Below are 57,671 nucleotides of genomic sequence, written 5' to 3'. Positions count from 1 at the left end.
CATGTTTGAGGAAGCTGTTTCTCCTTATCTCCGCAAGAAACAGCCGGAGATCATCTGCTCCCAGGTAGTAAAGATCTGCGGAATCGGAGAGAGCCAGGTGGCTGCAGATATTCAGGACATGATCGAAGCCCAGACCAATCCTACCCTTGCCCCTTATGCAAAAACAGGAGAGGTCCATCTTCGCATCACAGCCAAAGGCGAAGACGAGAAAGCCTGCAAAAAGCTGATCAAGCCAGTGGTAAAGGAACTGAAAAAACGTTTCGGCAAAAATGTATTTGCTCTGGCTGCAGATAAAACATTGGAAGAATCTGTTGTGGAGCTTCTGAAAGAAAAGAAACTGACACTGGCTCTTGCTGAATCCTGCACAGGTGGTGCCATTGCTGCACGTATTGTAAATGTGCCAGGTGCTTCCCAGGTATTCAGCCATGGCTTTGTTACTTACAGCAACCGTGCCAAGAGAGAATGCCTTGGAGTGAAGAAATCCACTCTGAAGACAGTTGGTGCAGTTTCTGCAAAATGTGCCAAACAGATGGCAAAGGGCTGTTGTGCTGCTTCTGGAGCGGATATCAGCCTTTCTATTACCGGCCTTGCAGGTCCGGACGGCGGAACGAGGAAAACTCCGGTTGGCACTGTATTTATGGGCTGCTGCTATAACGGACAGACCGTCACCCAGGAGTATCATTTCACTGGAAACCGTACCAAGATCCGTCAGCAGGCAGTGGCAAGCGCGCTGGTTCTTCTGAGGGAATGCATGATGGGTGCATATGAGGGAATAAAATAATATTGGATTGGCTTATTTCATCATCTTCATTAAATTTACCACTTTATCCAGTTTCGCCCGCTCCTGGGGGCTTTTTCCCATTTTCAGGACTTCAATGATGGTATTGATCTCCTGCGGGTTAAAGTGCAATCCGGCATTTCGCCCCTGGGAGGCAGCGTTCATAATAAAAGGCAGCAGGTCAGAGGGGGATTTCCCCGCGCCCTGCTGTGCCATCTGCTGGAGCAGATCAAGCTTGCTCCGGTCCATGCCTGCAAGTCTGGGATTATCCTGCCAGTTTTCTTCCATAAAGAATCACTCCTTTTTCCAATATTTTGACAAGAGACAGCATTGTTTTCTTACTGGCGTTCTTCTTCGCAATTATCCTTCGGGGTGTCTTGTGAGGAGGGCACGTTCATGATCCTGAGCATTTCCACCATTGCTATCATATTGTTGATCTGGTCCAAAGTTTTTCTGGTATTTCCAAAGCAGTAGCGGCGCAGGTCGCTTAAAAGCTCCATTGGCTGTGCCGGGGCAGATGCTGCCTGTATGCGCATGGCTGCAGGTGGGTTCGAAAAAAGAGTCAGTGTGTTGGAAAGCTCTTTCGCTTTTGCAAATACAGATAAAAACTGCTGCTGTCTGGGCGGAAAATAAGGAATCAGAGCTTTTAACAGCTGTCCCTGGTCTGTTCCCACCATCTGGTCGAGTGTAGTCTGTGCGATATATTCTTGTTCCATAGGAATCCCTTTTTTATATCTATGTTTTTATTATTAAAATATGACGGGGAGATACCGTTTGACATATTGTATATTAGGAGGCTGCAAAAAATAGCAAAGGAAATTGAAAGCAGTTTCCGTAAAGTATGAAAGAAACTGGGGGAAGTGTTATGGACAGAAAAAATGAAGGACTTGTGATAGATGGAAATGCAATTTATGAACTGGATCTGGAGTGTGTGAGAAAAAAACAGGAAAGTAAGGGAGCAGCAAACAAAGAATTATGGAAAAGGCAAAAGGGGGGTATTGCTGAAAATAACTGGAAAGAAGAGAAAAATAAATGAAACAGCCTGCTGCAGAAAAACAGGGAAACAAAGATGAAATAGAAAAGGGACAGGGGTGATTTCCTCTGTCCCGGATTTACAGGAAAAAGCCTGGCAATGCAGGCTCTTTTCCTGTGTGAAGCCTTTACATCAGCATCCGCAGCCGTTTCCCCATCCACCGCAGAGAAGCAGAAGGATGATGATGATCCAGCAGCAGTCACCGTTTCCATTGCCACATCCGTTGTTGCAGCCAATGCCGTTGCCGCCGCATGCACAAAGGAGAATGATGATCCAGAGAATGTTGCATCCACAGGAGCCGTTTCCGAAGGAAAGACCACATCCATTGTCACATCCGCAACCATTGTTGCATCCACAGTTACCGCATCCGCAACCGGATCTGTCGTCACTGCATCCACAGTTTGTAGCAGCTAAATCACTCATGCTGTTACCTCCAGAAAATGTTTACAGTTCATCATATGGAGGGGACAGGGGTGGTGTTACAAAGCAGTTGACAGAAATGTGGAATTTCGTTATAATAAATCAAAACGTAATAATTTTGTAATCTTTGAAACCGATTTGACATATTTTCGACAGAATAAGGACAGTTTTACCTGGAGGTATCCAAGTGCTGTTCTTTTTTAGAAAGGGAAAGGTATGGAAAGAGAAGGAAGAAAAGAACACAGAGGTTTTGTACTGGGGGTGCTTATCCTGCTGATTTTGCTTGCTACGCCCATGATGACTAAGGATGTCCAGGCTGCGAAGGCAGGCTTCAAGACCATCAAAGGCAAGACCTACTACATAACATCCAGCGGAGCCAGGAAAAAGGGCTGGCTGACTTTAAACGGTAAGAAATATTATTTTAACAAAAAGACCGGCGTTCAGCTCAAAGGATGGCAAAAGAACAGCAAGGGAAAATACATCCGGTATTTTACCAAGGGCAAGGGGGTCATGGTAACTGGCTTCTTAAAAAGTGGAAGCACTACCAGATATTTCAAGCCTTCCAACGGCAAGCTGGTCCGCGGCTGGCTGACTTTAAATGGCAGGAAATACTATTTTACCAGCGGTACCGGTGCTATGCTAAAAGGCTGGCAGAAGAACAGAAAGGGCGAAAAGCGTTACTTTACGGGTAACGGCGTTATGCTGACCGGCTGGTTTACAGATTCCAAGAAGAATACCCGCTATTTTAACCCAGGCACCGGCTATATGTATACAGGACTTAAGACGATTGACGGAAGCATTTACTATTTTAAGAAGAGCACCGGCGTCCGTTACCAGAAAGGTTTTGGAACTGTTGGAACCAAACACTATTACTTTAGTCCTACAGATGGGAAGGCACAGACTGGCTGGCTGAAGCTGGGAAATAAGAGCTATTATTTCAATTCCAGTGGTGTTATGTACATGAATACCACAGCTACGATCGGCGGAACCATCTATACCTTTGATGCCAATGGGGTTGCCACAGAGAAAAAGAATAACAGCAACAACAATAACAACAGCAACAATAACAGCAGCACTGTTTTCACCTGGTATGATGCCGGGCATGCACGTAATTTTACAATCATGAGCCAGTTTAAGACACATCCTGGTATTGCAGATGGAACCAAATCGGACCTTGATATTCTGGCTGCCATGTGCGAGTCCGAGGCAGGAGACCAGGGAATTGCAGGAATGAAGGCGGTTGCACTTTGTATTCTGAACCGTACCCTTGACAGTGAATTCCCATCCAGTGTCCGCTATGTGGTTTACGAAGGCTCCACGAAATTTGCACAGTATTCCGTTGTGACGAATGGTTCCCTTCAGAAGCGCCTGAACGGCATGTTCGAAGACCGGGCAAGTGCTTATGCAGCAGCACAGCAGGCATTGGACAGCTTTAACGCATATGTGGCAAATGGCACTCCGCGTACTGTCAGCGGCATGAAGAAAAAGGATTTCAATTATAAATACTTTATGATGACTTCCGCATTCTGGAAACAGTCACTGAACTTTAAGAAGGTTGTATATGAGACATACAAGGACCATACTTTCTTTGTAGACTGGGTATAAGCCACAAAAATAAAACACAGGATACTTTATCACAGTAAGTTGTTAAAAAATAAAGGCAAATTCCTTGACAAACACAGGATGGCTTTGTATACTTGCAAGTATTAAATGAGAAAGGCTTTGAAGGGAACAAGTAGCCTTGGAAAGAGCACACAGAGAGCTGCCGGAGGGTGAGAGGCGCGTGCAGAGATCCATTGTGAATACATCCCGGAGCTTTGCACCGAACGATTCTTGAAATGTGGGAAGCACTAGGAACGGACAGGCACTGGGGCTGCTTACAGAAATCCAGTAGGCTGTGACGGAGTGGCATACGTTATCATGCCGGGGTGATAGTTCTGAAGAGGATTTGAAAGCGTTTTAAGCAGGAAAATATTTAGCTGTCAGAGCGCAGACGTGATTTTTTTTCAGTATGGTCACTTATCGAGGCAGGAAGTGCGAGCTTTCTGTGAATTTAGGTGGTAACGCGGGACCCGGTTCTCGTCCTAAAGGGACATGAGAACCGGGCTTTTTTATACTTATTTACAGGAGGAAATGAAAATGACAGTTTGGGAAGAACTGAAAGCCAGAGGCCTGATCGCCCAGGTAACAGATGAAGATGAAATCAAAGAAATGGTAAATAACGGAAAGGCAACTTTTTATATTGGATTTGACCCAACCGCAGACAGCCTTCATGTAGGACATTTCATGGCACTTTGTCTGATGAAACGTCTGCAGATGGCAGGAAACAGACCGATCGCCCTTCTCGGCGGAGGAACTGGTATGATCGGTGACCCTTCCGGAAGAACCGATATGCGTCAGATGCTGACAAAGGAGACAATCCAGCACAACATTGATTGTTTCAAAAAACAGATGGAGCGTTTCATCGATTTTTCTGATGGAAAAGCTCTTATGGTAAATAATGCAGAGTGGCTGATGAATCTGAATTATGTAGAGCTTTTGCGTGAGGTCGGAGCACATTTTTCTGTAAACCGTATGCTTACAGCTGAGTGTTACAAACAGCGTATGGAGAGAGGTTTAAGCTTTCTGGAGTTCAATTACATGATCATGCAGAGCTACGATTTCTATATGCTGTACCAGAAATACGGCTGCAACATGCAGTTCGGCGGCGATGACCAGTGGAGTAACATGCTTGGCGGTACAGAGCTGATCCGTCGTAAACTTGGAAAAGACGCTTACGCTATGACCATCACCCTTCTTCTGAACTCTGAGGGCAAGAAAATGGGTAAAACACAGTCAGGAGCTGTATGGCTGGATCCGAATAAGACCTCTCCATTCGATTTCTACCAGTACTGGAGAAATGTAGATGATGCAGATGTTATCAAATGCATGAAACTTCTTACCTTCCTTCCATTAGAAGAGATCCAGGAGATGGAGAAATGGGAAGGCAGCCAGCTGAACAAGGCAAAGGAGATCCTTGCATTCCAGCTTACTGAGCTTGTTCATGGAACAGAGGAAGCCAAGAAAGCAGAAGCAGGTGCAAAGGCACTTTTCGCAGGCGGAGCAGATACCGCGCATATGCCAACTACTGAGCTTGCAGCAGAAGATTTCGACGAGGAGGGCAACATTGACCTGATCAGTCTTCTTGTAAAATCTGCTCTTGTTACAACCCGTTCCGAGGGAAGAAGAGCCATCGAACAGGGCGGCGTTTCCGTTGACGGCGAGAAAGTGCTGGATATCAAGTATGTACTTTCCAAAGATGTTCTCACAGGTGACGGCGTTGTCCTGAAGAGAGGAAAGAAGAAATTCAATAAGATATTTGTAAAATAAGAAAATAAAAGGGGACCAGGGCTAAGGCAATTCACGATGGGGTGAAAAGGCAGCGGCCTTGGTCCCTGAATCCATAATAGTGAAAAAATATTTTGACCGTAATAAAGATATATGATATCATATAGACCATGCAAGCATTCCAATAAGAGGAATGCAGGTTACTGTTCAATCCGTTCACAAAAACACCTCGCGGAATATTACCGGTGAACAGTAACAAAAGAACTTCTTTATTGCGTAGGAGGAGAATTGAAATGAAGAAATACGGAGTAAACGAACTTCGAAAAATGTTTCTGGATTTCATGGAGAGCAAGGGACATCTTGTTATGAAAAGCTTTCCATTGGTTCCACAGGGCGATAAAAGTGTCCTGCTGATCAATGCAGGAATGACACCACTGAAACCATATTTTACAGGAGCAGAGAAACCACCCCGTACAAGGGTCAGCACATGCCAGAAATGTATCCGTACAGGTGATATTGAGAATGTAGGTAAGACCGCACGTCACGGTACATTCTTTGAAATGCTTGGTAACTTCTCTTTTGGAGATTACTTTAAAAGAGAAGCCATTCACTGGTCATGGGAGTTCCTGACTGAGGTAGTAGGTCTGGATGCCAGCCGTCTTTATCCGTCTGTATACCTGGAGGATGATGAGGCTTTCGATATCTGGAATAAAGAGATCGGAATTCCGGCAGAGCGTATTTTCAAATTTGGCAAAGAAGACAACTTCTGGGAGCACGGCGCAGGTCCCTGCGGTCCATGTTCTGAAATCTATTATGACCGTGGAGAGAAATATGGCTGCGGTAAGCCTGGCTGTACAGTTGGCTGCGACTGCGACCGTTACATGGAAGTATGGAACAACGTCTTTACTCAGTTTGAGAACGACGGTAATGGCAATTATACAACCCTGAAACAGAAGAACATTGATACCGGTATGGGACTTGAGCGTCTGGCTGTTGTTGTGCAGGACGTAGATTCTATTTTCGATGTTGATACCATCTGTTCCCTTCGCAACCTGGTAAGTAAGATTTCCGGCAAACCGTATGGGGTACATCATGAGGACGACGTTTCCATCCGCCTGATTACAGACCATATCCGTTCTGCAACATTCATGATCTCCGATGGTATCATGCCGACCAACGAAGGCCGTGGATATGTACTTCGCCGTCTGATCCGCCGTGCTGCAAGACACGGAAGACTTCTTGGAATTGAGGGCAACTTCCTTGCTATCTTGAGTGCAGAAGTAATTGACGGCTCCAAGGATGGATATCCGGAACTGGAAGAGAAGAAGGAATTTATCTTCAACGTTCTCACCAACGAGGAGAACCAGTTCGGTAAGACGATCGACCAGGGACTTCGTATCCTGGCTGATATGGAAGAGGCTATGAATGCAGCTGGAGAGAAGACCCTTTCCGGTGAAAACGCATTTAAATTATATGATACCTACGGATTTCCTCTTGATCTGACCAAGGAAATCCTTGAGGAGAAGGGCTACGAGATCGACGAGGATGGCTTCAAGGCTGCTATGGATGAGCAGAGAGAGAAAGCACGTTCCTCACGTGAGGTAACCAACTATATGGGAGCTGACGCCACTGTATATGACCAGATCGATACCGCTGTTACTACAGAGTTCGTTGGATATGATCATCTTTCCTTCGAGTCCCCGGTCACCGTTCTTACCACAGAGACTGAGATCGTAGATTCCCTGATGGAAGGACAGAAGGGCACCATTTTCGTAGAGAAAACACCTTTTTACGCAACCATGGGTGGTCAGGTTGGAGATACCGGTGTGATCGAAACTGCAAATGGTAAATTTATTGTAGAAGATACCATCAAGCTTCGCGGTGGCAAATTCGGTCATGTAGGACATATGGAATCCGGCATGATCTCCAAGGGAGAAACTGTTTCCCTGAAAGTGAATGTTACAGCAAGAAAAGATATCGAGAAGAACCACAGTGCTACACATCTTCTTCAGAAAGCCCTGAAAGAAGTTCTTGGTTCCCACGTAGAGCAGAAGGGATCTCTTGTAACTGCTGACAGACTTCGTTTTGACTTTGCCCACTTTACAGCTATGACCGCTGAAGAGATTGAGAAAGCAGAGCAGATCGTGAATGAGCAGATCCAGGCAGCACTTGATGTTCACACCGATATCATGGATGTAGAGGAAGCTAAGAAATCCGGTGCTATGGCACTGTTCGGTGAGAAATATTCCCAGAAGGTACGTGTGGTATCCATGGGCGGCTTCTCTAAAGAGCTTTGCGGTGGTACCCACGTTGCAAATACAAGCTCCATCATGCTGTTTAAAATCGTTTCTGAGTCTGGTATTGCAGCAGGTGTCCGTCGTATTGAGGCACTGACCGGAAAAGGAGTTCTGGAATACTATAAGAAGCAGGAAGCCCTTCTTCATGAGGCTGCCAAGGCCCTGAAGACCAATCCTTCTGAGATGGTAGAGAAGATCGCACATCTTCAGGGTGAGGTGAAGACTCTTGCAAGCGAGAACGAGTCTCTGAAGAGCAAACTGGCTCAGGGGGCTCTTGGGGATGTTATGAATCAGGTTGTAGAAGTAAAAGGTGTGAAACTCCTTGCTGCCAAGGTAGAGGGCGTTGACATGAACGGACTTCGTGATCTTGGCGACCAGCTGAAGGAGAAGCTTGGCGAGGGTGTCGTTGTCCTTGCTGCAGTAAATGAGGGCAAGGTAAACCTTCTTGCAATGGCTACTGATTCTGCACAGAAAGCAGGAGCACATGCTGGTAACCTGATCAAGGCTGTGGCTGCAATCGTTGGCGGCGGCGGTGGTGGACGCCCGAACATGGCTCAGGCTGGTGGAAAGAATCCAGAGAAGGCTGGCGAGGCAATCGAAGCAGTAGCTGGAATCCTGGAAGGACAGATTCACTAAAAAACACTCAAAATTTTGTCAAAAATTTTTGTAAAATTAAACCAAAAGATGTTGACGAACCCCGAGTGCATGATATATAATAATGTTCGTGCAAGAAAAATACCCAGACAGTTGTATTTTAGCACAATCTACAACTGGAGGGAGGTTAGGTGTGAGTCTATGTCAAACGTTATCGTAAAAGAAAACGAGACTTTAGATAGCGCTCTTCGCAGATTCAAGAGAAGCTGTGCAAAAGCAGGTATCCAGCAGGAAATCCGCAAAAGAGAGCATTACGAGAAACCAAGCGTTCGTCGTAAGAAAAAATCTGAAGCCGCAAGAAAACGTAAATATAATTAATTGTGCGCAAAAATCCCTGGCTGCATTCAGTCAGGGATTTTTAAATCCAGCAATACCGTCAAATTTGGCTCATTGTTTTCTGGGAAGAGCTGGTTTTTATATATGATGATATCGCTGGCAGGCGACATGTCCGTTTTGTTGCTGACCGGTGTATGGAGGAGAAAATATAAACTTATGATGATTTTGAAAAAAATAGCCAAGCTTCTGTTTAACCGGGTGTTTTATGTAATATTTGCCATGGCAGTGCAGCTTGGCTGGCTGTTAACCATATTTCTGCGTCTTGCAGGGTATTCCAGATACATGTCTATTACCCTGGATGTGATCAGCATTCTGGTGGTCCTGAAAATTGTAAACCGAAAGATAAATCCCTCGTATAAACTGGCATGGACCATGCTGATCCTTTGTATGCCCATTTTTGGTCTTGTTTTGTATCTTGTATTTGGCCGTTCCAGAATTGCCAATTATATGCAGGATCGTTTTAATGAAATGCTGGAGAAGTCCAGCAACCTTTTACAGACAGATCCCGAAATACATGAACGGCTGGAGGCAGAGGATGCGTCTGCATGCAACCAGTCGGATTATATATACCGCAATGCCGGCTATCCGATCCACGGAAATACCACAGCAGAATATTTTCAGGTGGGAGATGACATGTTCCCAGTTCTGGTGAGGGAGCTGGAGCAGGCACAGCATTATATTTTTATTGAATATTTTATTATCCATGATGGGGTGATGTGGCGGACTATTCTGGATATACTGGAGAAGAAAGTGAAGGAAGGGGTAGATGTCCGTCTGATCTATGATGACATGGGCTGTCTTACCACGCTTCCCCATAAATATTACGAAACCATGCGGGCCAAGGGCATTAAGTGCCAGGTGTTCAATCCCTTCCGCCCGATCCTGAACATTATCCAGAATAACCGTGATCACCGTAAATTCTGCATTATTGATGGTTACGTCGGATTTACCGGAGGCGTGAATCTGGCAGATGAATATATTAACCAGAAGGAGCGCTTCGGTCATTGGAAAGATACTGCAGTTATGTTAAAAGGTGAGGCCGTCTGGAATATGACTGCCATGTTCCTCCATATGTGGAATGTGGTTACTTATAACCGTCAGGACAACAGCCTGGAGGAGTATCTTCCCCATGTATGGCATCCGGAGGCCTTCGCAGGAGATGGATATATTCAGCCATTTTGCGATTCTCCTCTTGACAATGAGACAGTAGGAGAGAATGTTTACCTGAACATTATCAATCGTGCCAAGAAGTATGTATATATTTGTACTCCCTATCTTGTTATTGACAATGAGATGATGACTGCTCTTTGCCTCGCGGCAAAAAGCGGCGTGGATGTGCGGCTGATGACGCCGGGCATTCCGGATAAGAAGCTGGTATTTTTGCTTACCCAGTCCTATTATGAACAGCTTTTGGAGGCAGGAGTGAAGATTTACGAATACCAGCCTGGTTTCCTCCATGCGAAGTCCTTTGTGTGTGATGATGAGATTGGCGTGGTAGGAACCATCAATCTGGATTACCGAAGCCTGTATCTTCACTTTGAGGATGGTGTATGGATCTATCGGAACCGGGTGATTTATGATATCAAAAAGGACTTCACAGATACCCTGGAATATTGTAATCAGGTATCTTTGGAATTCTGCAGGGGCAGAAATATTGCAGTGCGGGCAATGCAGAGCATTTTAAGGCTGTTTGCCCCCATGTTGTAAATTTGATCCAGAATGGAAATATGGGCGCTGTATTGACCTATTGGTAGTTCTTTTGTATCTGTTTATGCAGATGGAACAATGGATTTTTTTACAGAATGAATCAGGAGGCCAGACATGAGAGAAGAGACAAAGAAACAGCTTCAGAGGATTATGGACCAGGCAGTAAAGGCGAATCAGATTGCCGGTATGAATATGATGGTGGTAAAGGACGGCCGGGAGGAGTTGTATCTCCAGTGCGGCTATGCGGACAAGGCAAAAGGGAAAATTATTGAGCGAGATACCCTGTTTCGGCTTTTTTCCATGACAAAGCCCATTACAGCTGCGGCAGCCATGCTCTTGTTTGAAAGAGGTGTGATCGATCTGGCGGATCCGGTGTCTAAGTATATTCCGGGTTTTTCAGATCAGAAGGTGTCCGTTCCAGGCGGACTGGCTCCAGTATGGCATAATGTGACAATCTATCATCTGTTGTCTATGACCAGTGGTCTGACTTACGGTGGAAACAGCAGTGCCACCGAATATGCTATTGGGAATGTGTTAGAAGAGGTGCATGAGCGGCTGGATACAGATCATCCTATGAGTACCTTGGAATTTGCGGATAAGATCGGCAGATGTCCTTTGGAATTTCAGCCTGGGGAGCGTTGGAAATATGGTGTTTCTGCGGATATTCTGGCAGCGGTGGTGGAGAAGGCTTCCGGGATGAGGTATGGTGAATTCCTGGAAAAAGAGCTGTTTCAGCCTCTTGGAATGAAGGATACTGGTTTCTATGTGCCAAAGGAGAAGCTGGACAGACTGGCTGTGGCTTATGAGCAGACTACCGGGGAAATGAAGGAATTCAGGGAAAACAGTCTTGGAATTCGTCTTTCTATGGATGTTTCGCCGGCTTATGAAGCTGGTGGAGCTGGGCTGGTGTCTACTTTGGATGATTATTCCAGGTTTGCAGCTATGCTTTTGGATAAGGGCAATTACCAGGGCAGACAGCTCCTTCAGCCTGGAACTGTGGAGTATATGACCACACATAAGCTTGTGCCTTATCAGCAGGAATGGTTTGACAAGTGGTGGGAGATGAATGGGTATTCTTATGGAAATCTCATGCGCGTGATGACAGATTCATGGAGGGCACCTTTTGCGGCCTGTGAGGGCGAATATGGCTGGGACGGCTGGCTGGGGTGTTATTTTGCAAATCTGCCGAAGGAGAATATGACCATTCTGATGATGATGCAGAAGAAGGATGCAGGGACATTTGATCTTACCAGGAGGCTGCGGAATGTGCTGCTTCTTGGAATGTAATATAAAGAGGACTTAGAGTTATGCCTAGAATTTATGCAGACAATGCAGCAACTACAAAAATAAGCCAGACAGCGATGAACGCCATGATTTCTGCAATGGAAAATACCTATGGGAATCCATCTAGTCTTCATCAGATTGGAATGGAGGCGAATGATGCTTTGCAGACGGCAAGGGAGCAGATTGCGCGCTGTCTTGGATGTACACCGAAGGAGATTTATTATACATCCGGGGGAACGGAATCAGATAATCAGGCGATTGTGTCGGCGGCTATGCTAGGGTTGAAGCAGAATAAGAGGCATATTATTTCTACGGCGTTTGAGCATCATGCAGTGCTTCACACTTTAAGAAAGCTGAAAGATCAGGGCTTTGAGGTGCAGCTGCTGGATGTGGCAGCAGAAGGAAATATTACAGCGGCTCAGGTGAAAGAGGCCATTCGACCGGATACCTGCCTGGTTACGGTTATGTTTGCGAATAATGAGATCGGCTCCATTCTTCCTATTGCAGAGATTGGAGAAGTTTGCCGGGCGCATGGGGTACTTTTTCATACAGATGCAGTGCAGGCAGCAGGGCATATCCCAGTAAATGTAAAGAAGCAGAACATTGATATGTTATCTCTTTCTGCCCATAAATTTCATGGTCCCAGAGGAATCGGCGCCTTGTATGTGAAACGGGGAATTGAACTGACCTCCCTTATGGAAGGCGGCGGTCAGGAGCGTGGGAAGCGCCCTGGTACGGAGAATCTGCCTGCGATTATGGGAATGGCAGCTGCATTGAAAGAAGAGTGTGCTTTGATGGAAAAAAATGCGGTCAAAGTTACTGCCATGAGAGATCGCCTGATTCAAGGGCTTTTCCAGATCCCATATAGCATTCTGAATGGTCCAAGGGATAAGCGATTGCCAGGAAATGTAAATATCTGCTTTGAAGGCGTATCTGGCGAAAGCCTCCTTCTCCTTCTGGACAGCAAGGGAATCTGCGCCTCCTCTGGTTCCGCCTGTGCCTCCGGCGCCCTGGATCCAAGCCATGTTCTCTTGGCTCTCGGCCTTACTCCCGAGATTGCCCAGGGTTCCCTTCGGATCAGCCTTGACATCTCCAACACGGAAGAAGAAATTGACTATATGTTGGAAGTGATCTCCCAGGTGGTAGATCATCTCCGTGGAATGTCAGATGATTGGCAGAAAAGACATTGCAGTAAATAGAAGAATCGTGTATGATACAGAAGAAAAATTTATCAGTAACCAGCGATTTTGCAATGTGTATTCATGTAGCCGTGCATTTCAGGAATGCCTGGACGCACGGCGGTGAATATACATTGCAAAATCGCGTCCGGAAATTACAGTACACTTAACGAGGTATAAATATGGAATCAGACAACATGAAAAAAGCATTAATCGCCATGAGCGGCGGTGTAGATTCTTCCGTAGCCGCTTACATGATGAAAGAACATGGATACGACTGCATTGGCGTTACCATGAAGCTATTCCAGAATGAAGACGCAGGCGTAAGCCGCAAGAAAAGCTGCTGCTCTCTGGATGATGTAGAAGACGCCAGAAGTGTAGCCCACAATCTTGGAATCCCATATTATGTATTTAATTTTACGGCAGATTTTAAGAAACAGGTAATGGACCGCTTCGTAGCCGCTTATGAAAACGGTGCGACCCCCAACCCCTGTATTGACTGCAACCGCTACCTGAAATTCGACAGCCTTTACCATCGTGCACAGGAACTTGGCTGTCATTATGTAGTAACTGGTCATTATGCCAGAATCGAACAGCGGGAAGATGGCAGATACCTTCTGAAAAAAGCAGCCGATCCTGCGAAAGACCAGAGCTATGTCCTCTATTCTCTTACCCAGGAGCAGTTGGCACATACCATGTTCCCCCTTGGAGACATGAACAAACACCAGACCCGTATGATCGCCGACCAGCAGAATTTCTATAATGCAGATAAGCCGGACAGCCAGGATATCTGTTTTGTCCCAGATGGGGACTATGCTGGCTTTATCCGCCGTTTTACCGGGAAAGATTACCCGGCAGGAGACTTCACAGACAAAGATGGAAATGTGCTTGGACAGCATAAAGGAATCATAGGCTACACGGTAGGTCAGCGAAAGGGGCTTGGCATTGCAGCTGGCAAGCCTGTTTACGTCACCAAGATCTGTCCGGCAGAGAACCGTGTGATCCTTGGAGATAATGAAGACCTGTTCCACCGTGAACTGGATGTGGAAGACTTTAATTTCATCTCCTTTGAAAATCCGCCAGCAGAATTCCGCGCCAAAGCCAAAGTCCGCTACCGCCAGAAGGAACAGTGGGCAACTGTGAAGGTTACAGGAGAGCGAAGTATACACATCACCTTCGACGAGCCCCAGCGTGCCATTACCAAAGGGCAGGCAGCTGTACTTTATGACGGGGATATAGTCATCGGCGGTGGAGTGATCGTAGGCTGATAAAATTGCATTATAATAAATCCATTAAAATGTTATAAAATAAAACAACCAGAAGAAATATAGTCGGAATCTATATTAAATTCTGGTTGTTTTTTCTTATACAGACAAAGAGTAAAAACGGAGCGTTCTGAGTGCCGCGAAGTGGTTTGGGGCTAGGTCGTGAACCGTAACCTTGTTTACAAAAAGTTAAGAATATATCTTCACTTTATAGATGACTAACCCCATGGGAAAATGTTACAATAATCCATATCAGGCAGCAAAGTGGAGCGTATAGATTAAAAAATATAATTGATCGTGGCAATTGCCAATTACGGATATAACACCCAGGTGATGAAAGCCGCAGAAGAGGGTGGTGCAACCGGCGGAACTGTTCTTCACGGAAAAGGTGTGGGAATGAAGCGGGCGGAGCAGTTTCTTGGGGTTTCCCTGGTTTCAGAAAAAGAGGTGATCTTTATTGTAGCAAAAGCAGAGCAGAAAAATGCCATCATGACCGCCATTATGGAAAAAGCTGGTCTCACCTCCAAAGCTGGAACCATTGTATTCTCCCTCCCCGTAACCAGCACCGCCGGACTGCGGATTCTGGAAAATGAGGAAGAAAATTCATAATCTCCATACAGAGAGTTATGTGGATGCAGACGGGAATGTGACGAAGAGCAGAAAGCCTGGCTGTGGAAAGGGAAAACAGTTTATGCGATCTGGTTTGGAGATTATAGTAATAAAATTGAGATGTCTGTTTTACAATAGAATAGAATTTATTTTTGAGGAGACCTCCTATGCTTGGAAAGGCAATAAGAAAGGCGGTTTTACCTATTTTGCTGGCTAGTCTCATGGTGGGACCGGGCTGGTGGATTACATATGGGGAAGAACAGGAGAAAAGGACAGAGGATAACGTAAGTGACAATACCGCTGCGCCCGTAGAAGAACAGGAGAAAACGAAAGAGGTAGAAGTGGTTACAGATGACACTCTTGTACAGGCGCCTTCTGCTCTTTTAATGGAAGCCAGCACAGGCACTGTAATTTACGAAAAGGATCCGGACACCAGGCGAAGTCCGGCAAGTATTACGAAGATTATGACGTTGATCCTGATTTTCGATGCGTTGGAGAATGGTACACTGAAAATGAATGACATTGTAACCACCAGTGCTTATGCCAAGTCTATGGGCGGCTCCCAGGTGTTTTTGGAGGAAGGGGAAGCCCAGGATGTGGAGACTATGATTAAGTGCATCGTGATTGCCTCTGGAAATGATGCCAGTGTAGCAATGGCAGAGCATATCGGGGGCAGCGAGCAGGAATTTGTGAGGCAGATGAATGAGCGGGCAGCTGGTCTTGGAATGAAAAATACTCATTTTGTGGACTGCTGTGGGCTGACGGACTCCACAGATCACTACACCACAGCCCGTGACATTGCCCTCATGAGCCGGGAATTGATCACCAAATACCCGAAAATTCTGGAATACTCCTCTATCTGGATGGAAAATATCACCCACGTAACCAGACAAGGCTCCAAAGAGTTTGGATTAACGAACACCAACAAGCTTCTTCGCAGCTACGACGGCTGTGTAGGATTAAAAACAGGAAGTACCAGTCTGGCAAAGTACTGTGTATCTGCTGTGGCGTCCCGAAATAACATTACCCTAATTTCCGTAGTTATGGCAGCGCCCGATTACAAAGTCCGCTTCAAGGATGCTGCTGCCATGCTGAACTACGGTTTTTCCAAATGCAGTCTTTACACAGATGAAAATCCCGAAAAGCTTCCCCAGATAGAGGTCCGAAAAGGAACTAAGCCAACCACCGAAGTAAAATACGAAAAGAATTTCCAGTATCTCAGTACTGACGGAAAAACCATAGGCGAAGTGGAACGGAAACTGAAGCTGGAAACCCAGGTCCAGGCACCTGTAAAAGCAGGCGGTATTGCCGGGACTCTGGAGTATTACCAGAATGGACAAAAACTTGGGGAGGTCAACATTCTTTTCACTGAAACCATAGAAAAAGCAACCTATAAAAACTGTCTGGAAAGGTTATTAAAGCTATTGTAAAAAACGTAGTATGGCAGGAGAACCTGATTTTCGCCTTTGCCCCTAAAAATAGTTGTACAAATTACAGAAGCATTTTGACAAAACAGTCCTCGGCGGTTTATAATAAACTCTGTATGAAAAATTTTTGCAGCTGTCATACAAAAATACAGCCGCAAAACCAGAGGAGAATCACATGAAACAAGAGAAAAAACAGACTGGAAGATTAAAGCTGCTGGCAGGCTATTATAAACCATATAAGGGACTGTTTTTTGCTGACCTTTTTTTTGCATTCCTTGGAGCAGCAGTGACACTTGTCATTCCACTGATGGTTCGTTATATTATGAACTCCATAAGTGAAATGTCAGCGGATGAAGCGAAGACCATGATTTTGAAAATCGGGGTTGGAATGCTGGTACTGATTCTGGTGCAGCTTGGAAGCCGTTATTTTATTACCTATTATGGGCATATGATGGGCGCTTATATTGAGCATGATATGCGAAATGAGATATTCAGCCATTACCAGAAGCTCTCTTTTGCATTTTATGATAATCAGAAGGTCGGTCAGCTTCTTTCCCGGATCACAAGTGATCTTTTTGATATTACAGAGCTTCTCCACCATGGACCGGAGGATATTCTGATCTCAGTGATCAAGCTGTTCGGAGCACTGGTCATTCTTATGAATGTAAAGCCGCAGATGGCGCTGCTGTGCTTCGCAGTTGTAATTATTATGCTGATCTATGCGCTGATTTATAATAAAAAGATGAAAAGTGCATTTAAGGAAAACCGTGTGCGCATGGGCGAGATCAACAGCCAGATCGAGGACAGTCTTTCTGGAATCCGCGTAGTAAAATCTTTTGGAAATGAGAAGCGCGAGATTGAGAAATTCCGTAAAGGAAATGAGCGTTTTGTGGATTCCAAGCGTGTGACTTACCGCTATATGGCAGGTTATCATGCTGGCATGGATGCGTTTACCACGCTGATTACAGTTACTGCACTGGTTTCCGGAGCCCTGTTCCTGGCAGCAGGGGATTTAAGTGCCACGGATCTTGTAACATTCCTTTTGTATATTAACAATTTTACAGAGCCGGTTACCAAGCTGGTAAACTTTACCGAGCAGTTCCAGAACGGCTACAGCGGTTACGACCGCTTCCTGGAAATGATGTCCATTGCGCCGGATATTGAGGATGCACCGGACGCTGTTTCTTTGGATCATGTGGAGGGGGATATCCGTTTTGAGAACGTATCCTTCCATTATGAGGATCATGATGAGAAAGTGCTTTCCAATGTAAATCTGGAAGTAAAGCCTGGTGATTACGTTGCCCTTGTAGGTACTTCCGGGGCAGGAAAGACTACCCTTTGCAGTCTGATCCCCAGATTTTATGATGTTTCATCCGGTGCCATTTATCTGGATGGAAAAGATATCCGGAAGATCAAACTGAAGGATCTTCGTAATCAGATTGGAATTGTCCAGCAGGATGTATATCTGTTTGCTGGAAACATTATGGAAAATATCCGCTACGGCCGTCCGGATGCTACAGATGAAGAAGTAATCCAGGCAGCCCGGCTCGCCAATGCCCACGACTTTATTATGGAAATGCCAGACAATTACGGCACAGACATTGGACAGCGCGGCGTGAAGCTCTCTGGAGGACAGAAACAGCGCCTTTCCATTGCAAGAGCTTTCCTGAAGAATCCACCGATCCTGATCTTCGACGAGGCAACCTCAGCTCTGGATAACGAGAGCGAGAAGGTAGTGCAGGAGTCTCTGGAACGCCTTGCAAAAGAACGAACCACCTTCGTGATCGCCCACAGACTTTCCACCATCCGCAATGCCAGAAGAATCCTGGTACTGACTGAAGAGGGAATTGCAGAAGAAGGCACCCATCAGGAGCTGATGGTAAAAGATGGTGTTTACGCGAAGCTTTGTAAGGCTGGATTGTAAAAGCTGTGGCATCTCAAAAGCTATGAATGTGCTGAAAGAGCTTATATATTGGAGGAATTGCAGCATGAAGGAAATAAGAACAGAAGACGCAGTAGGTCATATCCTCTGCCATGATATCACGCAGATCATCAGAGATAAGAAAAAAGGAGTCCTGTTTTCCAAAGGACACATTGTAAAAGAAGAAGACATTCCGTTACTCCTTTCCGTTGGAAAAGAGCATCTTTTTGTATGGGAAAAGAAAGAGGGAGTTCTTCATGAAAATGAAGGCGCCGATATTCTATATAAAATCTGTGCGGGAGCTTCCATGCATGGAACAGACGTGAAAGAGGGCAAGATCGAGCTGGTCGCTGACGAAGACGGTGTGCTGAAAATCCGCAGGGATGCCCTTCTGGCAGTGAACTCTCTGGGCGAGATGATGATCGCCTCCCGCCACGGAGATTTTCCGGTGAAAAAAGGAGATAAACTGGCAGGAACCAGGATCATCCCCCTTGTGATCGAAAAAGAAAAAATGGACAAAGCTGTGGAAGCCGCTGGTCCAGAACCTATTTTTTCCATTCTTCCCTATCACTTCAAGAAAGTAGGAATCGTCACAACCGGAAGTGAAGTAAAAAAAGGTCTGATCCAGGACACCTTTACCCCTGTACTGAAAGATAAGCTTGCCGAATATCCAGCGGAAGTGATCGGCCAGACCACTCCGGGAGATGACAAGGCACAGATCACAGCCGATATTATGGAATTTATTGATCAGGGCGCAGACATGGTAGTCTGCAGCGGCGGCATGAGTGTAGACCCCGATGACCGTACCCCTGGTGGAATCCGTGACACCGGAGCACGGGTAGTCACCTATGGTGCACCAGTACTGCCAGGTGCCATGATTCTCATTGCTTACTACGAGAAAGATGGAAAACGCATCCCGGTCCTTGGATTGCCTGGCTGTGTTATGTATGCGAAGCGCACTGTATTCGACCTGGTCCTTCCAAGAATCATGGCAGATGATGAGATTTTTGCAGAAGAAGTGGCAGCATACGGAGAAGGCGGTCTCTGCCTGAACTGCAAGGTCTGTACTTTTCCTAACTGCGGATTTGGAAAGTAAAGGAGATTTATGGAAAAATTCCGAACAGTAACCTATGAAGTCCACAACCCGAAAATAAAAAAAGGCGTACGTTTTGCCGTCCTTGCAGACCTTCACGGAACCATTTTTGGTGAAGAAAACAGTGCTCTGCTGAAAAAAATCCAGGAGCATGCCCCTGATGCCATTCTTCTTGCCGGAGACATGGTGGTCCGGATGGATCCATCCACCCTGGAAAGCGCCAGAAATCTGCTTTGCACACTGGCAAAGGATTTCCCCACCTTTTATGCTATGGGAAATCACGAAACCAAAATGAAGGCAGAAGGACACCTTTATCGGAATGAGTACCTGGAATACAAGGCAGAATTAAAGCAGAACGGAATCTGTTTCCTGGAAAACGAAAAAATTCCCATTTCCTTATGCGGAAATCTTTTTGTGGTAAATGGACTGGAGCTTCCCTTGGAATACTATCACAAACCTTTTTCACCGGAGCTCACCTCTGAAAAACTGGAAGAGCTTATGGGAAAACCAGATCCAGCTGCCATAAACATTCTGCTTGCCCATAACCCCAAATATGGCAAAGCTTATTTTCGCTGGGGCGCAGACCTGATCCTGTCCGGGCACTACCATGGCGGCGTACTCCGTTTTTCCAGGCATGTGGGTGCCATCAGTTCCCAGTTTATACCTTTTCCCCAATACTGCTGTGGCGATTTTTACAAAAAAGGTAAGTGCATGATTGTAAGTGCAGGCCTTGGGGAACACACAGTGCCTCTTCGGATCCATAATCCAAGAGAACTGATTTTTATAGAAATGAAACTGTAAGGGAGAGAAGAAAGACCATGGCAATTCCCGTAAAACTGAATGTTTTTGAAGGACCCCTTGATCTGCTCCTTCACCTTATAGATAAGAATAAAATTGATATTTATGATATACCGATTGTGGAAATCACAGACCAGTACATGGAATACATTCACGCCATGGAAAAAAAAGACCTTGGTGTGATGAGTGAATTTATGGTTATGGCCGCCACTCTTCTGGATATCAAATGCCGGATGCTCCTTCCAAAAGAAGTGAATGAGGAGGGAGAAGAGGAAGATCCAAGAGCCGAGCTGGTTCAGAAGCTTCTGGAATATAAGATGTACAAGTATATGTCTTATGAGCTGAAGGACAAGATGGATGATGCCAGCGGCGTTTATTTCCGCGGACCAGATGTGCCAAAAGAGGTGCTTCAATACCGGGAACCAGTAGATCCTTCTGAGCTTCTGGCAGGTCTTACCCTGGAAAAATTAAATGCCATTTATCAATCTATTATCCGGCGCCAGGATGACAGGCGGGACCCGATCCGAAGCCAGTTTGGTAAGATCGAGAAGGAGGAGGTCAGTCTTTCTGATAAAATGCTGGAGATGAAAGAATTTGCAAAAAACCATAGAAAATTCAGCTTCCGCGAACTTCTTAAGAAACAGTGCTCTAAGGTACAGGTGATCGTTACCTTTCTTTCTGTGCTGGAATTGATCAAAATGGGACATATCCATGTGGTTCAGGAAGAGATTTTTGACGATATTCAGATTGATGTTGTGACCGAACCGGAGACATGGAAGAATCTGACGGAATTTGCAGAGGAAGAAGGATAATATATGGAAATAAAACGATTAGAAGGTGCTATTGAGGCCATTCTTTTTGCAATGGGAGAATCTGTGGAGCTCGGGCAGATCGCGAAGGCAATCCAGCAGGATAAGCCGACCACAGAGAAGCTGCTCCACAATCTGATGGATAAATACGAAGATGAAGGCAGGGGGATCCAGATCATTGAGCTGGAGGACTCTTACCAGCTCTGCACCAAGCGGGATTATTACGGCTGCCTGATCCGTATTGCCATGCAGCCCAAGAAACCGGCTCTTACCGATGTTATGCTGGAAACTTTGTCCATCATTGCGTACAAACAGCCGGTTACCAAAGCGGAGATCGAGAAGATCCGAGGGGTAAAAAGTGACCATGCAGTAAATAAGCTGGTGGAATATAATCTAGTTAAGGAACTGGGAAGGCTGGACGCACCGGGACGACCGATCCTTTTTGGTACTACAGAAGAATTTCTCCGTACCTTCGGGGTCCAGGGACTTGAAGAGCTGCCTGCTGTGGATCCGGTGAAAATGGCGGATTTTAAGGCAGAGGCGGAAGAGGAAGTTCAGCTGAAGCTGGATGTGTAGGATATCGTACAGGACAGGAGAGGATAAAAATGCCAACAACATATGCACATGATTTGTTCGGTCAGAAAGTATACAGACAGATGCCGGATGAGGTAAAGAAGATCATTCGGGAAAATGGAGAACTGTATCGCATTGGTCTTCACGGACCGGATATTTTTTTCTATTATTTTATTTTCAAGAATCACGTAAGTGGGGTAGGATACCGGATGCATAAGGAAAAAGCACGGGCATTTTTTACCCAGGGCATGGCACAGATCAGGGAGACTGGCAACAAGGCACTTCTTGCCTATCTTCTTGGCTTTGGCTGCCATTATCTTCTGGATTCTTCCTGCCATTCCTTTGTCAATGAGATGAATGATAAGGGCAGGATTTCCCACAGCCTTCTGGAAATTGAATTTGACCGTTTTCTTATGGAAGAAAATGGGAAAAATCCTTATGCCTATTACCCTTCTGACTGTATTAAAGCAGCGAAGAAAAATGCAGAAGAGATCCACAAGGTATTTCCTCTTGTAAAAACAGGTGATATTCTTCTTAGTCTGAAGCTGATGAAATTTATGACCAATCAGCTGGTCTGCGACGATGGTGGTACAAGACGTGCACGCTTGTCGAAGATTTCCAGTCTTGGAGGAAGAAAGCGCCAGTCAGCCCTGATCGATCACTATATGATGGCTCAGCCAGCTGGGGGCAGCAGGGAACCGGTGGAAGAGCTGAATGAATTATTTGAAAGAGCGGTGGAAGAAGCGCCGGCAGAACTGCTGGAGCTTTATCAGCTTTCAAAAGAGGACAGACCATTGTCTGCGCGGTGGGATCTGACTTACAATGGTTAGATGTGATATATAAATTGAAAATGAGACGAATTTCAGGGACTGGTATTTCTATGAGATACCGGTCCCTGGTTTCATATACGTGAGCAACGAGCTAAAGTGATATATTGGATAACAATGGAAAACTCCCAAAGCGTGTTTTTGCATAGTTGGGGACAGGTCTGCGTAAAATACTATAAATGGAATGTGGGGTGGACTATGAAAAGCAGAAACAGATTCCTTGTTTTTACACTGACTGTTGTACTTGCTTTGTGCACCGCTGTCCAGGCAGCAGGAAGCACCGGCACAAATGAAAAACAGACTGTCAGTTCCATTGTGCAGATGATACCGGCAGCAGTTGATATGAAAGAAACAGATGGACCGGGAAATCTCTATGCCTTATCTGCAGTTCTCATGGATGGGGATTCCGGCAGAGTACTTTATGAGAAAGAAGGTTACACAGCGCGCCCGAATGCCAGCACCACAAAAGTAATGACCTGTATCCTGGCTCTGGAAAACGGCGCAGGAGACGACTATGCGGAAGTGTCAAAAAATGCTGCCTCTCAGCCAGAGATAAAGCTGAACCTGAAAGAGGGAGAGCAGTACTATTTAGAAGATCTTCTTTATTCTTTAATGCTGAAAAGCCACAATGACACAGCTGTGGCAATCGCAGAGCACATTGGCGGTTCTGTGGAAGGCTTTGCCAGAATGATGAATGAAAAGGCGAAAGAGATCGGGTGCACCAATACCCATTTTGTTACTCCAAACGGTCTTGACAGTGCGGATGCCGGAGGCATTCACCAGACAACTGCCCGTGATCTTGCCCTGATCATGAGTTATGCCATAAAGAATAAAACGTTTCTTCATATTACACAGACCAGAGATTATTCCTTTTCTGATATTTCCGGGAAAAGACAGTTTTCCGTACACAATGCAAATGCGTTTCTGGATATGACGCAGGATGCAGTTTCCGGAAAAACCGGTTTTACGGGAAATGCAGGCTATTGTTATGTGGCTGCCTGTGAAAATGAAGGGAGAACTTTTATCATTTCCCTTCTTGGCTGCGGCTGGCCGAATAACAAAACATATAAGTGGAAGGATGCTATGAAGCTGTTGGAATATGGAAAAGCGAATTTCCATAAGGAAACATACTGGCAGGAACCAAAGCTTCCGGAAATTCCGGTAAGTGACGGAATTGAGGAAGAAACTGCTGAAGATTCGAAAAGCTTTGTGACAGAGAATAGAGAAAAATTGGGAGATGCTTATGTAACTGGTGAAATCAAGATAACGGATTCAGATAAGAAGAAACAGATCCTCCTGAAGGATGGTGAAAAAGTCACCTGCCACCTGCGTCTTGAGAAGAATTTGACAGCTCCGGTGAAAAAAGGACAGCAGATCGGCCAGGTGACATTCAGCCTTGGAGAGCTGGTGCTGGACAACTATTTAGTGACAGCGGACCGTAATATCGTCAAAATCACCTATTTATGGTGTGTAAACAAGGTGTTTCATGACTTTTTTCACTAAAAAGCCTGACATAATATGTATGATATATCAAAAAATCCCCCGAAAATCGAGGGATTTTTTTGCATAAAAACACGGAAAACTATTGAAAAATTGTGTGAAAAAATGTACAATTAGAATCGGCAGAATTTTTGGTTATACTTTTAAATTTTTATAAAATGGAGGGCAAGAAAGAATGAGTAACGCAACACAAAGCTTAGCGGGCACAAGAATCACTTCTTTGCTTGACGCGAACAGTTTTGTTGAGATCGGCCAAAGTGTAACAGCCAGAAATACAGATTTCAACATGACTGAAAAAAAAGCACCTTCAGACGGTGTTATTACCGGATATGGTGTAATTGATGGAAATCTGGTGTATGTGTACAGCCAGGATGTTTCCGTACTGAACGGAACTGTTGGTGAAATGCATGCCAAGAAGATTACCAGACTTTATGATATGGCTATGAAGACCGGTGCCCCGGTGATCGGCCTGATCGACTGCGCAGGTCTCCGTCTCCAGGAGGCAACTGACGCACTGGAAGCATTCGGTGAAATTTATATGAAACAGACTCTGGCATCCGGACTGATCCCACAGATCACAGGTATCTTCGGTACCTGCGGCGGCGGTATGGCGCTTGTACCGGCACTGACAGACTTCACTTTTGTAGAAGAGAAGAAGGGTAAACTGTTTGTAAACACCCCGAACGCCCTTGAGGGCAACCACATTTCCAAATGTGACACATCTGCTGCCAGATTCCAGAGTGAAGAGACAGGTCTTGTAGACGGAATCGGTACTGAGGATGAGATCCTTGGAAAGATCCGTGAGCTCGTAACATATCTGCCATCTAACTGCGAAGACACTGATTCTTACATGGAGTGCACAGACGACCTGAACCGTGTATGCGAGGATATTGAGAACTGCACAGGCGACACAGCCATTGCACTTTCCAGAATCGCTGATAACGGCCAGTTCTTCGAGGTAAAAGCTGACTATGGCAAGAGCGTTGCTGTTGGATTCATCAGACTGAACGGTGCTACCGTTGGTGCTGTTGCAAACAGAAGCGAGAGCTATGATGCAGAAGGCAAAAAGGTATGGGAGTCTGACGGAACCCTTAGCGCACGCGGCGCAAGAAAAGCAGCAGAGTTCGTAAAATTCTGTGACGCTTTCGAGATCCCAGTACTTACTCTTACAAATGTAAACGGCTTTAAGGCTACTGTATGTGGCGAGAAAATGATGGCGAAATCTGTTGGAGCACTGGTTCATGCATTTGCAGACGCTACTGTTCCGAAGGTTAACGTTGTGATCGGCAAAGCATTTGGAACCGCTTACACAGCTATGAACAGCAAAGCAATCGGTGCAGACATGGTATACGCATGGGAGAACGCAGAGATCGGTATGATGGATGCTGACCTTGCAGCCAAGATCATGTATGCAGGCGATGACGCAGCAGCTCTTACTGAGAAAGCAGCTGAGTACAGAGAACTTCAGAACTCTGTTTCCTCTGCAGCAGCAAGAGGATATGTTGACACCATTATCAGCCCGGCTGATACAAGAAAATATGTGATCGGTGCATTTGAAATGCTGTTCACAAAAAGGGAAGAACGTCCGTCCAAGAAACACGGCACGGTCTAAGCGAGGTGGAGCATATGAAACAGATTTTTAAGAAAGTATCCTCCCTTTGCACAGTACTTCTCATGATGGCAGTTCTCACTCTTACCGGAGCTTCCTCCGTATGGGCAGCTGATGAGGTAGATGACACGGTAAAGCAGACCCTGGTCACTACCGCTGAGGGACTTACCGATACCATCATTGCTCTTAGTGATGAAGACATTGAGAATTATACCAAGTCATCTGATGAATTTACTGTTGGTGCAATGACTGCATGGGCAGGCTCCAAGGGTGAAGTTGGGGCTTTAAAGGAGAGAACCGGAGAGACAGAGGTGAAGGCTTCTGACAACGGATATACCGTTACTGTACCGGTCTCCTTTGAGAAAGCAGATGCAAATTTCGTTTATATTTTCGATGCTTCTACAGGAGCACCTACATCCCTTACTGTTGATGTACAGTACTCCATGGCTGAGACCTTAAGAAGAGCTGTTATGAATACTATCATGGGTATTGCGATCGTATTCATCGTTCTTATTTTCCTGAGCTTCCTGATCTATCTGTTCAAATTCATCCCGAATCCGGAAGCAAAGAAAAAAGCTCAGGCAGCAGCTCCTGCACCTGCTCCGGTGGCAGCACCAGTGGAAGCAGCAGAAGCAGATGATACAGAACTGATCGCGGTTATCGCAGCAGCAATTGCAGCAGCTGAGGGAACCACAACAGATGGATTCGTTGTTCGTTCCATCCGCAAAATCAATCGTAAAAAGAGATAAATACAGGAGGATCCTAAAATGAAAAGTTATACAATTACCGTTAACGGAACAGCATATGAAGTAACTGTTGAAGAGACAGGAAGCGTTTCCGCACCAGCAGCTGCAGCTCCTGCAGCAGCTCCGAAGGCAGCACCGGCACCAAAGGCAGCTCCGAAGGCAGCAGCCGGAGCAGGCGCAGTTAAGGTTGCAGCTTCCGTACCTGGAAAGGTTCTGAAAATCACAGCAAGCGTTGGACAGGCTGTAAAAGCCGGTGACAACATTGTAATCCTGGAATCCATGAAGATGGAGATCCCGGTTGTAGCTCCTCAGGACGGAACCGTTGCAAGCATTGATGTTGCAGAAGGTGCCTCTGTAGAAAATGGAGATACCCTGGCAACAATGAACTAAGTCGGGAGGTAATAGGATGTCTTACGTAGCAGACACTTTGTCCAACCTGATCCATCAGACTGCATTTTTTAACCTGACATGGGGAAACTACCTGATGATCGTGGTTGCTTGTGTATTCTTATATCTTGCCATTGCAAAGGGATTTGAGCCTCTTCTGCTTGTTCCCATTGCATTTGGTATGCTCCTTGTTAATATTTATCCGGACATTATGGCAAATCCGGAAGACATGTCCAACGGTGTTGGCGGTCTTCTTCATTATTTCTACATTCTTGATGAGTGGAGCATTCTTCCTTCACTTATCTTTATGGGTGTAGGTGCCATGACAGACTTTGGTCCGCTGATCGCGAACCCGAAGAGCTTCCTGATGGGTGCAGCAGCACAGCTCGGTATCTATATTGCTTACTTCCTTGCAATCTTCCTTGGATTCAACGGAAAAGCGGCAGCTGCAATTTCCATCATCGGTGGTGCAGATGGCCCGACCTCTATTTTCCTTGCTGGTAAGCTTGGACAGACAGCCCTTATGGGACCAATCGCTGTGGCGGCATATTCCTATATGTCCCTGGTTCCGATCATCCAGCCTCCGATCATGAAACTGTTTACCACGGAGAAAGAGCGTAAGATCAAGATGGAGCAGCTTCGTCCTGTATCCAAGCTTGAGAAGATCCTCTTCCCGATCGTAATCACAATCGTTGTCTGCATGATCCTTCCGACAACTGCTCCTCTGGTTGGTATGCTTATGCTTGGTAACCTGTTCAGAGAATGCGGCGTTGTTAAACAGCTTACAGAGACCGCTTCCAATGCACTTATGTACATCGTAGTTATCCTTCTTGGTACATCTGTTGGTGCTTCCACAAGTGCAGAGGCATTCCTGAATGTGGATACTCTGAAGATCGTTGTATTAGGTCTTGTAGCATTTGCATGCGGTACCTTCGGCGGTGTTATGCTTGGAAAGCTTATGTGCAAACTTACAGGCGGCAAGATCAATCCGCTTATTGGTTCCGCTGGTGTATCTGCGGTACCTATGGCAGCCCGTGTTTCCCAGAAGGTTGGTGCTGAGGCTGATCCTACCAACTTCCTTCTGATGCATGCAATGGGACCAAACGTTGCCGGTGTTATCGGTACAGCCGTTGCTGCCGGAGCATTTATGGCTATTTACGGAATCTAATAATGATACCAGAAATTCGGATTTTTCCCGGCATTCTATAGTGAAACCGGGAAGTCCGGATGAACAAAATAAATAAGGAGAACAATTATGGCAGAAATTGAAAAAAAACCTGTTAAAATTGTGGAAACCATTCTGCGTGATGCACATCAGTCCCTGATTGCAACCCGTATGACAACAGAGCAGATGCTTCCAATCGTTGATAAACTTGATAAAGTAGGCTACCATGCAGTTGAGTGCTGGGGCGGTGCTACTTTCGATGCAAGCCTTCGTTTCCTTCATGAGGATCCGTGGGAAAGACTTCGTAAATTACGTGACGGATTCAAGAACACCAAGCTGCAGATGCTTTTCCGTGGTCAGAATATTCTTGGATATCGTCCATATGCTGATGATGTAGTAGAGTATTTTGTTCAGAAATCTCTGGCAAACGGTATCGATATCATCCGTATTTTCGACTGTATGAACGATCTTCGTAACCTCCAGACTGCTGTACATGCTGCAAACAAAGAGCATGGACATGCACAGGTTGCTCTTTCCTATACACTTGGTGATGCTTATACTCTTGAGTACTGGACAAGCATTGCAAAACGTATCGAGGAGATGGGTGCAGACTCTATCTGCATCAAAGATATGGCTGGACTTCTTCTTCCATATAAGGCAACTGAGCTCGTTACAGCCCTGAAAGAGACTGTTAAGATCCCGATCGACCTTCATACACATTACACCTCTGGTGTAGCTTCCATGACTTACTTAAAAGCTGTTGAAGCTGGCGTTGATATCATCGATACTGCAATGTCTCCATTTGCACTGGGTACTTCCCAGCCTGCAACTGAGGTTATGGTTGAGACCTTCAAGGGTACTCCATACGATACAGGATTTGACCAGCAGCTTCTTGCTGAGATTGCAGATTACTTCCGTCCAATGCGTGACGAGGCTCTTGAGAGTGGCCTTCTGAACCCGAAGAACCTTGGCGTAAATATCAAGACTCTTCTGTATCAGGTGCCAGGCGGTATGTTATCCAACCTTACTTCCCAGCTGAAAGAGCAGCACGCAGAAGATAAGTTCTACGATGTTCTTGAGGAAGTTCCGCGTGTACGTAAAGACCTTGGTGAGCCGCCGCTTGTTACTCCGTCTTCCCAGATCGTTGGAACACAGGCTGTATTTAACGTTCTTATGGGCGAGAGATACAAGATGGTTACCAAAGAGACAAAGGATGTTCTCAGTGGAAAATATGGTGCAACAGCGAAACCATTTAATCCGGAAGTCCAGAAGAAGTGCATTGGCGATACAGAGCCGATTACCTGCCGTCCGGCAGACCTTCTTGACAATGAGCTGGATAAACTTGAGGGCGAGATGGCTCAGTACAAAGAGCAGGATGAGGATGTTCTGTCCTATGCACTGTTCCCACAGGTTGCTACTGACTTCTTCAAGTATCGTCAGGCGCAGGAGACAAAGGTTGATGAGACTGCTGCTGATACCAAGAACGGAGCATATCCGGTTTAATCAGTGATGAATAAGGATTTCTATGGGACAGGTTATATGCTGATTCCATAGAAATTACGACGAAAGACACGTGCAGAGAAGGTTTTTGCACGTGTCTTTTTAAAAAATATACAAAAAACTGTTTGAATCCGGTATGAAAAAAATATTCTACAGTGGGCAAATATCGCCAGGGGCGGCTGGTCACAACCTGGGAATTCCGCAGAAAAAGGTTTTCGAACAGATTTATGAAAGGTATCTAAATGAGTAAAATATTGATCGTAGGCGGCGGAGCTGCTGGAATGATGGCTGGTGTGTATCTGGCAAGAGCCGGACAGGAAGTCCACATTCTGGAGAAAAATGAGAAACTTGGAAAGAAAGTGTATATTACAGGAAAAGGCAGATGTAATGTTACAAATAACTGTAACGCAGAAGAATTGTTCCGTGCAGTTATGTCTAATCCGAAATTCCTGTACAGCGCTTTCTATTCTTTCACGCCCCAGGATGTAATGGAATTCTTCGAAGATGCAGGAGTTCCGCTGAAAACAGAGCGAGGCAACCGGGTTTTCCCTGTATCGGATCATTCCTCTGACATTATCCGCGGTCTGGAACGGGAGCTTAAGAAGGCTGGCGCCCACATCCATCTTCGCACAGAGGTGAAAAAGGTGAATGTCAGTCCCTATGAGGAGCCGGATGTAGCTGAGAAAAAGGCACATCACAGCAGAGTAACCGGAGTAGAACTGGCGGATGGAAGTATTATGGAGGGTAATTATATTCTGGTTGCCACGGGAGGGCTTTCTTATCAATCCACAGGGTCTACTGGAGATGGCTACCGCTTTGCAGAGGAGACCGGGCATAAAGTTACGGAGCTTTCCCCATCTCTGGTTCCCCTTCGGACGAAAGAGGCTTATATTCCAAGTCTTCAGGGACTTTCCTTAAAAAATACCGAACTTACTATTAAGTCCGGCAAGAAGATTCTTTTCCAGGATTTTGGTGAGATGATGTTCACTCATTTTGGCGTAACTGGCCCCATGATCCTATCTGCAAGTGCCCATATTGGTAAGCAGCTGCAGAAGTCTGGAGAATTAACTGCCTATCTGGATCTTAAGCCTGCTCTTACCATGGAACAGCTGGATGCCAGAGTTCTCCGTGAATTTGAGACAGGGCAGAATAAGCAGTTTAAGAACGTGATCGGTGTGCTTTTCCCATCGTCCCTTACCCCGGTTATGCTGGAGCTTGGTGGGATTTCTCCAGAGAAAAAAATCCACGATATTTCCAGAGAAGAGAGGATTCACTTTGAAGAACTGGTGAAGGCATTCCCGTTTACTATCAATGGAATGGGAGAATATAAGGAAGCAGTCATTACAAGAGGCGGTGTTTCTGTGAAGGAAATCCAGCCTGGTACTATGGAGTCCAGAAAGGTAAAGAACTTATACTTTATTGGGGAAGTGCTGGATCTGGATGCAGTGACCGGTGGATATAATCTTCAGATTGCATGGTCTACCGCATATCTTGCAGCTATGGCATTGAAAAATGGATGAAAATCTGTTATAAATGTAAGAAGTGAATGGAAAGCTGCGATGGAAAGTGTTATTTTTGAAACTTATTTTGAAAATACCGTTGAACTGCAGCAAATAAAATACCAGGAGGTAACAGAGAAAATGGGATGTAACATTGCCATTGACGGACCGGCAGGTGCCGGCAAAAGCACCATTGCAAAGAAAGTGGCAAAGGAGCTGTCCTTTATCTATGTAGATACAGGCGCTATGTACCGTGCCGTTGCGCTTTATCTGTTAAAGAATAAAATCCAGGGAGCTGATACCCAGGCGGTTGCAGACAATTGCCAGAAGGCTCAGGTTTCCCTTCGTTATGAGAACGGGGAGCAGGTTGTGATTCTGAACGGCGAGAATGTGAACCAGTATATCCGTACCGAAGAGGTTGGAAATATGGCTTCCAGGACATCTGCTAATCCTGCAGTCCGCGCACATCTTCTTAATCTTCAGAGAAATCTGGCAGCTAAGAATGATGTAGTGATGGATGGCAGGGATATTGGAACTGTAGTTCTACCAGACGCGCAGGTGAAGATCTACCTAACTGCCAGCGTGGAGACCAGAGCAAAGAGACGCTATGATGAATATCTTGCGAAGGGCGAGACCGCTGATCTTGAGGAAATCAAGAAGGATATCGAAAACCGAGACCACCAGGACATGACAAGAGAGATTTCTCCTCTTCGCCAGGCTGAGGATGCAGTGCTTGTAGATTCCTCTCTTATGAACATTGAAGAAGTGGTAGCTGCAATTCTTGGAATTTATAAGGATAAGGTGGAATAGACCATGGAGGTGAAGGTTGCGAAAACAGCAGGCTTTTGCTTTGGCGTACAGCGGGCGGTGGACAAGGTCTATGAGCTGATCGTCAGCTGTCCAGACAAGCTTTTTACCCTTGGCCCTATCATTCATAATGAAGAAGTGGTGGGGGATCTGGAGAAAAAAGGTGTCCAGGTTGCTTCTGAAGAGGAGCTTGGCTCTCTTCCAGAGGGAAGTACTGTAGTCATCCGTTCTCATGGTGTGGGAAAAGAAGTTTATGACCAGCTGAAAGAGTATGGACTTTCTTATGTGGATGTGACCTGTCCTTTTGTTCTGAAGATCCACCGGATTGTAGAGAAAGAGAGTAAGGCTGGTTCCCATATTGTGATCATTGGAGATCCGGACCACCCGGAGGTTGTAGGAATCTGTGGCTGGTGCATGGGGCCATATACGGTGATCCGCACCGAGCAGGACGCACTTGATTTTGTGCCTCCAGAGGGCAAAAATGTGTGTATTGTGTCGCAGACAACATTTAATTATAATAAATTTAAAGATTTAGTTGAAATTCTCCGCAAAAAGAGGTATGATAATACTGTTTTAAATATTCTTAATATTTTAAACACTATTTGTAATGCTACCGAAGAACGGCAGAGAGAAGCAAAGAGCATAGCCGGAGAGGTAGACACTATGTTAGTCGTAGGCGGCCGACATAGTTCCAATACTCAAAAGCTGTTTGAAATATGTAAAAAGGAATGTGAAAATACTTACTATATACAAACACCTGTAGACTTGGATTCAGATATGTTCCAATGCAGTAGTTATGTAGGTATTACAGCAGGGGCTTCAACCCCAAAGAAAATTATTGAGGAGGTTCAAGAACATGTCAGAATTAAGTTTTGAACAGATGCTGGAAGATTCCGTAAAAACAATCAGAAATGGAGAAATCGTACAGGGAAAGGTCATCGATGTGAAAGAAGATGAAATTATCCTGAATATTGGCTATAAGGCTGATGGTATCATCACCAAGAGTGAATATAGCAATGATCCTTCCGTAGTACTCACAGACGCTGTACATGTAGGTGACTCCATGGAAGCCAAAGTGCTTAAGGTAAATGATGGCGAAGGCCAGGTTATCTTAACCTACAAGCGACTTGCTGCAGAGAAAGGCAACAAACGTCTTGAGGAAGCATTCGAGAACCAGGAAGTATTAAAAGCTCCTGTTACTCAGGTGCTTGACGGTGGATTATGTGTTAACGTTGAGGAGACACGTGTATTCATTCCTGCAAGCCTTGTTTCCGACACATATGAGAAAGATCTCAGCAAATATGCTGATCAGGAGATTGAGTTCGTTATCACAGAGTTCAATCCTAGAAGACGCCGTATCATTGGTAACCGCAAACAGCTTCTTGTTGCTGAAAAAGCTAAGAAACAGCAGGAGCTTATGGAGCGCATCCATGTTGGCGATACAGTAGATGGTGTTGTTAAGAACGTTACAGATTTTGGTGCATTCATCGATCTGGGCGGCGCTGACGGACTGCTTCACATCTCTGAGATGTCCTGGGGCAGAGTAGAAAACCCGAAGAAGGTTTTCACAGTTGGTGAGACTGTAAAGGTTATGATCAAAGACATCAAGGGCGAGAAGATTGCCCTTACAATGAAATTCCCGGAGGAGAATCCATGGCTTACAGCCGCTGAGGATTTCGCTGTTGGAAATGTAGTAACTGGTAAAGTTGCCCGTATGACAGACTTCGGCGCATTTGTAGAGCTTGCACCTGGCGTAGATGCACTTCTTCACGTATCTCAGATTTCCAGAGAGCACGTTGCAAAACCATCTGATGTACTTACCATCGGACAGGAGATCCAGGCTAAAGTGGTTGACTTTAACGGCGAAGACAAGAAAATCAGCCTTAGCATGAAAGCTCTTGAGGCTCCAGCTGAGGATGCACCTGTAGAGGAATAATTTTACTAAGAGAAACGCACTTTGTGGGTTTCTCTTAGCTGTTGAAAACTGCTATTCATTGGTTTGGTGAGTGGCGGTTGGTTTTGATATCAAAAATCCGGGGATTTTCCCCGGATTTTTTTATATTCTGTTTGCCAGCTGTGTCAGCACCTTCTGGTTTTTACTGTTTTTTCTGCATACAAATCCAATTTCTCTTGCTGGAAAAGTAAATCCCAGCGGTACTTCTGTAAGTGTTCCCTCGTCCAGCTCTTTTTGCACAAATTCCTTGATCACGCAGGCAATTCCCAGACCTACCTGGGCGAATTGGATCAAAAGATCCATGGAACTGACTTCCAGAATATGTCCCAGTTGTAGCTGGTGCTCGTGAAGCATGGTATTAACAGATTGCCTGGTGATATTTTGTTCATCCAGAAGCATGAAGGTGGCAGTATGGTAAAGGGGCTCTTTAGGGAACAGCTGCTGCTGGTTTTCCAGATATTTTTTGGCTGCCACGAAGGTATCCTGGATCTGCAGCAGAGGCAGAAATTCGTATCCGGAAAGCTTCTGGGGGCGTCCGATCAGTCCAATGTCTATTTTATCTTCATCAAGAAGTTTCAAAGTCTGATAAGTGGACTGGCAGGAGATAATGATACGGATCTTGGGATTGGCTACGATGAAATCCTTTAACCGGGGCATCAGCACATATTTGCATAAAGTAGTGCTGGCACCAATGCGCAGCCTGGGAATTTCCCGGGAACGATTGTGAAGGATGGAGTCTTCCCCTTCGGAAAGAAGATCGAAAGCTCCTTTTACCTTCTCATAGAGAATCTGTCCGTCGGGGGTGAGGAATACGCCTCTGGAGCTGCGTTTAAAAAGAGTGGTATCCAGATTACCCTCCAGTTTTTTGATAGCACGGCTGATGGCTGGCTGGCTGATGTAGAGCTCCTTGGCAGCCGAAGATATATTACCGGTGCGGCTTACCGTGTAAAAAATATGATATAGAGATAGATTTTCCTGCATGAGTTCCTCCTTAAGCTTGAATGTTACCGAATAATAGTAATTTTATAACCACAAGTTATAATAAATATGATTAATATGTATTTTTATTATAACAGGAAATATGCTAAAATAGCAACATACAATAAATCAGGAGGAATACAAAAATGGGAATGACAATGACTCAGAAGATCCTGGCTGCGCATGCAGGTTTGGATCATGTAGAAGCAGGACAGCTTATAGAGGCACAGCTTGACCTTGTTCTTGGAAATGATATCACATCTCCGGTTGCAATCCATGAGATGGATAAGATGACCGTAGATACCGTATTTGACAAAGATAAAATAGCACTGGTAATGGATCATTTTATTCCAAATAAGGATATCAAATCTGCCGAGCACTGCAAATGTGTCCGTGAATTTGCCTGTCGTCATGACATCACCAATTATTTTGATGTAGGACAGATGGGAATCGAGCATGCACTTCTTCCAGAAAAGGGTCTTACTGTAGCTGGTGATGTAATTATCGGAGCTGACTCACATACCTGTACATATGGAGCTCTGGGAGCTTTTTCCACTGGCGTTGGAAGTACAGATATGGCAGCGGGTATGGCTACTGGTAAAGCATGGTTCAAGGTACCGTCTGCGATTAAATTTAACATTGTAGGCAAACCGAAAAAATGGGTAAGCGGTAAGGATGTGATCTTGCATATTATTGGTATGATCGGTGTTGACGGAGCTCTTTATAAATCTATGGAGTTTGTAGGAGAGGGCATTAAGAACCTTTCTATGGATGACCGTTTTACAATCGCAAATATGGCAATTGAAGCTGGAGGCAAGAATGGTATTTTCCCAGTTGATGATCTGGCAATCGAATATATGAAGGCGCATTCCAAACGTCCGTACAAGGCATATGAAGCGGATGAAGATGCTGTTTACGAGGCTGAGTACACGATCGATCTTAGTACACTGGAGCCAACAGTGGCGTTCCCTCATTTACCAGAGAATACCAAGACAATTTCTGAGATTGGCGAGCCGGTTGCAGTAGACCAGTCTGTAATTGGATCCTGTACGAACGGACGTATTGATGACCTTCGTGTTGCAGCTAAGATCCTGATGGGACGAAAAGTGAAGAAAGGTCTTCGCTGTATCGTAATTCCGGCTACACAGGCTATTTACCTGCAGGCAATGGAAGAAGGACTCCTTAAGATCTTTATTGAAGCTGGGGCAGTTGTAAGTACTCCTACCTGTGGACCATGCCTTGGTGGATATATGGGAATCCTGGCAGCTGGTGAGCGCTGTATTTCTACTACCAACCGTAACTTTGTTGGACGTATGGGACATGTAGATTCAGAAGTTTATCTTGCAAGCCCTGCAGTAGCGGCAGCAAGTGCAGTAACTGGCTATATTTGTGCACCAGAAGAACTAGGATTATAAGGAGGAGTACTTATCATGCAGGCAAAAGGCAGAGTTTTTAAATATGGAGACAATGTAGATACAGATGTTATTATTCCGGCACGTTATCTGAATTCCTCAGATCCGGCGGAGCTGGCAACTCATTGCATGGAAGACATCGACAATACCTTTGTAAAAAGAGTACAGAAGGGTGACATTATTGTAGCAACCAAAAACTTCGGCTGTGGATCTTCCCGTGAGCATGCCCCGATCGCTATCAAGGCAGCTGGTGTAAGCTGTGTTATCGCTGAGACATTTGCCAGAATCTTTTATAGAAATGCCATCAATATTGGCCTTCCGATCATTGAATGTCCGGAAGCAAGCAAGGGCATTGAAGATGGAGACGAAGTAGAAGTGGATTTCGATTCCGGTATGATCTATAACCGTACCAAAGGCACCCAGTTCAAGGGACAGGCGTTCCCGGAGTTTATGCAGAAGATTATTAAAGCTGAGGGACTTGTTAATTACATTAACGCCCAGCACTAAAAATTTAAACGTGAAGCCTTGGAAACGGAAGAGGCTTCACGTTCTTCTTCTGGATTCTGTAAAAATATTGGTTTTCCGAAAAAATAGTTGATTTTTTTTACAACATTTGGTACAATATCAAATGTTCGCGGGGTATGGCGTAGCTTGGTAGCGCGCACGGCTGGGGGCCGTGAGGTCGCAGGTTCAAATCCTGTTGCCCCGATTGGCCATTAATGGTTATGTTATTGTTTAAATCGATTACAGTAATCATTGACAAATGACTAGAAAAATGTTAAGGTAATAACCACAGAGAACCTATAAGAGAAATGCTTTGATAAGGAGTAGTACACAGGAACCAGAGCGCAGAGAGTCATCGGTTGGTGTGAGATGACGGAAGGAAACTGTAGAACTCGCCTTGGAGCAGCTGCTTGAAATTGCTTCCTACTTTATAAGGAGAGCAGAGGCAAGAATAGATGCAGACGGATTCCTCCGTTACAGGGAGAGGATATAAGGATGAATCCCGTATCCGTGAAGTGTATGGATTTTTTATTCATGAAATAAGAGTGGTACCGCGTAGGACATATGTCTTCCGTCTCTTGCACCAGTATATGTGCAGAGTTGGAGGGCTTTTTTTATGTGATAAAATCCTTTCGTTCCAAAAGAGAAAAAACAAATTTGTAATATGGAGGAATTAAGAAATGATGAATGTAAGCAAATACAAAAAACAGTATTATCTTCCACCAGAAACCTGTATGGATTGGGCAAAAAAGGACTATATTGATAAGGCACCGGCATGGTGCTCCGTAGATCTCCGTGATGGAAACCAGGCCCTTGTAATCCCAATGAGCCTGGAGCAGAAGGTTGAATTCTTCAAGCTGCTTGTACAGATCGGATTTAAGGAGATCGAAGTTGGTTTCCCGGCAGCTTCTGAGACAGAGTATACCTTCCTTCGTACTCTGATCGACCGGAACCTGATTCCTGAGGATGTTACCATTCAGGTACTTACCCAGGCCAGAGAACACATTATCCGCAAGACTTTCGAGGCTGTAAAAGGTGCGCCGAAGGCCATTGTCCATGTATATAATTCTACATCCGTTGCGCAGCGTGAGCAGGTATTTAAGAAATCCAAAGAAGAGATCCTGAAGATCGCAGTAGAAGGCGCAAAATTATTAAAAGAACTGGCAGGGCAGACGGAAGGAAATTTCCAGTTTGAGTACAGCCCAGAGAGCTTTACAGGCACAGAGCCAGAATATGCACTTGAGGTTTGCAACGCAGTTATTGATGTATGGCAGCCTACCCCGGACAACAAATGCATTATCAATCTGCCAGTAACTGTAGAGCATTCCATGCCGCACGTATATGCAAGCCAGGTTGAGTACATGTGTAAGCACATGCTTCACCGCGAAAATGTAATCGTATCCTTACATCCTCATAACGATAGAGGCTGCGGTGTAGCTGATTCCGAGATGGGTATCCTGGCTGGTGCAGACCGTATCGAGGGAACTCTGTTTGGAAATGGTGAGCGTACTGGTAACGTTGATATTGTAACACTTGGAATGAACATGTATTCCCAGGGCGTAGATCCGAAGCTTGATTTCTCTGATATGCCTCATATCTGTGAAGTATATGAGCGCTGCACAGGAATGACAGTAGGAGAGAGAAGCCCATACAGTGGAGCTCTTGTTTTTGCAGCATTTTCCGGTTCCCATCAGGATGCAATCGCCAAAGGCATGCATTGGATCGAGGAAAAGGATCCGAACCGATGGACAGTTCCCTATCTGCCCATTGATCCTACAGATGTGGGACGTAACTATGACGCAGATGTTATCCGAATTAACAGCCAGTCTGGTAAAGGCGGCGTAGGCTATATTCTTGAGACAAAATATGGACTGAACCTTCCGCCGAAAATGCGTGAGGCAATGGGATACACAGCCAAAGGTGTTTCCGACCACCTTCACAAAGAACTTCATCCAGATGAGATCTTTGATCTGTTCAAGAAGACCTTTGAAAATGTGGTAGAGCCATACAGCATTAATGAGGTCCATTTCCAGCAGAAAGACGGTGGAATTACAACAAAGGTTACCTCTACCTTTAAGGGAAAAACGATTACTACAGAAGCTGCTGGAAACGGTCGTCTTGATGCAGTAAACAATGCCCTGAAGAAAGCATATGAGCTGAAATATTCCCTTGAAGTGTATCAGGAGCATGCGCTGGAACGCAGCTCCAGTTCCAAAGCTATTGCATATGTAGGGATTAAGAAGCCAGATGGAACCATGGCATGGGGCGCTGGCGTGGATCCGGATATTATCCGCGCATCCATCGATGCTCTTGTAACAGCAATCAATAACCGGTAATTTTTAATAAGAAAGAAAAACGGGTAAAACTCGCAGAGCGTGTTCTGCCCGTTTTTTGTCAGAACAAGGCGATGAGAAATGCTTGACGAAAGAATGGAAGCGAAGCTATAATCATACATGAAAAGAGAAAAAGAAGCATACCGGGGAGAATGAAGGGGACAAATAAAAACGGGTAGTTTTTTCAAAAATGTTACGGGCACTTTTGAAAAAACTCTTGTTTTGGCGCGCACCCTTTCTTTTTTTACCTGTTTTTGGATAAAATGGGATGAATACCATAAAAATTACTTGACATTTTAGCTATTATTAAATATAATTTTCCCATACATTACAAAAATGTTACAGAATATAAAAATAAAGAAATCAAAACATAACAAAAGTGCAAGGAAAGAAGAATATGAAATTAAAATTAAGTTTACAGAATGTAACAACTTCCAAGGGCGAAGACCAGAGGAAAAAGAATGGAAATGCCCTTGTACATAATTTTGTAGCTCTTAGTGCCTGTGCCGCGTTGGCGATGATTTTGGCAATTGGATCAAAGGTATCAGAATCGGGCGGGCGAAGCCAAGTATATGCAGCTTCGGATTCAGAGGAGGAATCAGCATCTGCCGGAGTTAATTCGGGGTCGATCAGTTACACCCTGCCTACAGGAATTGCTGGTATGGTTACCAGTGTTGCTGACAGTCCGGCAGTTGGGACTTCGGTAGCACGTATTGGAACCTCCTGCGAGAGAGTGATGGTTGGGCAGCGTGTGAAGAAAGTAAAAGGAAATGCTGACGAGCTGAATGTGGGAGAGTCCATGGCAGACACCGTTGACAGCTTTGATGAGGCAGTATCTGCATCTGCAAACGCCAAACTGATGTCTGATTCCGATTACGATAATCTGCTTCACATTGTAGAAGCAGAGGCTGGAACAGAAGATATTAAAGGACGGATCCTGATCGCCAATGTGATCATGAACCGGGTGTCCAACAGTGAATTCCCGGGTACTGTTACGGATGTTATTTTTGACCAGAAAAATGGTGTTCCTCAGTTTTCTCCTATTTATGATGGAAGATTTTATGAGGTAACGGTTTCAGATGATACCAGGGAGGCTGTAAAGCAGGCTTTGGAAGGTGTTGATTATTCCCAGGGAGCATTGTTCTTCATCCAGCGTTCCGCAGCAGAGAAGCAGAATGTCTCCTGGTTTGATAAAGAACTGAAGAAATTATTTAAATATGGTGTTCATGAATTTTATACCTATCCGGATGAAAAAGACTCCAAGAGCAGTTCCTCATCTCAAACGGAGGATGAAAAAAACGTAGTTCAAATGGTGAAAAAATAAAATTCAGGAAAGTGATGTATCGGCCGTCTGAAATTATTTCAGGCGGCTTTTTCAAATTTGGTGTTGATTTAGCACGGTGAAGTATGTATAATACCTGTAAAGTCGAATACGATAATAAAGAGGTAAATTACATATATTTATCTCATAACAATAAGCGAAAGGCAGGAATAACAAATGCAGGTAATGTACCAGAGCACCAGAGGAAAAGGAGAACCGGTAACCGCTTCCCAGGCTATTTTGAAGGGACTTTCTGAAGACGGAGGATTGTTCGTACCCACACAGATTCCGGCGCTTGATGTTTCTATGGAAGCACTTTCCCAGATGTCTTATCAGGAAACTGCTTATCAGGTAATGAGCCGTCTTCTTACTGATTTTACTGAGGAAGAGCTGCGCACCTGTATTAACAGTGCATATGACAAAAAGTTTGATACAGATGTGATCGCACCTTTGAAGGAAGCTGACGGAGTATACTATCTGGAACTTTTCCATGGTCCGACCATTGCATTTAAGGACATGGCACTTTCCATTCTGCCATATCTCATGACCACAGCTGCAAGGAAGAATCAGGTAAAGAACGAGATTGTGATCCTCACAGCTACTTCTGGGGATACCGGCAAGGCAGCACTGGCTGGCTTTGCAGATGTTCCAGGAACCCGGATTATTGTATTTTATCCGAAACATGGAGTAAGTCCGATCCAGGAGAAGCAGATGGTGACACAGAAAGGCGCCAATACCTATGTAGTTGGTATTACAGGAAACTTTGATGATGCCCAGACTGCTGTGAAGAAAATGTTTAACGATAAAGAGATGGCAGAAGAGCTTGCACAGGCAGGCTTCCAGTTCTCCTCTGCCAACTCTATTAATATTGGCCGTCTTGTTCCACAGATTGTTTATTATGTATATGCATATGCAACATTAGTCCGCCAGGGCAGGATCAAGGCTGGCCAGGAGATTAATGTGGTAGTGCCTACCGGAAACTTTGGAAATATTCTGGCTGCATTCTACGCAAAGCAGATGGGACTTCCCGTGAATAAGCTGATCTGTGCATCAAATGAGAATAAGGTATTGTTTGATTTCTTCTCTACCGGTACATATAACAGAAAGAGAGATTTTATCCTTACAAGCTCACCGTCTATGGATATTCTGATTTCCAGCAACTTAGAGCGTCTGATCTACCGCATTGCCGGAGAAGATCCAGAGGAATGCGCCAAGCTTATGGAAAATCTTTCTAAGGGCGGGGAGTATACAATCACACCTGAGATGAAAGCTCAGTTAAAGGATTTCTATGGCAATTACTGCACAGAAGAAGAAACCAGGGAAGCAATCCGCGAAGTCTACAAGACAGGTGATTATGTAATTGACACTCATACAGCAGTTGCTGCAGGCGTATACAAGAAATATATGAAAGAGACAGGTGACAAAGCTCCGGCAGTGATCGCATCCACGGCAAGTCCCTACAAATTTACCAGAAGTGTTATGGATGCTATTTCAGAAGGTCATGAGAATCTGGATGATTTCGGACTGGCAGATGCATTGGAAAAACTTTCCGGTGTGGCAGTTCCGAAAGCAGTCAACGATATCCGTACAGCACCAGTACTTCATGACCGTGTGGTAGACGCAGAAGATATGCCGGCAACTGTGAAAGATATTCTGGGTATTAAGTAAATTTCCGGTATTTTTTCTGTAAAAAGAATTTGTGCATTTTCTGTTGAAAAACAGTATATACTAGAGTATAATAACTTTTAGAAAAATGAATCCTGGGATGTGCGAGGCCCCTTTTATTTTTGAACCTACATTGACATCAAGGGAATCCAAGATCGCAGTGCGGATGTCAGACCTCTCGTTGTGGTAGGCAGAAGTTCTGTTGAGGATACCCACCTAGCGGTTAGCTAGGCGTCAAAAGAAAGGGAACGGCATTCTGGGATTTTTTAGAACAGGGAGGCAGGTAACATGGGTGTTACAGCAAAAAAATTCGGAGAATTGACCTCAGGGGAGAAGATTACATTATATTGTCTGGAGAATCAGTCGGGCGCTTATGCAGAGGTAATGGATTACGGCGCTATTCTTGTGAAGCTTTGCGTTCCAGATAAAGATGGAAAGCTGAGAGACGTAGTACTTGGATATGATGATGTTCAGCAGTATGAAGTAAACGGATGCTTTTTCGGTGCGATTATCGGAAGAAGCGGCAACCGTATTGCCGGAGCCAGATTCTCCCTTTATGGACAGGAATACCAGCTTGGCAAGAATGAAAATGACAACAATCTTCATAGCGGTCCTAATGGATTTGAGAAGAAGATCTGGACTGTGAAGAATACAGATCCGGATAAGAATGCCATTACTTTTTCCAGAATCAGCCCAGACGGTGAGAATGGTTTCCCTGGAGAATTCCAGGTAGCAGTTACATATGAATTTACAGAGGAGAATACTCTGCAGATTTATTATAGCGGAATCAGTGACAAGGCTACGCTGGCGAATATGACCAATCATTCCTACTTTAACCTTACCGGTGAGGGAAGCGGCAAGGTCCTTGATACATATCTTACCATCCACGCGAAGGATTATAATCCGGTAGATCAGTTTTCCATTCCTACTGGTGAATATGCAGAAGTAGCAGGTACTCCTATGGATTTCAACAAGGCGAAGAAGATCGGGGATGAGATCGGCGCAGACTTCCAGCAGCTGAAATTTACAGGCGGATATGACCATAACTATGTAGCGGACAATTACGCTAAGGGAAATAGAAGAACCATCGCTTCTGCTTATAATGAGACTTCTGGAATTACCATGGATGTGATTTCAGATTGCCCTTGTGTGCAGTTCTATGCAGGTAACTTCGTTGTTGATGAGAAGGGCAAGAATGGACATGTTTATAATAAGCGTGAGGGCTTCTGCCTTGAGACACAGGTTGAGCCAAATGCAGTGAATGTGGAAGCATTCCATTCCCCGGTACTGGAAGCTGGCGAGAAATACCAGTCTTTTACAGCATATAAATTTGGCGTAAGAAAATAATAATAGATATTTTTATCTGGTTTTTTTCATATATTTTAAGTGTATGAAGAAGACCAGATTTTTTTATGGAATGAATTATTTTTTACTGGTACTGTTGGGGTGGCTGCTGCTGTTTCGCAAAGCGGCGGAGGTGAACTGGGAAAGAGGGGAAGAAAGGAAAAGCCATGAGACAGTAGAACTGCTCCAGGAAAAAAAGGATACCGGCCGGGAAACGGCTGCGGTTAAAGAGAAAGGAAGGACAAGCTCCTGGCTGAGTATTGCAATCACTGGTGCAGGTGTTGGCGCGGCTTACAGCTATAAGCAGAAGGAAAAGGCGGAAAACACCAGGGAACTTTCCATTCGTGTTCTGCTCACGGATTCTGGGCAGCAATCGTATTATCATTCCTCTGTGACGCTGCAGCAAAATGGCAAAGAATACACCTATACACCAGATTCGCCGGAAATTCAGAGTGATGCCTTGCTTCTGAAGGGAGGAGAGGAAGGCATTGCAGTAACGTCCATTACCCGGGCGCAGAATCCACCTGTTTATTACGGGACCCTGGAAATTAAGAAAACGGATCAGGGGTTATTGCTGATTAATGAGCTTCCCCTGGAAACCTATTTAAAAGGAGTTGTCCCCAGTGAAATGCCAGCCTCCTACGAAGAACAGGCACTGATGGCGCAGGCTGTATGTGCCAGAACCTATGCAATCTGCCAGATCAAGGAAAAAAGCCTGGAAGAAGAATATGGAGCCGATGTAGATGACAGCGTAAGTTATCAGGTTTATGGGAATTTTCAGGCAGATGAAAAAACAGACAAAGCGGTACAGGAGACAAAAGGGATAATCATGTGCCAGAATGGAAAACCAGTTACTGCCTATTATTTTTCCACATCAGCCGGTCAGACCAGCACAGATGAAATATGGGGCGCAGATAAAGCTGCCACGTATTTGAAAAGCGTGGAGTGTGAGTTTGACCAGAATATGCCATGGAGCAGCTGGAAGGTGACAATTCCATGGGACACCTTGGGAGAGAGAGCAGAAAATCTGGAAGGAGTGGGGGCTTTAAAAGGTCTTCAGGTGATGAAAAAGAGTGCCAGCGGTGCGGTAACCGGACTGAAAATTGTAACAGAAAGGAATCCCATAGAGCTGAATGGAGAATATGAGATCCGGGAATTTCTTTCCCCGGCAGGACTTTTGATAACAGAGAAAGATGGTACGCAGGTAAAAGGCGGCAGTCTTCTTCCAAGTGCGTATTTTAATCTGACAACAGAGGTGGGGCAGGAGGTACAGATTCAGGGAAAAGGATATGGACACGGAGTGGGAATGAGCCAGAATGGGGCAAATGAAATGGCGAAGGAAGGTTATACCTGGCAGGAAATCCTGGCATATTTTTTTCAGAATATTACGTTTGAGACTGTTCCATCGTAGTATTCGACAGCCTCCGACAGGGGCATAAACCGTAATCCAAAGGACCAAAACCAGGAAAAAGTAGACAGAAAGCCTGTTTCGTGATATGATACAAAAAATAATTACGAAAATGCAACAGGAGCAATCGTATGGATAAGAAAAAAGAAAAACAGAGTGTTCTTCAATTGCTGCTTGGCTTTATGGACAGGGCAAATGGAGATCATGTGGGAGCATACGCGGCACAGGCCGCATACTTCCTGATTATGTCTTTTATTCCGTTTATTTTGTTTCTTACAACTATGATTCGTTATACACCTTTGACATATAATATGGTCAGTGAGACCATCCGGGCATTTGTGCCGCACAATATACAGAATTTTGTACTTACCATTGTATCTGAGGTTTATGGCAGAAGTACAGCAGTGGTGCCGATTTCCGCGATTATGGCATTGTGGTCTGCAGGGAAGGCTATGCAGTCTTTGACCAATGGCCTGAATACGATTTACCATGTGAAGGAGACCCGTAACTGGCTGGTGACCAGAATGTATGCAGTGGTATATACGTTTATGTTTGGAATTGCCATTATAGCCAGCCTGCTTCTTCTGGTCCTTGGAAACCAGATCCAGACAATGGCGGGGAAATACGTTCCTTTTCTTGGAAGAATAATCGGGAAGATCATTGGAGCGAGAACAGCACTTGTTTTCGCGGGCTTGTTCCTGGTTTTCCTGATTTTGTACAAAATGCTGCCGAACCGTAAAGCAACCTTAAAGAGCCAGGTACCTGGAGCGATTCTGATTGCAGCCGGGTGGTCTTTATTTTCTTATTTCTTTTCTATTTATTTTGATACATTTCCGGGCTTCAGTAATATGTATGGAAGCCTGACTGCATTGATCATGGTGATGCTGTGGCTTTATATCTGTATGAATCTTCTGCTATACGGGGCGGAGATCAATGCATATTTTGAGAAACAGTTCAGAATGGCACAGGCATCTATGAGAGAAATGTTAAACCGTGAACATGAAGAAGGAGAGAAAGAAGCAGGAAAAGACAAAAAAAAGACTCTTGAAAAAGAACCTAAGAAAAAGGAGAAATAAAACGAATGCTTTTATATATTGTAAGACATGGTATGACACCCTGGAACCATCTCCACAAGGCACAGGGCTCAGCTGATATTCCTCTTGCCCAGGAGGGGATTGATCTTGCGAAAAAGACCGGAGAGGCGTTGCTGGATGTGAAATTTGATATCTGTTTCACAAGTCCGCTGCTGCGGGCCAGACAGACTGCCAGGCTGGTCCTTGGAGGCAGGGATGTTTCCACTATTGCTGATGCCAGAATCCAGGAAATTAATTTCGGAGTTCTGGAAGGACATATTATGCGCACTGGAAATACCATGGAGTCTGACTGTAAGGAGTTTGACCTGTTTTTCCGTGATCCACTGAAATTCCCAAGGCCGGAAAAGGGAGAGAATATTCAGGATGTTCTGGAACGTACCAGAGCTTTCTGGATGGAGAAAACCACAGATCCGTCTTTGGCGGATAAGACCGTTCTGGTATCTTCACACGGATGTGCAGTGCGTGCTCTTCTTCAGAACCTGTATCAGGATCCAGAGAACTTCTGGCATGGATGTGTGCCGCCTAACTGCAGTATCAATCTGGTGGAAGTGCAAGATGGAAAGGCGAGATTTCTGGAGGAAGATAAGGTTTACGCCTGAAATTGAATGATGTGCTATAATATCCCCTGGTTATGTGAAAAAGCTGTGAAAAGCTTCTTTTTACTGACCAGGGGTATGTTTTTTTCTTGTTATTGGATAATAATTGTGATATTATGATAAAAAATGTACCACTATTAATGGAAAATTCACAAAATGCACCAAAGAAGCAGGCTGTGTACGGTTTCTAAGACATAGGACAGCTGACTTTCGTATATGGTGATGCCGCCGAAGGCGACATGTGTGTTTTGTGAAAATACAAATGGGGAGGCAGACAATGAAGAAAAAAATTACACATTCTATATTGTTTGTTGCGGTTCTTGCAGGCACCACTGCTTTGACTTTATTTGCAGGCAGGGGGAATTTATCGTCTACGATTTATAACTTTGTATTTCTGGCGGTGATTGCAGTTCTGTATATGATCGCAATGTTTGGCGGAATGTTCCGAATGAATAACCTTAGCACTGCTTTTCACAGAGCAGTAGAGGAATTGAATGGTATGTTCAAGACTCCGGGTAAGACAGATCCGAAGAATCTGACCTATCTGGGTGAGCTGTTCGATGATAAGTATCTGGACCAGAAGATGGACAGTTTTACAGACAGCATTAATAATAGTAAAGAGGGACTTGGAGATATCGAGGAATTTATTAATGAAGATGAGCTTGATATCCATGTACATAAGAAGCTTCTGGAAATGGTGCCGGATATTTTCACCAGCCTTGGTATTCTTGGAACCTTCCTTGGACTGGTCTGGGGACTTCGTGATTTCCAGCCTACAGACTACAGTGCCATGACTTCTTCCGTGGCAGCACTGGTAGAGGGCATCAAGGTTGCGTTTCTTACTTCTATTTACGGTATTTCATTTTCGATTATTTATACCTTTGGCATGAAGGGAGAGTATTCCTCCATGACAGAGGAACTTCAGGCATTTCTTGAGAAATTTCATTCTTACGTAATGCCTACTGCAGAGAACGAATCCAGGAACCTGCTTCTTGCAAGCCAGAAGCTGCAGACAAGTGCCATGAAACAGATGGCAGAGCAGTTTTCTGTTCAGATGGCAGACAGCTTTGAGAAAGTAATCACACCTACGTTCCAGAAGATGAATGATTCTCTGGATATGCTGGTGGCTTCCGTAACCAGATGCCAGGAAGACGCAATCCGGGAGATTTCGGATGAGTTCCTGAAACAGATGAACAATTCCTTCCATCTGCAGTTCCGTGATTTCAATGTGGCTCTGGATCAGTTAAAGAAGGCACAGAAGGAGAACACCGCTTATACGTCTGCCATGTATCAGACTATGAGCCAGAAGCTTACGGAGACCTATGACAAGCAGGACAAAGCAATTACGGATATGGTAAAAGAGATGGGCGGTATGCAGACCCGGTACATGTCTACTGCCAACCGGATCCTTTCCGAGAATCAGGAAATCCAGAAAATGCAGCAGCAGGATTACCAGCATGTTGTGGATTACCTGAAGGATGCAGAGAAGTCTGCAGCCAAGTTCTGGGTTGCCTGCAACCAGGCTATGCAGAAATATGTTGAGACAGCCGCAGCATCCATTGAGAAAGTGGGAGCTACCGGTCAGGCAAGTGCAGATCTGATTCGCGCCAATCAGAAAATGGCAGAAGAGTTTACTGCTCAAATGGAAGATTTTGCCCAGTATCAGAGACTTTCCTATAAGACTATGGAGCAGGTACGCAAGCTTCTTAGTGAGGTGACCGCTGCCAATACCAGAGACGTATCCTTGATTGCAAGCGGACGAAATGATTCCATAGACAAACTTGGCAATCTGATTGCCCAGCAGAATGAAGGACAGCAGGCTCTTCTGGAGGAGATCAATAAGAATATGAAAGAGCTTTCCAAAGCAGCACAGAAAGGAAAATTTGGCTTATTCAGATAAGAGGAGATAGACATGCGCAAAAAAAGAAAATCAGGGGATGGGGGCTTTAATGTATGGCGTTCTTATTCCGATGTTATGGCTGGCGTTCTGCTTCTTTTCATACTGATCATGTCATTGACACTTTTCCAGGCTCAGAAGAGCTATGACGAGAGTATTCAGGAGAGAGATGAGAAGCTGGCTTTGCAGGCAGAGTATACAGCTGATCTTCTTGCCAAGCAGAATACCATTGATGAACAGGAAGGCGCCATTAAGACCAGAGATGAGAAGCTGACGGCGTTGGCTCAGACTCTTGCCGAGCAGGAAGCAAAGCTGAAAGAACAGCAGGCGCTTCTGGACCAGCAGCAGACAGATCTGGATGAGAAAACCACATTGCTAACCCAGCAGCAGACCAAGATCGATAATATTATCGGTGTCAAAGCAGAGGTTGTAGAGGCGCTTCAGCAGGAATTCCAGAAAAATAATATTAATGTGAATCTGGATGCCCAGACGGGAGCGATGACATTGGACGCCAGTGTATTGTTTGATGTAGATGAGTCAGAGCTTACAGATGCAGGTAAGGCGGCTCTTCGAAATGTACTTCCGATCTACTGTAAAGTATTGATGGAGGATACCTATAAGAATTATCTCGCTGAGATCATTATTGATGGTTATACGGATACAGATGGGGATTACGCATATAACCTGGAATTATCCCAGCAGCGTTCTCTTGCAGTTGCACAGTACCTTCTGGATATTCAGGGTGAGTTCCTGACAGAAGATCAGAGCCTTGACCTTCAGGATTACCTTACTGTAAATGGACATTCTATGGCGAACCCGATTCTGGACGCAGATGGAAATGTAGATAAAGAAGCTTCCCGTCGTGTGGAGGTTAAGTTCAGACTGAAGGATGACGAGATGATCGATGAACTGAGTAAGATCATGTCTGGAACTGATGAGAGCACATCAGCAGATACTACTACAGATACCTCCACTGATAATTCTGCGGACAGCAGTACAGATACCGCCCAGTAAAGAGCGAAGCATTGCTGTATTGCAGAAATACAGTTGTCAGACTGACAAGATAAAGACAGATCAGAAGTGGGATCTGTAAAAGAAAAGAGTATTTCAGATCCTCTGATCAGGGGAAATGAAATACTCTTTGTGTATAGTGGGACTATTTTAGTTTCCAGAAAAGATATTCAAGAGTATGTATCAAATATTGTCTTTGTTTTTCTGTATTTTCCAGAAATTCTTTGGAGCAGGGGAACCAGGTATAGCAGGTCTCCCTTGTTGCTGATTGTTTCAGCCCTTTTTCCATAAATTGACTGATGGATTTTGGAACTGCCATGTCTTCTCCCGGAAGATAATCATAACTTTTATAATTGCTGTAATATTGACGAATACGGCCATTTACAGGTTTTACTAACAGGCTTACCAGATTTTCCTGTCCGGTAATATAAAACTCTTCTGTACTGTTGGAAAATGCAGCAGGCAGGCTATTGTGCAGCTTCATTTGCAAAATAAGATTTTCTCCGTCAAAATCAGTTCCGTTTACATCAAACATTCCATTCTTAAGGGTAAGGTATCCCAACATCTTAAATACACCTCCAAGCCCCAGGAGATCTTCCATGTTGTGTCCCATAACAGTATCCAGGTCTGCCTGTCCTCTATGTGCCATATATTTTTTATAGATTCTGATACATTCACCGCCATTGCAGTAAACCCGTTTCTGTTCTCCGAGAAAGGCCTCCATCTGTTCCTGCTTTAGTCCGGGAAGCTTTAGAAATCCTTTCAGGGGACGCAATACTTTATATAAGTCGAAAGAAGGAATCCCCTCAAAAGGATCGGGAAGTCCATGAAATTTGCAGCGGGCCTGCAGATAGGGCTGGTCAAAGGAATCTCCATTATACTGAATGGTGCAGCTGAAATTTTTTATAAATTCTGAAAATATCTCCAATAATGCTTTTTCCTCCCGAAAATCAGGGGCAAGCCATTGATACAGCTGCCAGGAGCCCTCTTTATAGCAAATTGCGCCAATTAAATACAAAAAAGAAGAATTTCGTCCTAATCCAGTGGTCTCAATATCATAAAACAGAGGTGAAAAATTGACATCATCTGTGCTGTTTCCAGACAAAATTTTAACAGTCTCAAAGGCTGGAAAACCTTGTAAAATCGGCATTTTTTTAACAATCAACATGCTTATACTCCTTTCATTGATTGTATTCAATTATACACAATTTTTTTCCTTTTAGGTAGTGAATTTTTTTACAAAATGTTGTATAGTAGAATTCGTAGAATAGTCAGAATATATAAACACCAGGTCCAAAAGTTCAAAATGTTGTCAGGGTTGTTTGAGAAAACATTTAAACTTGGAACCTGATAAAAAGAAAAGGAGAAATATATGTGGGATTTGGCAATTAACGGAGTGGATTTTTATCACATCGCCAACTGGTTTTACATATACAGTTTTCTTGGATGGCTGTGGGAAACCTGCTACGTGTCAGTACGAAAGGGCAAGCTGATAAACAGAGGCTTTATCAATGGCCCTTTATGTACTATTTACGGCTGCGGTGCACTTGCTGTGTACATGATCCTTCTTCCTATCAGTGACAATCTGCTGTTTTTGTTTGTGGGGGGGATTGTAGTGGCCACTGTACTGGAATATGTGACCGCCGTATTGATGGAAAATATCTTCCATACGTCCTGGTGGGATTACAGCGATAAAAAATTTAATTTTCAGGGACGTATCTGTCTCGGCTGTTCCCTTGGCTGGGGCTTATTTACAGTAGGACTTTTTAAGGTACTTCATCCGATGGTTTCGGATTTTACAGAGCTGTATTCCAGAAGAACCGGTGAGATTGCCGTATGTGTGATCACGGTGGTCTATATTGTGGATTTCGCTTTTTCCGCAGCAGCAGCTTTCCATATTCACGAACGTATTCCTGCATGGGAGCAGGCTCTGGATCAGATGCGTGTGGAGCTGCTTGTACAGGCACGTGAGAAGATGGAGAAGCTGGAAGAGAGCAGTGGCCTTTCCAGAGAGAAGATCAAGAAACAGCTGGAGAGCCAGCGTGGACGTTTTGATGACATTGCCCTGATCAAGGAACTGGAAGAGAAGAGAGCTGGTATGATGAGCGATATTTCCGAAGAACTTCAGAAACGCAAAGTGGCTATGGCTGGAAAAGTCAGCTATAATATGCAGCGTTTTGTAAAGGCATATCCCAATCTGAACCGTGGATATAAGATCCATAGAAAGAAGAAATCCGGCAGGAAGGGTACAGACGCGGAATAAATGAAAAAACTGCCCTTATAGTGCATACAAAAGCTGTGAGGGCAGGCAGTAAGAACTGCAAACTGCTTATAGAATATTTTGCAGGGCGTTATGCGCCAGCTGTGAGCAGTAAGCAATCTATTATCCAGACAAAAGTAAAATAAAATATAAATATCAAAGCAGACAAAAAATCAGGTTGCTGCGGACAAAAGAGTCAGTAATCAATACTATAAAGGCGGTGAATATTAGTGCGATTAACTTTTAAAGGAGGCGTACACCCCTTCGAGGGGAAAGAAATGTCAAAGGACTGCCCGGTGGAGAAATATCTCCCCAAGGCTGATCTGGCATACCCATTGTCCCAGCATATTGGTGCTCCGGCGAAGCCAGTGGTTGCAAAAGGTGACCGCGTGCTGGCAGGACAGATGATCGCAGAAGCAGGCGGATTTGTGTCTGCCCCTGTTCATGCTTCTGTATCCGGTACGGTAACAGGTATCGAGAAACGTCTTACAGCTACCGGAAGCATGGTAGATTCCATTATTGTGGAAAATGACGGATTATATGAGGAGACGGAATTTTCTCCGGCAAACCCGGCGGATCTCACCCGTGAAGAGATTATCGGAAGAATCCGCGATGGCGGCGTAGTAGGACTTGGAGGTGCAGGCTTCCCCACACATGTGAAGCTCTCTCCTAAGGAACCAGACAAAATCGAGTACATACTGGTAAATGGTGCAGAGTGCGAGCCTTATCTGACAAGTGATTACAGGCGTATGATGGACCAGCCAGAGAAGGTTGTGGAAGGCCTGAAGATTGTAGTAGGCCTTTTTCAAAATGCAAAGGGCTGTATCTGCATTGAGGACAATAAGCCGGACTGTATTGCCAAGATGAAAGAGCTGACAGCTGGTGTCCCGAATATCGAAGTAAAGGAAATGATAACCAAATACCCGCAGGGTGGTGAGCGTACCCTGATTTATGCGGTGACAGGAAGAGAGATCAATTCCTCCATGCTTCCAGCAGATGCTGGATGTATTGTAGATAATGTTGAGACAATTTGCAGTATTTACGATGCAGTGGCACTTGGAAGGCCGATTATGAAGCGAATTTTCACAGTAACCGGTAAAGGAATCAATCATCCGGCACATTTTGAAGTCTGTACAGGAACGGATATGGCCGAACTGATCGACGCAGCCGGTGGACTGAAGGAACATGCCGGTAAAGTGATTTCCGGCGGTCCTATGATGGGATTTGCTATGTATGATCTTCATGTACCGTGTGTGAAGACTTCTTCTTCCCTTCTGTGTATGCAGAGCGATCCGGTATCCGATGCGAAAGAAGAGGAGACCGCCTGCATTAATTGTGGACGCTGCGTAAGCGTCTGTCCGGGACATGTGATCCCGGCAAGACTTGCCACCTTTGCACAGCGCGGAGATATGGAGAATTTCCAGAAATTCGACGGAATGGAATGCTGTGAGTGTGGCTGCTGCAGTTATATCTGCCCAGCCAAACGCCCGCTGACCCAGAGCATCAAGTCCATGCGTAAAATGGTGCTGGCAAGCAGGAAGAAGAAATAATAAGGGGGAAGAAACGAATGGAACAAATGTTAAATGTATCATCTAATCCCCATGTGCGGGCAAGGATGACCACTGCAAAGATCATGCAGCTGGTTACCATCGCACTTTTGCCTGCTGCCATTGTGGGAGTTTATAATTATGGATTAAAGGCACTTGCCATCCTGGTGGTATCCACCGGCAGTGCAGTGCTTGCAGAGTGGTTATATGACCATTTCATGCACAAGAAAAATACGGTGAAGGATTTCAGTGCTGTGGTAACTGGTCTCCTCATCGGTATGAATATGCCTGCAGGAATTCCAATCTGGATTCCGGCACTTGGCAGTGTTTTTGCAATTATTGTGGTAAAACAGCTGTTCGGCGGCCTTGGCCAGAACTTTATGAACCCGGCTCTTGCAGCCCGCTGCTTCCTTATGATTTCTTTTGCTGGAAAGATGACAGATTTTTCTGTCTCAGACAGCTTTAAAGGTGCTGTTGACGGTGTAACAGGAGCTACCCCTCTGGCAGCGCTTCGGGACCATGGTTTTGTAGCTGGTTCTTCTGTTCCCATCAAGAACCTGATCTTTGGTAATATCCAGGGAACTATTGGTGAGACTTCTGTCATTGCCATCCTCATCGGCGCAGCAATTTTGCTTTGCTACAAAGTGATCAGTGCAAGGATCCCGCTTACCTATATCGGTAGCTTTGCTGTATTTGTGATTCTTTACATGCTTGCTTCCGGCAAGGGCTTTGATGTAAATTATCTGCTTACCCATCTTTGCGGCGGCGGGCTTATGCTGGGTGCATGGTTTATGGCAACGGATTATGTGACAAGCCCCATTACACCTAAGGGACAGTATGTATACGGTGTCTGTCTTGGTGTTCTTACCGGAATCTTCCGGATTTTCGGAGCTTCCGCAGAGGGTGTTTCCTATGCGATTATTTTCTGCAACCTTCTGGTACCTCAGATTGAGCGTTTCACACGCCCGGTTGCTTTTGGAAAAGGAGGCGCGAAGAAATGAAAAACAAGATCGTGAAAGATACTCTTGCGCTGACCGTAATCACACTGGTTTCCGGACTGCTTCTTGGCTTTGTCAATGATATTACAGCAGGTCCTATCGCAAGCCAGCAGGCGAAGGAGAAAGAAGAGGCGTACAAGGCTGTATTTGCTGATGCAGCAAGTTTTGAGGCAGTTGTAAGCAGTGAGGATGCCAATCTGGAAAGCTATCTGGATGAAAACGGCTACACAGCCCAGAATATCGACGAAGTTATGCTGGCAAGGGATAATGCAGGCAATGAACTGGGCTATGCGTTTACGGTAACCACAGCAGAAGGCTACGGCGGAGATATCCAGTTTGCCATGGGAATCCGGGATGATGGAACCCTGAACGGAATCTCTATTTTGTCCATTAGTGAGACTGCCGGTCTTGGTATGCGTGCAACTACAGATGATTTCAAGAATCAGTTTAAGGATAAAAATGTAGAGAAATTTACCTACACAAAGACTGGTGCCACCTCAGAGGATGAGATTGACGCTTTAAGCGGCGCGACAATCACTACAAACGCCATGACAAATGGCGTCAATGCAGGACTTGCCGCATTCCGTTATGAGAAAGGGGGCAGCCAGAAATGAAAAAGAATACACCATCTGAACGGCTGATAAACGGTATTATCAAAGAGAATCCTACCTTTGTGCTGATGCTTGGTATGTGTCCTACACTGGCAATCACCACATCTGCCATCAATGGTATTGGAATGGGACTTACTACAACGGTGATCCTGGCAGCATCCAACCTGATGATTTCCCTGCTCCGTAATTTTATTCCGGACAGTGTGCGTATGCCAGCTTATATCGTGGTGGTAGCATCTTTTGTAACAATTGTGCAGATGCTTCTTCAGGGATTTATTCCATTCCTGTACGCTTCCCTTGGAATCTATATTCCGCTGATCGTTGTAAACTGTATCATCCTGGGAAGAGCAGAGGCTTATGCATCCAAGAATAAACCAATCCCTTCACTTTTTGATGGTATTGGAATGGGACTTGGATTTACTTTAAGTATCACCTGCATTGGTGCGGTACGTGAACTGATCGGTGCCGGAAGCATTTTCGGCAGACAGATCCTTCCTCTTGCAGACGCTGCAGCTGGTAAAATGGGTTACGAGCCTGTAACTATCTTTATTCTTGCACCTGGCGCATTCTTTGTCCTTGCATTTTTATCTGCAATCCAGAACAAATTCAAGCTTGGCGCTGCAAAGCGCGGCATTGATCCAAGCAATCCGGATTGCAAGGGCGGCTGTGCTTCCTGCGGAAATTCCATGTGTTCAGGAAAAAGGGGGTAAGAGAAGATGAAAGAATTATTACTGATCATTGTAAGCTCTGCGCTGGTAAATAACGTAGTCCTCAGCCAGTTTATGGGGCTTTGCCCGTTCCTTGGCGTTTCTAAGACCACGGATACTGCGGCTGGTATGGGTGGTGCGGTTATTTTCGTAATCACTCTGTCCTCCTTTGTTACAAGTGTGATCTACAAGCTGATCCTTCAGCCTCTGGATCTGACTTACCTTCAGACCATCGTGTTCATTCTGATCATTGCGGCTCTGGTGCAGTTTGTAGAAATGTTCCTGAAAAAGAGCATGCCTTCCCTGTATAAAGCACTTGGTGTGTATCTGCCTCTAATCACCACGAACTGTGCAGTCCTTGGTGTGGCTCTTACAAATGTGCAGAAGGATTACAACATCCTGGAAGGTACTGTGAATGGTTTTGCAACAGCATTTGGTTTCTCCATCTCTATTGTACTGATGGCAGGAATCCGTGAAAAAATTGCCTATAACGATATCCCGGAATCATTCCAGGGATTCCCAACCGTTCTTCTGACAGCTGGATTAATGGCAATTGCGTTCTTCGGATTTTCAGGATTAATTTAAGGAGGCGTCAGGATGAATATTAGTGCGATTATAGCGGCAACAATTCTGGTTGCAGCAGTAGGCCTCTTCATCGGTGTTTTCCTTGGAGTAGCCGGAAAAAAATTTGCTGTAGAGGTTGATGAGAAGGAAGTTGCCATAAGAGAGGCCCTTCCTGGAAATAACTGCGGTGGCTGCGGATATCCTGGCTGTGACGGTCTGGCAGCAGCGATCGCAAAAGGCGAAGCACCTGTAAACCGCTGCCCGGTAGGCGGCGAGCCTGTTGGAAAGATCATTGCAGGAATCATGGGACAGGAGGCTGTGGAGACAGCCCGTCAGGTAGCCCATGTGAAATGCTCCGGAACCTGTGAAAAGGCGAAAGAAGAGTATGTTTACACTGGTGTGGGAGATTGTGAAATGCTTCCCTTCGTGCCAAACGGCGGTGCAAAAGCCTGTACATATGGCTGCTGTGGTTTTGGAAGCTGCGTGAAGGTCTGTCCTTTTAATGCAATCCATATTATAGATGGAATCGCTGTAGTAGACAAAGAGGCTTGCAAGGCCTGTGGAAAATGTGTTGCCAAATGTCCAAGACACCTGATCGAGCTGATTCCGTATGATCAGAAAGTGGCTGTGGACTGCAGCTCTCACGATAAGGGCAAACAGGTAATGGCTGCCTGTGAGATTGGCTGTATCGGTTGTAAGAAGTGCGAAAAAACCTGTCCAAACGGTGCAATTACCGTTGAAGATTTCTGTGCACATATTGATTATGAGAAGTGTACAGGATGCGGAGCTTGTAAGGAAGCCTGCCCAAGAGGGGTTATCCGGAAGGCATAAAATAAAAATGAAAAGCCTGTATTTTCAGACTGTTGGCATAGAATGTAAATTTTATGAGAACCAGCAGTTGGAATACAGGCTTTTTTTCTTGGGGTTAGAGCGTGTTTGAAAAATCATTTTCGCAATTTGTACGCCCCGCCTTGAAGAAAGTCTTTTTAAACACGCTCTATTGTGCTATGATGTTCTAATCGGGTTTTCCCGGAAGGTTTTTATATTTCAATAAACAAAAGAGGAGACACGCGTATGATCTGGAAATTACTCTGGCTGTTTCTCATCTATTCCTTTGCAGGATGGGTGCTTGAGACAGTTCTTGCATCCCTGAAACAGAAGAAATTTGCCAACCGAGGCATTATCAACGGTCCATTCTGTCTGATCTATGGCTTCGGAGGATTCTTTATTACAGCATTTACAAGGGAACTGACAGGTATCTGGCTGTTTCTCGGTTCTGCCATTGTGGCATCCCTGGTGGAATGGATTGCCGGACATCTGATTGAGATGTGGTACCACGAAAGATGGTGGGACTACCGGAAAATAAAATGGAACCTGGACGGTTACATTAGTGTTCCGACCTCCTGTATCTGGGGCCTTTTGGGCGTATTTGTAGTAAAGATTGGAAATGGTCTTTGCATAAGTGCCTATCAGCTGCTTCCAGGTCTGGCGTCCCGTATTGTGATCCTTACGTTGCTGGGATTTCTGGCCGTGGATGCCATTGCCACTTTAATAATTCTTTTTGGACACAGCAAAAATCCGGAAAAATGGATCGAAACAGAGCATAACATTGATTCTGTAACCTGGAAGCTTGGGGCAAAGATTGACGATTTTGTAAGTCGTCGAATCACCAAGGCTTATCCTCAGAAGCAGCATATGGAAAAAGAGGAGGCGCATCCGGAGATTTTTGCCTACGGCTGTAGTTTTTATAAGATCATTCTTCTGTTCTTTATCGGGGCATTTCTGGGAGATATCACGGAGACCATTTTCTGCCGGATTACAGCTGGGTACTGGATGAGCCGCAGTAGTGTGGTATGGGGAGATTTCAGTATTGTGTGGGGACTTGCCCTTGCAGCAGTTACCGCCCTTCTTTATCGCT

52 protein-coding genes, 1 tRNA gene, 1 other RNA gene and 1 other annotated feature (2 of these 55 running past the window's edge) are annotated in these 57,671 nt (G+C 45.0%); of the genes, 49 read left to right on the top strand and 5 right to left on the bottom strand.

The window, feature by feature from the left end; translation table 11 throughout:
* Positions 1–781 carry the 3' portion of a competence/damage-inducible protein A gene (locus LIQ05_RS02900; RefSeq protein WP_226818453.1) on the top strand. The gene continues 488 nt to the left of window position 1, outside the view, so 781 of the gene's 1,269 nt are visible here — the last part of the coding sequence; the start codon falls outside the window, past its left edge; its stop codon occupies positions 779–781.
* Between the two features lie 12 nt (positions 782–793).
* Here LIQ05_RS02900 and LIQ05_RS02895 read toward each other — a convergent pair whose 3' ends face one another.
* Positions 794–1,066 carry a hypothetical protein gene (locus tag LIQ05_RS02895; protein WP_226818452.1) on the bottom strand — a complete coding sequence of 91 codons (273 nt, stop codon included), beginning with the start codon at positions 1,064–1,066 and terminating at the stop codon, positions 794–796.
* 50 nt (positions 1,067–1,116) lie between these two features.
* Entirely contained in the window at positions 1,117–1,494 is a 378-nt protein-coding gene (locus tag LIQ05_RS02890; RefSeq protein ID WP_226818450.1) for a hypothetical protein, read from the bottom strand.
* A gap of 149 nt (positions 1,495–1,643) precedes the next feature.
* Between LIQ05_RS02890 and LIQ05_RS02885 the strand changes: the two genes are divergently transcribed.
* The gene (locus LIQ05_RS02885) at positions 1,644–1,814 is read left to right on the top strand and encodes a hypothetical protein (RefSeq protein WP_226818448.1); all 171 of its coding nucleotides are present in this window, start codon (positions 1,644–1,646) and stop codon (positions 1,812–1,814) included.
* Positions 1,815–1,943: 129 nt separating this feature from the next.
* On the opposite strand, the gene LIQ05_RS02880 is transcribed toward LIQ05_RS02885, so the two are convergent.
* On the bottom strand, positions 1,944–2,234 hold the full coding sequence (locus LIQ05_RS02880) for a hypothetical protein (RefSeq protein ID WP_226818446.1): 291 nt from the start codon (positions 2,232–2,234) through the stop codon (positions 1,944–1,946).
* A 213-nt stretch (positions 2,235–2,447) separates the two neighbouring features.
* Here LIQ05_RS02880 and LIQ05_RS02875 point away from each other — a divergent pair, with 213 nt between their 5' ends.
* From LIQ05_RS02875 to rpsA, 26 genes are all read left to right on the top strand, one after another.
* Positions 2,448–3,836: a cell wall hydrolase gene (locus tag LIQ05_RS02875; protein WP_226818445.1), complete on the top strand. Its 1,389-nt coding sequence runs from the start codon at positions 2,448–2,450 to the stop codon at positions 3,834–3,836.
* Between the two features lie 534 nt (positions 3,837–4,370).
* The gene (tyrS, locus tag LIQ05_RS02870; RefSeq protein ID WP_226818443.1) at positions 4,371–5,600 is read left to right on the top strand and encodes a tyrosine--tRNA ligase; all 1,230 of its coding nucleotides are present in this window, start codon (positions 4,371–4,373) and stop codon (positions 5,598–5,600) included.
* A 251-nt stretch (positions 5,601–5,851) separates the two neighbouring features.
* Positions 5,852–8,491, top strand: a complete 2,640-nt coding sequence (gene alaS / locus LIQ05_RS02865; RefSeq protein WP_226818442.1) for an alanine--tRNA ligase — start codon at positions 5,852–5,854, stop codon at positions 8,489–8,491.
* Positions 8,492–8,650: 159 nt separating this feature from the next.
* On the top strand, positions 8,651–8,827 hold the full coding sequence (gene rpsU / locus LIQ05_RS02860; RefSeq protein WP_004222305.1) for a 30S ribosomal protein S21: 177 nt from the start codon (positions 8,651–8,653) through the stop codon (positions 8,825–8,827).
* 174 nt (positions 8,828–9,001) lie between these two features.
* A complete protein-coding gene (cls, locus tag LIQ05_RS02855; RefSeq protein ID WP_318289446.1) occupies positions 9,002–10,552 on the top strand; it encodes a cardiolipin synthase in 1,551 nt (516 codons plus the stop codon).
* Positions 10,553–10,666: 114 nt separating this feature from the next.
* On the top strand, positions 10,667–11,839 hold the full coding sequence (locus LIQ05_RS02850; protein ID WP_226818440.1) for a serine hydrolase domain-containing protein: 1,173 nt from the start codon (positions 10,667–10,669) through the stop codon (positions 11,837–11,839).
* A 20-nt stretch (positions 11,840–11,859) separates the two neighbouring features.
* Entirely contained in the window at positions 11,860–13,035 is a 1,176-nt protein-coding gene (locus tag LIQ05_RS02845; RefSeq protein WP_226818438.1) for a cysteine desulfurase family protein, read from the top strand.
* Positions 13,036–13,196: 161 nt separating this feature from the next.
* Positions 13,197–14,282 (top strand): tRNA 2-thiouridine(34) synthase MnmA, encoded by a 1,086-nt coding sequence (gene mnmA / locus LIQ05_RS02840; protein ID WP_226818437.1) that lies wholly within the window; start codon positions 13,197–13,199, stop codon positions 14,280–14,282.
* A gap of 294 nt (positions 14,283–14,576) precedes the next feature.
* Positions 14,577–14,888: a P-II family nitrogen regulator gene (locus tag LIQ05_RS02835; protein WP_318289455.1), complete on the top strand. Its 312-nt coding sequence runs from the start codon at positions 14,577–14,579 to the stop codon at positions 14,886–14,888.
* Between the two features lie 167 nt (positions 14,889–15,055).
* Positions 15,056–16,318 (top strand): D-alanyl-D-alanine carboxypeptidase family protein, encoded by a 1,263-nt coding sequence (locus LIQ05_RS02830; protein ID WP_226818435.1) that lies wholly within the window; start codon positions 15,056–15,058, stop codon positions 16,316–16,318.
* Positions 16,319–16,490: 172 nt separating this feature from the next.
* Complete coding sequence (locus tag LIQ05_RS02825; RefSeq protein WP_226818433.1) at positions 16,491–18,239, top strand: ABC transporter ATP-binding protein; 1,749 nt, start codon at positions 16,491–16,493, stop codon at positions 18,237–18,239.
* Positions 18,240–18,303: 64 nt separating this feature from the next.
* A complete protein-coding gene (locus tag LIQ05_RS02820) occupies positions 18,304–19,332 on the top strand; it encodes a molybdopterin-binding protein (protein ID WP_226818431.1) in 1,029 nt (342 codons plus the stop codon).
* A 9-nt stretch (positions 19,333–19,341) separates the two neighbouring features.
* Entirely contained in the window at positions 19,342–20,130 is a 789-nt protein-coding gene (locus tag LIQ05_RS02815) for a metallophosphoesterase (protein WP_226818430.1), read from the top strand.
* Between the two features lie 17 nt (positions 20,131–20,147).
* Positions 20,148–20,939 carry a segregation and condensation protein A gene (locus LIQ05_RS02810; protein WP_226818428.1) on the top strand — a complete coding sequence of 264 codons (792 nt, stop codon included), beginning with the start codon at positions 20,148–20,150 and terminating at the stop codon, positions 20,937–20,939.
* A gap of 3 nt (positions 20,940–20,942) precedes the next feature.
* On the top strand, positions 20,943–21,512 hold the full coding sequence (gene scpB, locus LIQ05_RS02805) for an SMC-Scp complex subunit ScpB (protein WP_226818427.1): 570 nt from the start codon (positions 20,943–20,945) through the stop codon (positions 21,510–21,512).
* A gap of 29 nt (positions 21,513–21,541) precedes the next feature.
* Positions 21,542–22,339, top strand: a complete 798-nt coding sequence (locus LIQ05_RS02800) for a zinc dependent phospholipase C family protein (RefSeq protein ID WP_226818425.1) — start codon at positions 21,542–21,544, stop codon at positions 22,337–22,339.
* A gap of 195 nt (positions 22,340–22,534) precedes the next feature.
* Positions 22,535–23,839: a D-alanyl-D-alanine carboxypeptidase family protein gene (locus LIQ05_RS02795; RefSeq protein WP_226818423.1), complete on the top strand. Its 1,305-nt coding sequence runs from the start codon at positions 22,535–22,537 to the stop codon at positions 23,837–23,839.
* 172 nt (positions 23,840–24,011) lie between these two features.
* Positions 24,012–25,448: an acyl-CoA carboxylase subunit beta gene (locus tag LIQ05_RS02790; RefSeq protein WP_226818422.1), complete on the top strand. Its 1,437-nt coding sequence runs from the start codon at positions 24,012–24,014 to the stop codon at positions 25,446–25,448.
* A 14-nt stretch (positions 25,449–25,462) separates the two neighbouring features.
* The gene (locus LIQ05_RS02785) at positions 25,463–26,194 is read left to right on the top strand and encodes an OadG family transporter subunit (RefSeq protein ID WP_226818420.1); all 732 of its coding nucleotides are present in this window, start codon (positions 25,463–25,465) and stop codon (positions 26,192–26,194) included.
* A gap of 18 nt (positions 26,195–26,212) precedes the next feature.
* Positions 26,213–26,581 carry a biotin/lipoyl-binding carrier protein gene (locus tag LIQ05_RS02780; RefSeq protein WP_226818418.1) on the top strand — a complete coding sequence of 123 codons (369 nt, stop codon included), beginning with the start codon at positions 26,213–26,215 and terminating at the stop codon, positions 26,579–26,581.
* Positions 26,582–26,597: 16 nt separating this feature from the next.
* Entirely contained in the window at positions 26,598–27,746 is a 1,149-nt protein-coding gene (locus LIQ05_RS02775) for a sodium ion-translocating decarboxylase subunit beta (protein ID WP_226818416.1), read from the top strand.
* Between the two features lie 87 nt (positions 27,747–27,833).
* Positions 27,834–29,246, top strand: a complete 1,413-nt coding sequence (locus LIQ05_RS02770; protein ID WP_226818414.1) for an oxaloacetate decarboxylase subunit alpha — start codon at positions 27,834–27,836, stop codon at positions 29,244–29,246.
* Between the two features lie 239 nt (positions 29,247–29,485).
* Positions 29,486–30,763 (top strand): NAD(P)/FAD-dependent oxidoreductase, encoded by a 1,278-nt coding sequence (locus LIQ05_RS02765; protein WP_226818410.1) that lies wholly within the window; start codon positions 29,486–29,488, stop codon positions 30,761–30,763.
* Positions 30,764–30,883: 120 nt separating this feature from the next.
* Positions 30,884–31,552, top strand: a complete 669-nt coding sequence (gene cmk, locus LIQ05_RS02760; protein WP_226818509.1) for a (d)CMP kinase — start codon at positions 30,884–30,886, stop codon at positions 31,550–31,552.
* A 3-nt stretch (positions 31,553–31,555) separates the two neighbouring features.
* Positions 31,556–32,425 carry a 4-hydroxy-3-methylbut-2-enyl diphosphate reductase gene (ispH, locus tag LIQ05_RS02755; RefSeq protein WP_226818408.1) on the top strand — a complete coding sequence of 290 codons (870 nt, stop codon included), beginning with the start codon at positions 31,556–31,558 and terminating at the stop codon, positions 32,423–32,425.
* Positions 32,406–33,485: a 30S ribosomal protein S1 gene (gene rpsA, locus LIQ05_RS02750; RefSeq protein ID WP_226818405.1), complete on the top strand. Its 1,080-nt coding sequence runs from the start codon at positions 32,406–32,408 to the stop codon at positions 33,483–33,485. Before ispH ends, rpsA begins: the two co-directional genes overlap by 20 nt.
* Positions 33,486–33,605: 120 nt before the next feature.
* Here the strand turns inward: rpsA and LIQ05_RS02745 are convergent, their stop codons facing one another.
* A complete protein-coding gene (locus tag LIQ05_RS02745) occupies positions 33,606–34,484 on the bottom strand; it encodes a LysR family transcriptional regulator (protein WP_226818402.1) in 879 nt (292 codons plus the stop codon).
* Between the two features lie 143 nt (positions 34,485–34,627).
* Here LIQ05_RS02745 and leuC point away from each other — a divergent pair, with 143 nt between their 5' ends.
* From leuC to LIQ05_RS02680, 13 genes are all read left to right on the top strand, one after another.
* The gene (gene leuC / locus LIQ05_RS02740) at positions 34,628–35,896 is read left to right on the top strand and encodes a 3-isopropylmalate dehydratase large subunit (protein WP_226818399.1); all 1,269 of its coding nucleotides are present in this window, start codon (positions 34,628–34,630) and stop codon (positions 35,894–35,896) included.
* Positions 35,897–35,911: 15 nt separating this feature from the next.
* On the top strand, positions 35,912–36,400 hold the full coding sequence (gene leuD / locus LIQ05_RS02735) for a 3-isopropylmalate dehydratase small subunit (protein ID WP_226818397.1): 489 nt from the start codon (positions 35,912–35,914) through the stop codon (positions 36,398–36,400).
* A gap of 128 nt (positions 36,401–36,528) precedes the next feature.
* Positions 36,529–36,602 (top strand) — tRNA-Pro (locus tag LIQ05_RS02730).
* 99 nt (positions 36,603–36,701) lie between these two features.
* Positions 36,702–36,979 (top strand) — a binding site (T-box leader).
* A gap of 98 nt (positions 36,980–37,077) precedes the next feature.
* Positions 37,078–38,733: a 2-isopropylmalate synthase gene (locus LIQ05_RS02725; protein WP_226818395.1), complete on the top strand. Its 1,656-nt coding sequence runs from the start codon at positions 37,078–37,080 to the stop codon at positions 38,731–38,733.
* Between the two features lie 394 nt (positions 38,734–39,127).
* Entirely contained in the window at positions 39,128–40,054 is a 927-nt protein-coding gene (locus LIQ05_RS02720) for a cell wall hydrolase (RefSeq protein WP_226818393.1), read from the top strand.
* Between the two features lie 174 nt (positions 40,055–40,228).
* Entirely contained in the window at positions 40,229–41,719 is a 1,491-nt protein-coding gene (gene thrC / locus LIQ05_RS02715; RefSeq protein ID WP_226818391.1) for a threonine synthase, read from the top strand.
* An 86-nt stretch (positions 41,720–41,805) separates the two neighbouring features.
* Positions 41,806–41,983: non-coding RNA, 6S RNA (gene ssrS / locus LIQ05_RS02710), on the top strand.
* A 21-nt stretch (positions 41,984–42,004) separates the two neighbouring features.
* The gene (locus LIQ05_RS02705) at positions 42,005–43,063 is read left to right on the top strand and encodes an aldose epimerase family protein (protein ID WP_226818389.1); all 1,059 of its coding nucleotides are present in this window, start codon (positions 42,005–42,007) and stop codon (positions 43,061–43,063) included.
* A gap of 70 nt (positions 43,064–43,133) precedes the next feature.
* Positions 43,134–44,471 (top strand): SpoIID/LytB domain-containing protein, encoded by a 1,338-nt coding sequence (locus tag LIQ05_RS02700; protein ID WP_226818387.1) that lies wholly within the window; start codon positions 43,134–43,136, stop codon positions 44,469–44,471.
* A gap of 128 nt (positions 44,472–44,599) precedes the next feature.
* Entirely contained in the window at positions 44,600–45,544 is a 945-nt protein-coding gene (locus LIQ05_RS02695; protein ID WP_226818385.1) for a YihY/virulence factor BrkB family protein, read from the top strand.
* Between the two features lie 5 nt (positions 45,545–45,549).
* Positions 45,550–46,161, top strand: a complete 612-nt coding sequence (locus tag LIQ05_RS02690; RefSeq protein ID WP_226818383.1) for a histidine phosphatase family protein — start codon at positions 45,550–45,552, stop codon at positions 46,159–46,161.
* Positions 46,162–46,435: 274 nt separating this feature from the next.
* Complete coding sequence (locus LIQ05_RS02685) at positions 46,436–48,058, top strand: MotA/TolQ/ExbB proton channel family protein (RefSeq protein ID WP_226818381.1); 1,623 nt, start codon at positions 46,436–46,438, stop codon at positions 48,056–48,058.
* Positions 48,059–48,070: 12 nt separating this feature from the next.
* Positions 48,071–49,069, top strand: coding sequence for an OmpA family protein (locus LIQ05_RS02680; protein ID WP_226818379.1), 999 nt, complete (start codon positions 48,071–48,073; stop codon positions 49,067–49,069).
* A 142-nt stretch (positions 49,070–49,211) separates the two neighbouring features.
* On the opposite strand, the gene LIQ05_RS02675 is transcribed toward LIQ05_RS02680, so the two are convergent.
* Positions 49,212–50,234, bottom strand: coding sequence for a ribonuclease H-like domain-containing protein (locus tag LIQ05_RS02675; RefSeq protein WP_226818377.1), 1,023 nt, complete (start codon positions 50,232–50,234; stop codon positions 49,212–49,214).
* 204 nt (positions 50,235–50,438) lie between these two features.
* Here LIQ05_RS02675 and LIQ05_RS02670 point away from each other — a divergent pair, with 204 nt between their 5' ends.
* From LIQ05_RS02670 to LIQ05_RS02635, 8 genes are all read left to right on the top strand, one after another.
* A complete protein-coding gene (locus LIQ05_RS02670; RefSeq protein WP_226818375.1) occupies positions 50,439–51,329 on the top strand; it encodes a putative ABC transporter permease in 891 nt (296 codons plus the stop codon).
* Positions 51,330–51,556: 227 nt separating this feature from the next.
* Positions 51,557–52,876 (top strand): electron transport complex subunit RsxC, encoded by a 1,320-nt coding sequence (rsxC, locus tag LIQ05_RS02665; protein ID WP_226818374.1) that lies wholly within the window; start codon positions 51,557–51,559, stop codon positions 52,874–52,876.
* A 17-nt stretch (positions 52,877–52,893) separates the two neighbouring features.
* Entirely contained in the window at positions 52,894–53,874 is a 981-nt protein-coding gene (locus LIQ05_RS02660) for an RnfABCDGE type electron transport complex subunit D (RefSeq protein ID WP_226818372.1), read from the top strand.
* The gene (locus tag LIQ05_RS02655; RefSeq protein WP_226818371.1) at positions 53,871–54,485 is read left to right on the top strand and encodes an RnfABCDGE type electron transport complex subunit G; all 615 of its coding nucleotides are present in this window, start codon (positions 53,871–53,873) and stop codon (positions 54,483–54,485) included. The genes LIQ05_RS02660 and LIQ05_RS02655 overlap by 4 nt, the downstream gene beginning before the upstream one ends.
* Positions 54,482–55,192: an electron transport complex subunit RsxE gene (gene rsxE / locus LIQ05_RS02650; RefSeq protein WP_226818369.1), complete on the top strand. Its 711-nt coding sequence runs from the start codon at positions 54,482–54,484 to the stop codon at positions 55,190–55,192. The genes LIQ05_RS02655 and rsxE overlap by 4 nt, the downstream gene beginning before the upstream one ends.
* A gap of 6 nt (positions 55,193–55,198) precedes the next feature.
* Positions 55,199–55,774, top strand: coding sequence for an electron transport complex subunit RsxA (gene rsxA, locus LIQ05_RS02645; protein WP_173715976.1), 576 nt, complete (start codon positions 55,199–55,201; stop codon positions 55,772–55,774).
* Positions 55,775–55,786: 12 nt separating this feature from the next.
* Entirely contained in the window at positions 55,787–56,584 is a 798-nt protein-coding gene (locus LIQ05_RS02640) for an RnfABCDGE type electron transport complex subunit B (RefSeq protein WP_226818367.1), read from the top strand.
* A 243-nt stretch (positions 56,585–56,827) separates the two neighbouring features.
* Positions 56,828–57,671, top strand: the 5' portion of a protein-coding gene (locus tag LIQ05_RS02635) for a putative ABC transporter permease (protein WP_226818365.1). It continues 443 nt past the right edge of the window; only the first 844 of its 1,287 coding nucleotides appear in the window; it begins with the start codon at positions 56,828–56,830; its stop codon lies beyond the right edge, outside the window.

It is taken from the genome of Blautia glucerasea (genome assembly GCF_020537505.1).
Taxonomy (GTDB): Bacteria; Bacillota; Clostridia; order Lachnospirales; family Lachnospiraceae; genus Blautia_A.
Note: the sequence above shows the minus strand (reverse complement) of the source record. Positions and strands in the feature narration are given on the sequence as shown.

Coding starts and splice junctions, on each gene's coding strand:
- LIQ05_RS02895 (WP_226818452.1), bottom strand. CDS start 1,066: ATGGAAGAAAACTGGCAGGATAATCCCAGACTTGCAGGCATGGACCGG.
- LIQ05_RS02890 (WP_226818450.1), bottom strand. CDS start 1,494: ATGGAACAAGAATATATCGCACAGACTACACTCGACCAGATGGTGGGA.
- LIQ05_RS02885 (WP_226818448.1), top strand. CDS start 1,644: ATGGACAGAAAAAATGAAGGACTTGTGATAGATGGAAATGCAATTTAT.
- LIQ05_RS02880 (WP_226818446.1), bottom strand. CDS start 2,234: ATGAGTGATTTAGCTGCTACAAACTGTGGATGCAGTGACGACAGATCC.
- LIQ05_RS02875 (WP_226818445.1), top strand. CDS start 2,448: ATGGAAAGAGAAGGAAGAAAAGAACACAGAGGTTTTGTACTGGGGGTG.
- tyrS (WP_226818443.1), top strand. CDS start 4,371: ATGACAGTTTGGGAAGAACTGAAAGCCAGAGGCCTGATCGCCCAGGTA.
- alaS (WP_226818442.1), top strand. CDS start 5,852: ATGAAGAAATACGGAGTAAACGAACTTCGAAAAATGTTTCTGGATTTC.
- rpsU (WP_004222305.1), top strand. CDS start 8,651: ATGTCAAACGTTATCGTAAAAGAAAACGAGACTTTAGATAGCGCTCTT.
- cls (WP_318289446.1), top strand. CDS start 9,002: ATGATGATTTTGAAAAAAATAGCCAAGCTTCTGTTTAACCGGGTGTTT.
- LIQ05_RS02850 (WP_226818440.1), top strand. CDS start 10,667: ATGAGAGAAGAGACAAAGAAACAGCTTCAGAGGATTATGGACCAGGCA.
- LIQ05_RS02845 (WP_226818438.1), top strand. CDS start 11,860: ATGCCTAGAATTTATGCAGACAATGCAGCAACTACAAAAATAAGCCAG.
- mnmA (WP_226818437.1), top strand. CDS start 13,197: ATGGAATCAGACAACATGAAAAAAGCATTAATCGCCATGAGCGGCGGT.
- LIQ05_RS02830 (WP_226818435.1), top strand. CDS start 15,056: ATGCTTGGAAAGGCAATAAGAAAGGCGGTTTTACCTATTTTGCTGGCT.
- LIQ05_RS02825 (WP_226818433.1), top strand. CDS start 16,491: ATGAAACAAGAGAAAAAACAGACTGGAAGATTAAAGCTGCTGGCAGGC.
- LIQ05_RS02820 (WP_226818431.1), top strand. CDS start 18,304: ATGAAGGAAATAAGAACAGAAGACGCAGTAGGTCATATCCTCTGCCAT.
- LIQ05_RS02815 (WP_226818430.1), top strand. CDS start 19,342: ATGGAAAAATTCCGAACAGTAACCTATGAAGTCCACAACCCGAAAATA.
- LIQ05_RS02810 (WP_226818428.1), top strand. CDS start 20,148: ATGGCAATTCCCGTAAAACTGAATGTTTTTGAAGGACCCCTTGATCTG.
- scpB (WP_226818427.1), top strand. CDS start 20,943: ATGGAAATAAAACGATTAGAAGGTGCTATTGAGGCCATTCTTTTTGCA.
- LIQ05_RS02800 (WP_226818425.1), top strand. CDS start 21,542: ATGCCAACAACATATGCACATGATTTGTTCGGTCAGAAAGTATACAGA.
- LIQ05_RS02795 (WP_226818423.1), top strand. CDS start 22,535: ATGAAAAGCAGAAACAGATTCCTTGTTTTTACACTGACTGTTGTACTT.
- LIQ05_RS02790 (WP_226818422.1), top strand. CDS start 24,012: ATGAGTAACGCAACACAAAGCTTAGCGGGCACAAGAATCACTTCTTTG.
- LIQ05_RS02785 (WP_226818420.1), top strand. CDS start 25,463: ATGAAACAGATTTTTAAGAAAGTATCCTCCCTTTGCACAGTACTTCTC.
- LIQ05_RS02780 (WP_226818418.1), top strand. CDS start 26,213: ATGAAAAGTTATACAATTACCGTTAACGGAACAGCATATGAAGTAACT.
- LIQ05_RS02775 (WP_226818416.1), top strand. CDS start 26,598: ATGTCTTACGTAGCAGACACTTTGTCCAACCTGATCCATCAGACTGCA.
- LIQ05_RS02770 (WP_226818414.1), top strand. CDS start 27,834: ATGGCAGAAATTGAAAAAAAACCTGTTAAAATTGTGGAAACCATTCTG.
- LIQ05_RS02765 (WP_226818410.1), top strand. CDS start 29,486: ATGAGTAAAATATTGATCGTAGGCGGCGGAGCTGCTGGAATGATGGCT.
- cmk (WP_226818509.1), top strand. CDS start 30,884: ATGGGATGTAACATTGCCATTGACGGACCGGCAGGTGCCGGCAAAAGC.
- ispH (WP_226818408.1), top strand. CDS start 31,556: ATGGAGGTGAAGGTTGCGAAAACAGCAGGCTTTTGCTTTGGCGTACAG.
- rpsA (WP_226818405.1), top strand. CDS start 32,406: ATGTCAGAATTAAGTTTTGAACAGATGCTGGAAGATTCCGTAAAAACA.
- LIQ05_RS02745 (WP_226818402.1), bottom strand. CDS start 34,484: ATGCAGGAAAATCTATCTCTATATCATATTTTTTACACGGTAAGCCGC.
- leuC (WP_226818399.1), top strand. CDS start 34,628: ATGGGAATGACAATGACTCAGAAGATCCTGGCTGCGCATGCAGGTTTG.
- leuD (WP_226818397.1), top strand. CDS start 35,912: ATGCAGGCAAAAGGCAGAGTTTTTAAATATGGAGACAATGTAGATACA.
- LIQ05_RS02725 (WP_226818395.1), top strand. CDS start 37,078: ATGATGAATGTAAGCAAATACAAAAAACAGTATTATCTTCCACCAGAA.
- LIQ05_RS02720 (WP_226818393.1), top strand. CDS start 39,128: ATGAAATTAAAATTAAGTTTACAGAATGTAACAACTTCCAAGGGCGAA.
- thrC (WP_226818391.1), top strand. CDS start 40,229: ATGCAGGTAATGTACCAGAGCACCAGAGGAAAAGGAGAACCGGTAACC.
- LIQ05_RS02705 (WP_226818389.1), top strand. CDS start 42,005: ATGGGTGTTACAGCAAAAAAATTCGGAGAATTGACCTCAGGGGAGAAG.
- LIQ05_RS02700 (WP_226818387.1), top strand. CDS start 43,134: ATGAATTATTTTTTACTGGTACTGTTGGGGTGGCTGCTGCTGTTTCGC.
- LIQ05_RS02695 (WP_226818385.1), top strand. CDS start 44,600: ATGGATAAGAAAAAAGAAAAACAGAGTGTTCTTCAATTGCTGCTTGGC.
- LIQ05_RS02690 (WP_226818383.1), top strand. CDS start 45,550: ATGCTTTTATATATTGTAAGACATGGTATGACACCCTGGAACCATCTC.
- LIQ05_RS02685 (WP_226818381.1), top strand. CDS start 46,436: ATGAAGAAAAAAATTACACATTCTATATTGTTTGTTGCGGTTCTTGCA.
- LIQ05_RS02680 (WP_226818379.1), top strand. CDS start 48,071: ATGCGCAAAAAAAGAAAATCAGGGGATGGGGGCTTTAATGTATGGCGT.
- LIQ05_RS02675 (WP_226818377.1), bottom strand. CDS start 50,234: ATGTTGATTGTTAAAAAAATGCCGATTTTACAAGGTTTTCCAGCCTTT.
- LIQ05_RS02670 (WP_226818375.1), top strand. CDS start 50,439: ATGTGGGATTTGGCAATTAACGGAGTGGATTTTTATCACATCGCCAAC.
- LIQ05_RS02660 (WP_226818372.1), top strand. CDS start 52,894: ATGGAACAAATGTTAAATGTATCATCTAATCCCCATGTGCGGGCAAGG.
- LIQ05_RS02655 (WP_226818371.1), top strand. CDS start 53,871: ATGAAAAACAAGATCGTGAAAGATACTCTTGCGCTGACCGTAATCACA.
- rsxE (WP_226818369.1), top strand. CDS start 54,482: ATGAAAAAGAATACACCATCTGAACGGCTGATAAACGGTATTATCAAA.
- rsxA (WP_173715976.1), top strand. CDS start 55,199: ATGAAAGAATTATTACTGATCATTGTAAGCTCTGCGCTGGTAAATAAC.
- LIQ05_RS02640 (WP_226818367.1), top strand. CDS start 55,787: ATGAATATTAGTGCGATTATAGCGGCAACAATTCTGGTTGCAGCAGTA.